Annotated in this window: 72 protein-coding genes and 2 tRNA genes (2 of these 74 cut by a window edge); 41 read left to right on the top strand and 33 right to left on the bottom strand. The window is 38.4% G+C overall.

Annotation, left to right across the window (positions count from 1 at the left end):
* The 3 genes from ilvB to R3D71_05605 form a co-directional block, all read left to right on the top strand.
* On the top strand, nt 1-1660 hold the 3' portion of the coding sequence (ilvB, locus tag R3D71_05595) for a biosynthetic-type acetolactate synthase large subunit (GenBank protein ID MEZ5691119.1). It extends 143 nt beyond the left edge of the window; only the last 1660 of its 1803 coding nucleotides appear in the window; its start codon lies off the left edge, out of view; it ends in the stop codon at nt 1658-1660.
* Nucleotides 1661-1705: 45 nt separating this feature from the next.
* Nucleotides 1706-2242: an acetolactate synthase small subunit gene (ilvN, locus tag R3D71_05600; GenBank protein ID MEZ5691120.1), complete on the top strand. Its 537-nt coding sequence runs from the start codon at nt 1706-1708 to the stop codon at nt 2240-2242.
* Nucleotides 2243-2323: 81 nt separating this feature from the next.
* Nucleotides 2324-2692, top strand: coding sequence for a hypothetical protein (locus tag R3D71_05605; protein ID MEZ5691121.1), 369 nt, complete (start codon nt 2324-2326; stop codon nt 2690-2692).
* Here the strand turns inward: R3D71_05605 and R3D71_05610 are convergent.
* From R3D71_05610 to rpsF, 12 genes are all read right to left on the bottom strand, one after another.
* Nucleotides 2689-3174 (bottom strand): methylated-DNA--[protein]-cysteine S-methyltransferase, encoded by a 486-nt coding sequence (locus R3D71_05610; protein ID MEZ5691122.1) that lies wholly within the window; start codon nt 3172-3174, stop codon nt 2689-2691. The genes R3D71_05605 and R3D71_05610 overlap by 4 nt on opposite strands.
* A gap of 12 nt (nt 3175-3186) precedes the next feature.
* Nucleotides 3187-3447 carry a hypothetical protein gene (locus tag R3D71_05615; GenBank protein MEZ5691123.1) on the bottom strand — a complete coding sequence of 87 codons (261 nt, stop codon included), beginning with the start codon at nt 3445-3447 and terminating at the stop codon, nt 3187-3189.
* 4 nt (nt 3448-3451) lie between these two features.
* Nucleotides 3452-5188, bottom strand: coding sequence for a diguanylate cyclase (locus R3D71_05620; protein MEZ5691124.1), 1737 nt, complete (start codon nt 5186-5188; stop codon nt 3452-3454).
* 185 nt (nt 5189-5373) lie between these two features.
* Nucleotides 5374-6441, bottom strand: coding sequence for an alanine racemase (gene alr / locus R3D71_05625; protein MEZ5691125.1), 1068 nt, complete (start codon nt 6439-6441; stop codon nt 5374-5376).
* A 5-nt stretch (nt 6442-6446) separates the two neighbouring features.
* Nucleotides 6447-7937, bottom strand: coding sequence for a replicative DNA helicase (locus tag R3D71_05630; GenBank protein MEZ5691126.1), 1491 nt, complete (start codon nt 7935-7937; stop codon nt 6447-6449).
* Nucleotides 7938-8016: 79 nt separating this feature from the next.
* Nucleotides 8017-9186 carry a glycosyltransferase family 87 protein gene (locus tag R3D71_05635; protein ID MEZ5691127.1) on the bottom strand — a complete coding sequence of 390 codons (1170 nt, stop codon included), beginning with the start codon at nt 9184-9186 and terminating at the stop codon, nt 8017-8019.
* 109 nt (nt 9187-9295) lie between these two features.
* Nucleotides 9296-10543 carry a glycosyltransferase family 87 protein gene (locus R3D71_05640; protein ID MEZ5691128.1) on the bottom strand — a complete coding sequence of 416 codons (1248 nt, stop codon included), beginning with the start codon at nt 10541-10543 and terminating at the stop codon, nt 9296-9298.
* A gap of 13 nt (nt 10544-10556) precedes the next feature.
* Nucleotides 10557-11723, bottom strand: coding sequence for a glycosyltransferase family 87 protein (locus tag R3D71_05645; GenBank protein MEZ5691129.1), 1167 nt, complete (start codon nt 11721-11723; stop codon nt 10557-10559).
* 130 nt (nt 11724-11853) lie between these two features.
* Entirely contained in the window at nt 11854-12312 is a 459-nt protein-coding gene (gene rplI / locus R3D71_05650; GenBank protein ID MEZ5691130.1) for a 50S ribosomal protein L9, read from the bottom strand.
* A gap of 86 nt (nt 12313-12398) precedes the next feature.
* Entirely contained in the window at nt 12399-13334 is a 936-nt protein-coding gene (locus tag R3D71_05655) for a hypothetical protein (protein MEZ5691131.1), read from the bottom strand.
* A 117-nt stretch (nt 13335-13451) separates the two neighbouring features.
* Nucleotides 13452-13706, bottom strand: a complete 255-nt coding sequence (gene rpsR, locus R3D71_05660) for a 30S ribosomal protein S18 (protein MEZ5691132.1) — start codon at nt 13704-13706, stop codon at nt 13452-13454.
* A 32-nt stretch (nt 13707-13738) separates the two neighbouring features.
* On the bottom strand, nt 13739-14107 hold the full coding sequence (rpsF, locus tag R3D71_05665) for a 30S ribosomal protein S6 (protein MEZ5691133.1): 369 nt from the start codon (nt 14105-14107) through the stop codon (nt 13739-13741).
* Nucleotides 14108-14438: 331 nt separating this feature from the next.
* Here rpsF and fabD point away from each other — a divergent pair, with 331 nt between their 5' ends.
* The 10 genes from fabD to R3D71_05715 all read left to right on the top strand — a co-directional run bounded on the left by fabD (nt 14439) and on the right by R3D71_05715 (nt 24022).
* Entirely contained in the window at nt 14439-15380 is a 942-nt protein-coding gene (fabD, locus tag R3D71_05670) for an ACP S-malonyltransferase (protein MEZ5691134.1), read from the top strand.
* A 90-nt stretch (nt 15381-15470) separates the two neighbouring features.
* Entirely contained in the window at nt 15471-16208 is a 738-nt protein-coding gene (gene fabG, locus R3D71_05675) for a 3-oxoacyl-[acyl-carrier-protein] reductase (protein ID MEZ5691135.1), read from the top strand.
* A 403-nt stretch (nt 16209-16611) separates the two neighbouring features.
* Nucleotides 16612-16854, top strand: a complete 243-nt coding sequence (locus R3D71_05680) for an acyl carrier protein (GenBank protein MEZ5691136.1) — start codon at nt 16612-16614, stop codon at nt 16852-16854.
* A gap of 8 nt (nt 16855-16862) precedes the next feature.
* The gene (fabF, locus tag R3D71_05685) at nt 16863-18119 is read left to right on the top strand and encodes a beta-ketoacyl-ACP synthase II (GenBank protein ID MEZ5691137.1); all 1257 of its coding nucleotides are present in this window, start codon (nt 16863-16865) and stop codon (nt 18117-18119) included.
* A gap of 78 nt (nt 18120-18197) precedes the next feature.
* A complete protein-coding gene (locus tag R3D71_05690; protein MEZ5691138.1) occupies nt 18198-19115 on the top strand; it encodes an ABC transporter ATP-binding protein in 918 nt (305 codons plus the stop codon).
* A complete protein-coding gene (locus R3D71_05695) occupies nt 19115-20419 on the top strand; it encodes a hypothetical protein (protein MEZ5691139.1) in 1305 nt (434 codons plus the stop codon). The genes R3D71_05690 and R3D71_05695 overlap by 1 nt, the downstream gene beginning before the upstream one ends.
* Nucleotides 20420-20435: 16 nt before the next feature.
* Complete coding sequence (mltG, locus tag R3D71_05700) at nt 20436-21410, top strand: endolytic transglycosylase MltG (protein MEZ5691140.1); 975 nt, start codon at nt 20436-20438, stop codon at nt 21408-21410.
* A gap of 26 nt (nt 21411-21436) precedes the next feature.
* The gene (locus R3D71_05705) at nt 21437-22690 is read left to right on the top strand and encodes an MFS transporter (GenBank protein MEZ5691141.1); all 1254 of its coding nucleotides are present in this window, start codon (nt 21437-21439) and stop codon (nt 22688-22690) included.
* Between the two features lie 175 nt (nt 22691-22865).
* Nucleotides 22866-22951 (top strand) — tRNA-Tyr (locus R3D71_05710).
* Nucleotides 22952-23131: 180 nt separating this feature from the next.
* A complete protein-coding gene (locus R3D71_05715) occupies nt 23132-24022 on the top strand; it encodes a hypothetical protein (GenBank protein ID MEZ5691142.1) in 891 nt (296 codons plus the stop codon).
* Between the two features lie 144 nt (nt 24023-24166).
* Here R3D71_05715 and R3D71_05720 read toward each other — a convergent pair whose 3' ends face one another.
* From R3D71_05720 to R3D71_05730, 3 genes are read right to left on the bottom strand one after another with little or no spacing between them, the layout of a single operon-like run.
* Nucleotides 24167-25144: a calcium/sodium antiporter gene (locus R3D71_05720; protein ID MEZ5691143.1), complete on the bottom strand. Its 978-nt coding sequence runs from the start codon at nt 25142-25144 to the stop codon at nt 24167-24169.
* Nucleotides 25145-25166: 22 nt separating this feature from the next.
* The gene (locus tag R3D71_05725; protein MEZ5691144.1) at nt 25167-26147 is read right to left on the bottom strand and encodes a zinc transporter ZntB; all 981 of its coding nucleotides are present in this window, start codon (nt 26145-26147) and stop codon (nt 25167-25169) included.
* The gene (locus R3D71_05730) at nt 26144-27124 is read right to left on the bottom strand and encodes a mechanosensitive ion channel (protein MEZ5691145.1); all 981 of its coding nucleotides are present in this window, start codon (nt 27122-27124) and stop codon (nt 26144-26146) included. The genes R3D71_05725 and R3D71_05730 overlap by 4 nt, the downstream gene beginning before the upstream one ends.
* A gap of 242 nt (nt 27125-27366) precedes the next feature.
* Here R3D71_05730 and R3D71_05735 point away from each other — a divergent pair, with 242 nt between their 5' ends.
* On the top strand, nt 27367-28011 hold the full coding sequence (locus R3D71_05735; protein MEZ5691146.1) for a hypothetical protein: 645 nt from the start codon (nt 27367-27369) through the stop codon (nt 28009-28011).
* 78 nt (nt 28012-28089) lie between these two features.
* Here the strand turns inward: R3D71_05735 and R3D71_05740 are convergent, their stop codons facing one another.
* Nucleotides 28090-29979, bottom strand: a complete 1890-nt coding sequence (locus tag R3D71_05740; protein MEZ5691147.1) for a glycoside hydrolase family 55 protein — start codon at nt 29977-29979, stop codon at nt 28090-28092.
* Between the two features lie 153 nt (nt 29980-30132).
* Here R3D71_05740 and R3D71_05745 point away from each other — a divergent pair.
* Nucleotides 30133-30208 (top strand) — tRNA-Phe (locus R3D71_05745).
* Nucleotides 30209-30358: 150 nt separating this feature from the next.
* Nucleotides 30359-31345 carry a site-specific integrase gene (locus R3D71_05750; GenBank protein ID MEZ5691148.1) on the top strand — a complete coding sequence of 329 codons (987 nt, stop codon included), beginning with the start codon at nt 30359-30361 and terminating at the stop codon, nt 31343-31345.
* Here the strand turns inward: R3D71_05750 and R3D71_05755 are convergent.
* The 8 genes from R3D71_05755 to R3D71_05790 form a co-directional block, all read right to left on the bottom strand.
* Nucleotides 31342-31608 carry a hypothetical protein gene (locus tag R3D71_05755; protein MEZ5691149.1) on the bottom strand — a complete coding sequence of 89 codons (267 nt, stop codon included), beginning with the start codon at nt 31606-31608 and terminating at the stop codon, nt 31342-31344. The genes R3D71_05750 and R3D71_05755 overlap by 4 nt on opposite strands.
* Nucleotides 31609-31789: 181 nt before the next feature.
* The gene (locus R3D71_05760; protein MEZ5691150.1) at nt 31790-32038 is read right to left on the bottom strand and encodes a hypothetical protein; all 249 of its coding nucleotides are present in this window, start codon (nt 32036-32038) and stop codon (nt 31790-31792) included.
* 29 nt (nt 32039-32067) lie between these two features.
* A complete protein-coding gene (locus R3D71_05765; protein MEZ5691151.1) occupies nt 32068-32574 on the bottom strand; it encodes a DUF3850 domain-containing protein in 507 nt (168 codons plus the stop codon).
* A gap of 174 nt (nt 32575-32748) precedes the next feature.
* Nucleotides 32749-32991, bottom strand: a complete 243-nt coding sequence (locus R3D71_05770) for a hypothetical protein (protein MEZ5691152.1) — start codon at nt 32989-32991, stop codon at nt 32749-32751.
* Nucleotides 32988-33260 (bottom strand): hypothetical protein, encoded by a 273-nt coding sequence (locus tag R3D71_05775; GenBank protein MEZ5691153.1) that lies wholly within the window; start codon nt 33258-33260, stop codon nt 32988-32990. Before R3D71_05775 ends, R3D71_05770 begins: the two co-directional genes overlap by 4 nt.
* Nucleotides 33257-33409 carry a hypothetical protein gene (locus R3D71_05780; GenBank protein ID MEZ5691154.1) on the bottom strand — a complete coding sequence of 51 codons (153 nt, stop codon included), beginning with the start codon at nt 33407-33409 and terminating at the stop codon, nt 33257-33259. The genes R3D71_05775 and R3D71_05780 overlap by 4 nt, the downstream gene beginning before the upstream one ends.
* On the bottom strand, nt 33406-33672 hold the full coding sequence (locus R3D71_05785) for a DUF3310 domain-containing protein (protein ID MEZ5691155.1): 267 nt from the start codon (nt 33670-33672) through the stop codon (nt 33406-33408). Before R3D71_05785 ends, R3D71_05780 begins: the two co-directional genes overlap by 4 nt.
* A gap of 106 nt (nt 33673-33778) precedes the next feature.
* Complete coding sequence (locus R3D71_05790; protein MEZ5691156.1) at nt 33779-33925, bottom strand: hypothetical protein; 147 nt, start codon at nt 33923-33925, stop codon at nt 33779-33781.
* A gap of 274 nt (nt 33926-34199) precedes the next feature.
* Here R3D71_05790 and R3D71_05795 point away from each other — a divergent pair, with 274 nt between their 5' ends.
* Nucleotides 34200-34796, top strand: coding sequence for a hypothetical protein (locus tag R3D71_05795; protein ID MEZ5691157.1), 597 nt, complete (start codon nt 34200-34202; stop codon nt 34794-34796).
* A 79-nt stretch (nt 34797-34875) separates the two neighbouring features.
* Here R3D71_05795 and R3D71_05800 read toward each other — a convergent pair whose 3' ends face one another.
* Nucleotides 34876-35568, bottom strand: coding sequence for a hypothetical protein (locus R3D71_05800; GenBank protein MEZ5691158.1), 693 nt, complete (start codon nt 35566-35568; stop codon nt 34876-34878).
* A gap of 24 nt (nt 35569-35592) precedes the next feature.
* Between R3D71_05800 and R3D71_05805 the strand changes: the two genes are divergently transcribed.
* Nucleotides 35593-35862 carry a hypothetical protein gene (locus tag R3D71_05805; GenBank protein MEZ5691159.1) on the top strand — a complete coding sequence of 90 codons (270 nt, stop codon included), beginning with the start codon at nt 35593-35595 and terminating at the stop codon, nt 35860-35862.
* A 13-nt stretch (nt 35863-35875) separates the two neighbouring features.
* Here R3D71_05805 and R3D71_05810 read toward each other — a convergent pair whose 3' ends face one another.
* The 3 genes from R3D71_05810 to R3D71_05820 are packed head-to-tail and all read right to left on the bottom strand — an operon-like array spanning nt 35876 to nt 37270.
* A complete protein-coding gene (locus tag R3D71_05810; protein MEZ5691160.1) occupies nt 35876-36100 on the bottom strand; it encodes a hypothetical protein in 225 nt (74 codons plus the stop codon).
* Nucleotides 36101-36110: 10 nt separating this feature from the next.
* Nucleotides 36111-36650, bottom strand: a complete 540-nt coding sequence (locus R3D71_05815) for a hypothetical protein (GenBank protein MEZ5691161.1) — start codon at nt 36648-36650, stop codon at nt 36111-36113.
* Entirely contained in the window at nt 36647-37270 is a 624-nt protein-coding gene (locus tag R3D71_05820; protein ID MEZ5691162.1) for a helix-turn-helix domain-containing protein, read from the bottom strand. The genes R3D71_05815 and R3D71_05820 overlap by 4 nt, the downstream gene beginning before the upstream one ends.
* Before the next feature lie 128 nt (nt 37271-37398).
* Here R3D71_05820 and tnpA point away from each other — a divergent pair, with 128 nt between their 5' ends.
* Together tnpA and R3D71_05830 are read left to right on the top strand one after the other, a co-directional pair.
* A complete protein-coding gene (gene tnpA / locus R3D71_05825; protein ID MEZ5691163.1) occupies nt 37399-37830 on the top strand; it encodes an IS200/IS605 family transposase in 432 nt (143 codons plus the stop codon).
* Nucleotides 37831-37898: 68 nt separating this feature from the next.
* Nucleotides 37899-38114 carry a helix-turn-helix transcriptional regulator gene (locus R3D71_05830; protein MEZ5691164.1) on the top strand — a complete coding sequence of 72 codons (216 nt, stop codon included), beginning with the start codon at nt 37899-37901 and terminating at the stop codon, nt 38112-38114.
* 109 nt (nt 38115-38223) lie between these two features.
* Here the strand turns inward: R3D71_05830 and R3D71_05835 are convergent, their stop codons facing one another.
* Nucleotides 38224-38517: a hypothetical protein gene (locus R3D71_05835; protein ID MEZ5691165.1), complete on the bottom strand. Its 294-nt coding sequence runs from the start codon at nt 38515-38517 to the stop codon at nt 38224-38226.
* A gap of 127 nt (nt 38518-38644) precedes the next feature.
* Between R3D71_05835 and R3D71_05840 the strand changes: the two genes are divergently transcribed.
* The 6 genes from R3D71_05840 (at nt 38645) to R3D71_05865 (ending at nt 41204) form a co-directional block, all read left to right on the top strand.
* Entirely contained in the window at nt 38645-38977 is a 333-nt protein-coding gene (locus R3D71_05840; GenBank protein ID MEZ5691166.1) for a hypothetical protein, read from the top strand.
* Between the two features lie 34 nt (nt 38978-39011).
* The gene (locus R3D71_05845) at nt 39012-39839 is read left to right on the top strand and encodes a DUF2303 family protein (GenBank protein ID MEZ5691167.1); all 828 of its coding nucleotides are present in this window, start codon (nt 39012-39014) and stop codon (nt 39837-39839) included.
* A 173-nt stretch (nt 39840-40012) separates the two neighbouring features.
* On the top strand, nt 40013-40198 hold the full coding sequence (locus R3D71_05850; GenBank protein MEZ5691168.1) for a hypothetical protein: 186 nt from the start codon (nt 40013-40015) through the stop codon (nt 40196-40198).
* Entirely contained in the window at nt 40195-40527 is a 333-nt protein-coding gene (locus tag R3D71_05855) for a hypothetical protein (protein MEZ5691169.1), read from the top strand. Before R3D71_05850 ends, R3D71_05855 begins: the two co-directional genes overlap by 4 nt.
* 13 nt (nt 40528-40540) lie before the next feature.
* Nucleotides 40541-40813, top strand: a complete 273-nt coding sequence (locus R3D71_05860; GenBank protein MEZ5691170.1) for a hypothetical protein — start codon at nt 40541-40543, stop codon at nt 40811-40813.
* A complete protein-coding gene (locus R3D71_05865; GenBank protein ID MEZ5691171.1) occupies nt 40806-41204 on the top strand; it encodes a hypothetical protein in 399 nt (132 codons plus the stop codon). The genes R3D71_05860 and R3D71_05865 overlap by 8 nt, the downstream gene beginning before the upstream one ends.
* Before the next feature lie 12 nt (nt 41205-41216).
* On the opposite strand, the gene R3D71_05870 is transcribed toward R3D71_05865, so the two are convergent.
* The 4 genes from R3D71_05870 to R3D71_05885 form a co-directional block, all read right to left on the bottom strand.
* A complete protein-coding gene (locus R3D71_05870) occupies nt 41217-41516 on the bottom strand; it encodes a putative addiction module antidote protein (GenBank protein MEZ5691172.1) in 300 nt (99 codons plus the stop codon).
* A 9-nt stretch (nt 41517-41525) separates the two neighbouring features.
* Nucleotides 41526-41816 carry a type II toxin-antitoxin system RelE/ParE family toxin gene (locus tag R3D71_05875; GenBank protein MEZ5691173.1) on the bottom strand — a complete coding sequence of 97 codons (291 nt, stop codon included), beginning with the start codon at nt 41814-41816 and terminating at the stop codon, nt 41526-41528.
* Nucleotides 41817-41894: 78 nt separating this feature from the next.
* Complete coding sequence (locus R3D71_05880) at nt 41895-42185, bottom strand: helix-turn-helix domain-containing protein (protein ID MEZ5691174.1); 291 nt, start codon at nt 42183-42185, stop codon at nt 41895-41897.
* Nucleotides 42186-42188: 3 nt separating this feature from the next.
* Nucleotides 42189-42515 carry a type II toxin-antitoxin system RelE/ParE family toxin gene (locus R3D71_05885; protein MEZ5691175.1) on the bottom strand — a complete coding sequence of 109 codons (327 nt, stop codon included), beginning with the start codon at nt 42513-42515 and terminating at the stop codon, nt 42189-42191.
* Nucleotides 42516-42755: 240 nt separating this feature from the next.
* On the opposite strand from R3D71_05885, the gene R3D71_05890 reads away from it, so the two are divergent.
* The 15 genes from R3D71_05890 to R3D71_05960 all read left to right on the top strand — a co-directional run.
* A complete protein-coding gene (locus R3D71_05890; protein MEZ5691176.1) occupies nt 42756-43460 on the top strand; it encodes a BRO family protein in 705 nt (234 codons plus the stop codon).
* A gap of 73 nt (nt 43461-43533) precedes the next feature.
* Complete coding sequence (locus tag R3D71_05895) at nt 43534-43716, top strand: hypothetical protein (GenBank protein MEZ5691177.1); 183 nt, start codon at nt 43534-43536, stop codon at nt 43714-43716.
* Entirely contained in the window at nt 43709-44419 is a 711-nt protein-coding gene (locus R3D71_05900) for a hypothetical protein (protein ID MEZ5691178.1), read from the top strand. The genes R3D71_05895 and R3D71_05900 overlap by 8 nt, the downstream gene beginning before the upstream one ends.
* Before the next feature lie 9 nt (nt 44420-44428).
* A complete protein-coding gene (locus R3D71_05905) occupies nt 44429-45730 on the top strand; it encodes a DnaB-like helicase N-terminal domain-containing protein (protein ID MEZ5691179.1) in 1302 nt (433 codons plus the stop codon).
* Nucleotides 45727-46299, top strand: a complete 573-nt coding sequence (locus R3D71_05910) for a hypothetical protein (protein MEZ5691180.1) — start codon at nt 45727-45729, stop codon at nt 46297-46299. Before R3D71_05905 ends, R3D71_05910 begins: the two co-directional genes overlap by 4 nt.
* Before the next feature lie 86 nt (nt 46300-46385).
* Nucleotides 46386-46955, top strand: coding sequence for a terminase small subunit (locus R3D71_05915; GenBank protein ID MEZ5691181.1), 570 nt, complete (start codon nt 46386-46388; stop codon nt 46953-46955).
* Between the two features lie 2 nt (nt 46956-46957).
* The gene (locus R3D71_05920) at nt 46958-48571 is read left to right on the top strand and encodes a hypothetical protein (GenBank protein ID MEZ5691182.1); all 1614 of its coding nucleotides are present in this window, start codon (nt 46958-46960) and stop codon (nt 48569-48571) included.
* Nucleotides 48568-49830, top strand: a complete 1263-nt coding sequence (locus tag R3D71_05925) for a DUF1073 domain-containing protein (GenBank protein MEZ5691183.1) — start codon at nt 48568-48570, stop codon at nt 49828-49830. The genes R3D71_05920 and R3D71_05925 overlap by 4 nt, the downstream gene beginning before the upstream one ends.
* 7 nt (nt 49831-49837) lie before the next feature.
* On the top strand, nt 49838-50782 hold the full coding sequence (locus R3D71_05930; protein MEZ5691184.1) for a phage minor head protein: 945 nt from the start codon (nt 49838-49840) through the stop codon (nt 50780-50782).
* A 16-nt stretch (nt 50783-50798) separates the two neighbouring features.
* Complete coding sequence (locus tag R3D71_05935) at nt 50799-51827, top strand: DUF2213 domain-containing protein (protein ID MEZ5691185.1); 1029 nt, start codon at nt 50799-50801, stop codon at nt 51825-51827.
* Nucleotides 51828-51848: 21 nt separating this feature from the next.
* Nucleotides 51849-52718 (top strand): DUF2190 family protein, encoded by an 870-nt coding sequence (locus R3D71_05940; protein ID MEZ5691186.1) that lies wholly within the window; start codon nt 51849-51851, stop codon nt 52716-52718.
* Between the two features lie 20 nt (nt 52719-52738).
* Nucleotides 52739-53782 carry a DUF2184 domain-containing protein gene (locus tag R3D71_05945; protein MEZ5691187.1) on the top strand — a complete coding sequence of 348 codons (1044 nt, stop codon included), beginning with the start codon at nt 52739-52741 and terminating at the stop codon, nt 53780-53782.
* 14 nt (nt 53783-53796) lie between these two features.
* Nucleotides 53797-54114, top strand: coding sequence for a hypothetical protein (locus R3D71_05950; protein ID MEZ5691188.1), 318 nt, complete (start codon nt 53797-53799; stop codon nt 54112-54114).
* A gap of 5 nt (nt 54115-54119) precedes the next feature.
* Nucleotides 54120-54551 carry a DUF4054 domain-containing protein gene (locus R3D71_05955; GenBank protein MEZ5691189.1) on the top strand — a complete coding sequence of 144 codons (432 nt, stop codon included), beginning with the start codon at nt 54120-54122 and terminating at the stop codon, nt 54549-54551.
* A 1-nt stretch (nt 54552) separates the two neighbouring features.
* Nucleotides 54553-54830, top strand: the 5' portion of a protein-coding gene (locus R3D71_05960; protein MEZ5691190.1) for a hypothetical protein. The gene runs 187 nt beyond the window's last position; the window shows 278 of its 465 coding nt (coding positions 1-278); the start codon lies at nt 54553-54555; the stop codon falls past the right edge of the window.

Genomic DNA, 54830 nt, shown 5'->3' on the forward strand with positions numbered 1-54830 from the left:
GCCGATTTATGACGCTCTGTTCAAACAAAATCAATTACGCCATATACTCGTTCGCCATGAGCAAGCAGCGACCCATGCGGCAGAAGGCTACGCCCGCTCAACTGGTAAAGTTGGTGTAGTGTTCGTTACCTCAGGTCCGGGTGCGACTAATGCCATCACCGGACTTACTGACGCTCTGCTTGATTCAATCCCTCTGGTCTGTATTACCGGACAAGTTCCAACTCATCTCATTGGCTCTGACGCTTTTCAAGAGGCGGATACTACGGGAATAACCCGCTCTTGTACAAAATATAACTATCTCGTTCGTTCCATAGAGGAACTACCAAAAATACTCCATGAGGCGTTCCATATAGCAAAAACTGGAAGACCGGGACCTGTGGTTATTGATATTCCTAAAAATATCATGAACCAAATGGGTATATATAATGAAAAACTAGAGATTAAACGCCCTTCATATAATCCAAAAACTATACCCGACAATGAGGCGATAGAAAAAGCGGTTGACCTTATGTTACAAGCTCACCGTCCAATTTTTTACGTCGGAGGAGGGGTGATAAACTCTGGCAGCGAAGCTTGTGAACTACTTACCGAACTAGTCCATATCACTGGTTTTCCATGTACCAACACACTTATGGGGCTTGGCGCTTTTGATGGTGATGACAAACAATTCGTCGGAATGTTAGGAATGCACGGTTCATTGGAAGCCAATATGTGTATGGCGAAATGTGACGTAATGATAAATATAGGCGCGCGCTTTGACGACCGTGTCACCGGTAGGTTAGACGCTTTCTCAAAAGACTCAATAAAAATCCATGCTGATATTGACCCTTCATCAATAAATAAAAATGTCCCTGTACACATTCCGATAGTTGGCGACGCTAAGTTAGTAATTGAAAAAATGCTGGAATTATGGAAACAAAAAAATACCAAGAAGACTGATGAGCAGAAAAGTATGTTGGCTGATTGGTGGCGGCAGATAGAAGAGTGGAGGGCAAAAAAAAGTTTTTCATATAAACAGGATGGAAAAACTATAAAACCACAGTATGTATTAGATCGCTTGAATGAAATTACAAAAACATATGATGCTTATATAACCACTGATGTCGGTCAGCATCAGATGTGGGCGGCGCAATTTCTAACTCAAAATAAACCGTTCCGTTGGATGACTTCCGGTGGTCTTGGCACAATGGGTTATGGTGTACCATCGGCGGTTGGCGCGCAAGTGGCTCATCCTGACGCACTTACTATATGCGTTACTGGTGAAGCGTCAGTAATGATGAATATCCAAGAATTATCTACCATCATGCAGTACCGCCTACCGCTTAAAATATTGATACTCAACAATCAATACATGGGAATGGTACGTCAATGGCAGGAGATGTTTCATGGCAACCGCTATAGTGAGTCATATATGGACTCTCTACCAGATTTTGTTAAACTAGCGGAAGCCTATGGAATGAAAGGCATGCGCTGCGACAAAGTTGAAGAAGTAGATGATTCCTTGCGAGAAATGATTGATTTTGATGGTGCGGTCATTATGGATATGTTGGTTGATAAAACTGAAAATGTATATCCAATGATTCCAGCGGGCGCGGCTCACTACGAGCTGTTGCTAAGCCCAGATGATAATGAGGTGAAGCTAAATAAGAATTTGGTATAATGCGCTATTTATATAAAAACTTGTTAATATAGAAAAAATGTAAAAATGAAAGATATAGTTTACGATATACCCACCGTTACCAATGTTACCAGAAGACATACTTTAGCGGTGCTTGTTGATAATGAATTCGGTGTTCTAGCACGGGTAATTGGGCTTTTTTCTGGTCGTGGCTACAATATTGAAAGCCTTACCGTAGCTGAGGTTGAGCATGACACAAAAATATCAAGAATAACCATTGTAACTTCTGGTACCGAAATGGTGGTAGAACAAATTAAAAAATTGTTAGACAAAATGGTTCCTGTCCACAAAGTTCATGACCTCACTGTTGAAGGCGAACATGTAGAACGAGAATTAGCTTTAATCAAGGTGGCTGGATGTGGAGAACAAAGGGTAGACGCGCTAAAAACCGCTGATATTTTTGGCGCTAGCGTAGTTGACTCCACTGATGAGAGTTTTGTGTTTGAGATAACCGGAACTTTAGAAAAAATTGACGAGTTTATCTTACTTATGCAGCCTACAGGACTTATTGAGATATGCCGCACCGGAGTCGCCGCCATGAGCAGAGGGAAAGAACCTGTCTAATATATTAATATTGTAATTAATTATTATTCATGTTATCATACCCAAGAAACATTAATTACATTTAATTAGTTAGCTAAAATTATGGTGCATTACTTACGTCCTGAAGCTTCAGCAAAGTCCGTCATAGAAGGCTTGAACTGTACGGACCATTATAGATCTGGAATAGTAGAAGTAAGGTTTGAAAGTCGTCAGATACCTCATGTAATAGAGGCTCTAAAGAAGTTTACAAAGATACCAGAAGATAACGAACAAAAACTTAAGAATATATACAACTCGGGATACAGAGGGGAAGTTTTACTCAAAACAACAACAGAAGAAATACAAAAATTACGGGATAAAGGATTCAATATAGACATCAAAACCAATGCACCAAGTACCAACGTAAAAGAAGCAAAAAAAGTGAAATCTGCCAGTAAATCTAAAACAAACGAACATCCAGTAACCGTCTAAATGTGGGCTTGCTCCAACTCCAACAATTTCTTCTTCATATCAAGCCCGCCGCCAAATCCGGTAAGGGAACCATCCTTACCAATGACTCTATGACAGGGAACGACTATAAGCAGTGGATTACGACCATTTGCCATGCCAACGGCTCTGGCTTTTTTAGCGTCACCCATTCCCTTCGCCTGCTGTCCATACGAAACAGTTCCACCATATGGTATTTTCTGCAACTGCCGCCATGATTTTATCTGAAACACTGTACCACGCATATCCAGCGGTAAATCAAACTCCTTACGCTGACCTAAGAAGTACTCATCCAACTGTTTTTCGGTTTTAAGCAAAATAGGGTGCTCGCTATTCTCACGAAAATTATCCTCATCATTACGAAAAAATCTTCTTGGATATATAGCGACAAGCTCTCTATCAGAAGAAATTATCTGTAGCTTACCAACAGGGGAATCATAAAATTTGTAGTATAAAATATCCGACATAACGGAACGACATTACATGTTATCTAAATATTCAGCAAGAAATTCTTTTGCTTTATCGTCTGGCTCCTGACCAGATTTTATATAAATAACCTCACCATAATCAGAAACATCACGACATGGCGTTCTAGTCATAAAATCACGCTTCATCTTGTGGTACTGTCTTTCATCACAACGAATATAAGCGTAAAAATCATTACCGTCACGCGAAGTAGCCTTATACAGAACTACACTGCTTTTAGACTTTTCTTTAACGACCGCCGCGAATCTACTCATATTCTTAACTCACAATAGCTGATGTTTTTAACTTTTGATGTGAAGGTTGTCCTGTCTGAGAAGAACCATTTACTTTTTCTGCAATTCCTAAATCACGCCCTTCAATTACCTTCGGATGTTGACGTGCCACATAAACACTTATATCCTTTTCGTCGGCCTTTTTAGCTATCGCCACTATTACTGAATCCATATTTTTCTCAATAGCAATGTCAAGAGCGTTTTCGTCATCATTATTTCTTACAAATAATTTATCTGGTTTAGTACGCTCAATGATTTTCAGAGCAGCTTTTTCATTGCCAACTTCAATAGCTTTATGTAAAGGGGTATTAAGCCTATTATCGGTTACTTTATCCGTTACCGCGAATATCTTCTCTTCCAACTCATCTTTCTTAAAACTCAGAACATCTGGTACTTTACTATCATTTTTTATATGATCAAAAAGCACTTTCCCCGTAGTCTTAACATCAGCTTCTCCGCTAACTACCTTTGCATAATCGGTGACATTAACCGGTTGAATAGTATTTACTATCACTGTTTGTTCCTTTTTATTATTACCTACAGAGCTATCTTGCTGGTCAGATTCTCTTGGAACAACCCTGCTTGTTTTTTCTTCAATTAATTCTTTTAGCTTTTCAAACTTTTCTTTTTCAGTGTAATCACTGCCATTTCTTCGCTCTTGCTTTTTTCGTATTTTTTCTTCCAACAATTCTATTACATGATTTCTTTTTTCATTAGTCGCATCATGCAGAGTATAAGAACGCCCATTTTCAGTAGTTCTCGTATTTACCTTACGAATACGCTTTTCTAAAAATTCTCCGATAATTTCTTCAGCGTTTTGCCTATCATCACAAGCAGGAAACCCTCCTTCCACCTGAGACGCTTCTTTTTTAGAGCGCATTTTATCTTTTTTTATTCCCGCACTTGCTGCCTTTAAGGTTGAATTTATTACATCATTAACGTCTGTATCAATATTACCTGTGCTTTTCATGTTTTCCGGATAGCTATCAGGCAATTTTGTTACTCCAAAAGACGCAGAAACCTGAATTGGAACTTTTCTACCTTTGCTATCAACACCAAACTCATCAGCCACACTATCTATAGCCATCTGTTTTAGTATTGGCTGCAACCTCTCTCTAGCCTTCTCTGGAGTAATCCCTTTCATTATTATGGCAAATTCATCTCCACCCGATAGCCTAGTAAATAAGTCCTTTTGTGTCGTTGGCCGCTGTCTTTTTTTATCTTCATTGGTATTATCATCACTATCACGTAAATTTTTAGACAGATAGCTCGCCAGATAATTAATCGCTTTATCACCACAACCATGATAGCTGACATTATTAATCGGCTTCAGATAGTTAAGATCCAGCATAACCACAGTTATCGGTTCATGTTCCTGCCCTTTATTTTCCAGTCTTGATTTGACAATATTTTTAAGAGCCACATGAAAAGCATTTTTGTTTAAGTATCCAGTAGATGGGTCTGTGAAAGCCTCTCTGCGTAAAGCCTCAATTTTTTTACCATCCCTTAAGATTCTAATATCTTTTGCGTCTAATTCATCCCTCAAACTATCAGAAATACTCTTAACTTCATCCGAAGCAGGAATTTCTCCTCTGATAATATTAGTTAGTTTCTCTTCTAGGTCTTTATTCTCAGGAAGTTTTTGATCACGCTTATACTCCGGTGGCAGCCATCCATCCAGTTTTGCTAAACTTTGTCCCGCTATATCAATATTCTGTTCCATTATAAACCATGACTTAAATAACTAATTATTAAATATAAAATTAAGCCATTCTAGCAGACTATAAAAACCGTAGTATTAAGGTTTTTTGACAATTATGTTACATGAGTTCATAGCTAAAAGCATTAATATTACACTATTTATCTTGTATAAATATATAGATATTTCAATACATTAATATAAGAAAGCTAATAATAGACCCGCTTCACACGATTACCAATATGGGTAAATACCTCATAGCCTATAGTTCCTGAGTCAGCGGCAAGGTCATTTACGCTATAGTTCTCATTTATAAATTCCACTACGGAATCATAATTAATCATAGAAATCGGTACTTCTGACAGATCAATTGCCACCATATCCATAGATACACGACCAATGACGGGGGCTTTATGTCCAGCTATATGTACTGTTCCTTTATTTCCTAAATTCCTAAAATAACCATCAGCATAGCCAAGAGCCGCTATCGCTATTTTCTTGCCTTTAGCAAGCGATACAGTAGCGCCATAGCCAATACTTTCATCCCTATCTAATTCTCTTATCTGTAAAATAGGAGCTGTCAAGGTAGCGACATGTCGCATCGGATTGCCACCAACAGACGGACTTATTCCATAAAGCGCACAACCAACCCTTGCCATATCAAAATGAAATTCTTTATCCAGAAAAATACCAGCGGAATTAGCAAGGCTAGTTTTGGTGTTATTAAAAAAACCTACAGCCTGTTTGAATCTTTGTAATTGCTCATTATTTTTAGGATGCTCAGGATTATCAGCACAAGCGAGATGCGACATTATGGTAACTGATGACTCCTCCCTAAACGTCTGAAGAGCGGGGTATGATAAATCACTCTGACTAAGCCCCAAACGAGTCATACCAGTATCAATATGAATAATTGGCTTAATATTCTGATTATTCTCTATTATCCATATAAAGTCATTTAACTGACTCAAAATATTCAACACTGGAATAAGATTATGTTTTATATATTCTTCTTTTTCTCCAGCAAGAATTCCTTGAAACACTCCTATATTAGCTAAAGGCAATATATTCCTAAGCTCTATCGCCTCATCAAGCGTCGCCACAAAAAAATCTTCACACCCTTCTTTCTGTAGCCTTAAACTTATCTCCCGCACACCTAAACCATAAGCATCAGCCTTTACCACCGCCGCTACATTATTTTTACTATGGCGCTCCTTAAGCAAATTATAATTAGCGGCAAGCGCTGAAAGATTAATATTAAGAGTAGCGCTCGGCATAATTGTTAATAGCCTTCTGACGCTAGATTTGAAAACTGTGTTAAATTAGCGTCAAACCGCAATTTCACATCTCCTATCGCTCCATTACGATGTTTCGCGACAATTACTTCCGCTACATTTAGAGCTTTATCCATGTCTTCCATCCATTTAGCATGCTCTGGAGTACCTTCCTTCGGCTGTTCACGTGATAAATAATATTCCTCACGATAGATAAACATCACCACATCCGCATCCTGCTCAATAGAACCTGATTCCCGCAAATCAGAAAGTAACGGGCGCTTATTCTCGCGTTGCTCAACAGCCCGCGAAAGCTGAGAAAGAGCGATTACTGGAATATCTAGCTCCTTAGCTATAGCCTTAAGCCCTTGTGTAATCTCTGATATTTCTTGAACACGATTATTTTGCGAGCTGGCTGAGCTACCACGTATTAACTGCAAATAATCAACCACCAAAACTTTCAGATTATGCATACGCTGCAAACGGCGCGCCCGAGTACGCAATGACGAAATAGAAAGAGCAGGGGTATCATCAATAAAAAATGGCATTTGTGCCATTTCATTACTCACATGAACCAAATGCGAAAATTCTTCAGCAGTAATTTTACCATTGAGTATATTATATGAATTAAGCTTACTAGCGCTAGATAACATTCTAGTTGAGAGTTGCTCGGCTGACATCTCCAGAGAGAAAAAACCAACACTCCCCGCCTTTTTAGAAGAAACTCCCTCCTTATCCGCTTCTTCTTTCAAAAACAGTCCCGCGTTATAGGCCATATTCACCGCTAACGCTGTCTTTCCCATAGAAGGCCTACCAGCAAGTATCAATAAATCAGAACGCTTAAGACCACCAAGCATTTTATCCAAATCCGTTAACTTAGTGGGAATCCCAACCAGCCTGTCCTCATGACGTATCGCATGATCTGCGCTTTCGATCGCTTTAATCACAGAATTACGGATAGGCATAAAACCTTTATCGCCAGTTCCTTGAATGGATATATTAAATAATTTCTGTTCAGCGTCCTCTAGCTGTGTCATCGCGGGAATATCAATGGAATGAAGATAAGCCTCATTTGCCATTTCTTCACCAATAAAAATCAACTGTCGCTTTAACGCCAAATCATAAATAGTCCTGCTATAATCCGATATATTTATTACCGTAATAGCCGCCGCCGCCAACTTCGCTAGATAAGCACCACCACCTATATCCGCCAGAGCCTCATCTTGATCAAAATAATGACGAAGAGTAACAGGGTTAGCAATCAACCCTTTATCATTAAATTTAATTATAGCCTCAAATATCCTCTGATGTAGAGGCTCGTAAAAATGCTCTGGCCTCAATTTGTCACTTACATGCTGTAAAGAATCATTATTTACTAACAAAACACCAAGTAAAGCCTGTTCAGCTTCAATATTTGACGGAGCCTGCCGATAATTTATCTTTTTGTCAGCATCATCAACTATTAAAACATCAGAACCATCAGCCAATAAATTTACCATAAAACAACACTATACACCGTTAAGTTTCTATCAAACTAATATAGAGAGGATAAACCAACTTATAACAGCGTGCAAACAGCTAGGCAATTTGTTTATTGGTCACATCATCGTTAGAATTAGTAAGTTCTTTCCGAAGTTGATAAACTAACACGTATATAAATATAAACTGTGCCGGTAACCAAAATAGAAAATTAACATTAGGATTTATGCCTTTTACTAAAAGAGCTACTAAATTAAAATTTAAAAAAGCAGCTATATATGACAATACAGATTTTATTCTCACGTACTTTATAAAATAAACTATTGGTATCACCATTAACATGAAACTGTGTAGATGTAACCATGGACTAAATACACAAGTAATAACTATTATTATAGAAAAACCTAACTCTTTAGTCTTATCATTCTTATGCTTTAATAAATTACCTAAAAAAATGACTATAACAATACTAAATAACCACAACACAGTACTAATATAATTAATGATACCTATGTTGTTTCCGCCTAAAAGGAATAAAAGAAACGCTCTAACATTACCCATTATAGGTAAATAACCATCCGTACCTACATTTTTAGAAGCCGTAAATATAACATCTACATACGACCACCATATCTCATAGCCAAATATAAAAGAACATAAAGCAATTGTTGCAACTGATGCAACTATAGTAGCTAACCATAACTTCTTTCCATTAATAATAAGAATGTATAAAACAGGAGCTATGAATAGCTGTGGCTTAAAAGCACAAGCCACAACCAATATTCCAGCTAAAAAATATTTTTTATTTTTGGAAAGAAGATAGTATCCCCAAATTCCTAGCATTATAAAAATACTTACTTGTCCATAATATACATTGAGAAACCAAGGCAAAAAACATATTGTCAGCAGCACAGTTATTAAAAAAATACCATTCCTATTTCTAATTACATCAGACCAAAATAACATTTTGGGAATAAATAACACCGCTACCACATTCGTTAACTGCCAAAGATAACAAGCAGTACTCAAAGAAAAAAAAGTAAAAGGATAAAAAAATAAAACACTTTGTGGAGGATAAAGATACGGAACCAGCCTTCTAACTGGAACATTAAGTAAATTAGAAAAATTCCGTTGCTGAAAATCTATATCATATACTTTACCAGCATTACCATCATCTATTAATAAACTTGAGCCATAATAATAAACGAAATCTATAAATGTATAAGAATTATCTCCATCCGCCGGTTCAAAAACCAAACCATGCGGCATAAAAAACCACACTACACTTACAAGAAGTATAGCTGATAATAAAAAATCCACCCATTTATATGACAGAATATCCCTTACAAATTTCATTCTTGTATATATTATTACCTCACTATGATTCCACACTAGATTGCATATAAAGTTTTCTGATCTGATAAATTATTATGTACAAAAGAACGAATTGAGTTGGTAACCACAACAACGAATTAAGATTAGATTTTAGAGAATTTATCAACAGCGCTAAAAAATTAAAGCAAAAAATAAAGGCTATATAGGTAAACACTGGTCTAAACTGCACATACTTTACTAGATAAGCAATAGGTATTAATAATAAAATAAAGCTATATATATGAATCCACGGATTAAAAAAGCAACTTATTGATACACATAAAGCAAATCCAAAATCTATCATTTTCGCTGATTTATTCTTAAATAAAAAACCTATTATAACAGATGCAATCATCCCAACTATCCATATTGCGATAGAAGCCAGATTTATATATGGGAAATATTCTCTTCCAAATATCAACAAAAATAACGCTCGGAAATTTCCCATACTCTCCACAGATGTTCCAGAGTGAATTCTTGATGATGCAAAAGATAAAGTTTTAATATACTCTATCCATACATCAAATCCGAATATTAGAGAACATGATATAATAGTTACAATAAAAGCTATCGTAATATTCAGCCACATCCTTACTCCATATACAGTTAGAAAGTACAAAATCGGTATTACGAATAGTTGAGGCTTAAACGCTGTAATCATTATTAATAAACTAGCCAGTAAAAACCTATCTTTTTGTATTAGTAAATACCCACCCCATAACCCTAATAAAATGACAATATTCACCTGACCATGATAAGTATTCAATAACCAAGGGAATGATAATATTATTAGGGAAACAGCAATATATAACATAGTTTTGTTATCGCTACTAACACCACAATAGCGTAACATCATAGGAAACATAAATGTAAGAATTATATTAAATATCCGCCAGATACAAAGCCCGCCACCTAAGGAAAAATAAGAAAGTGGGATAAAGAATAATAATGTCTGTGGAGGATATAGATAAGGAACAAGTTTTTCTACCGGATAATCCATTAATTGCGTAAAAATTTGCTGTTGTGCGTCCATATCATAAATTTTTATATAATCGTTAGATAAATATATCTTTCCAGCCACGTAATAATATAAAAAATCTACGAAAATCACCACATTATTACCAACATAAAATGGTGCACGCACGTCAATTATAAACCAAATACAAAATGAAACTATAAACAAACCTAACAGCAAATTTACTACTGTAAAAAATCTCTGATAATTCAATTTTTTTTCTAATTTATAAGACATATAATTATTGCTATTATTTGGATATTATAACCTTACAGCTATAATCAAGTACTATATTACGGATAATTAAGCCTATTAGGAATAGTTGAGTAAGAATCCAAAAGAATAAAGATAGTTGCAAACTAATATTAACTACTATAATAGCTGACATATTAAAGATAGTAGGCAATAAGAGAGAATGATCTAAAATTTTAAATTTTCCACTACTAGCTAAATAGACCATAGGAATAATCAATAAGATACATGCGTGTATATATAGCCAAGGGCTGAACAAGCAGCCAATAACTATAGAAAGCATAAAACCCATTTCTTTAACTTCCTTAGATTTACCTTTCAGTAATACACCCAGCAATAAAATCACCAACACGCTTAATCCCCACAAAGCTAGACTTGTTAAGTTAATTAACTCAATATCGCTACTACCAAAAAATAAAAATAAAAGTGACCTAATATTGACCATTCCATTTAGAGTCCGTCTCATCTCCTTTTCGCCATAAACCAGTATTTCTAAGTATGACCACCATATTTCCCAACCAAACACTAAAGAGCATAAAACAAAAGTAGTGATACCCGCCAATATGGTGCTCAACCAAAGACGACTCCCATTTATAATCATCAAATACAACACCGGAACTATAAATAGCTGTGGCTTAAAAGCACAAGCCACAACCAGTATTCCAGCCAAAAAATATCTTTTATTATTGACTAAAAGATAATATCCCCAAAGACCAAGAGTAACAAATATCATTACTTGCCCTTGATACATATTGTTAATCCATGGGTAATAAGTGGAAGTTAAAATAGAAAGAAAAACTATACTATTTTTATTGTGGGGTTTTACTCTATTAAGACAAATAGCCATAAACAGTATGGTCGCCATTATATTAACAATGCTCCATACCAAAAATGATTGATCTATATCTAGTAACGATAACGCAGAGAAAAATAATAATGTTTGTGGGGGATACAAAAACGGTAAATCGTTACTTATAGGAGTATTTACTATACCACACATACTGCTTTTCATAAAGCTAGGGTCATATAATCCCTGAGAATTACCAGACAAAACAACTTTAGAGGCGTTATAATACGAAAGAAAGTCTGTAGCAGTAACTGAACTAACCACACCCCCTTCTTCTACAATAGAAAAAGGGTAGGTAGGTGATACGATAAAGGTCATAATAAAGACTATTATGACTCCCATCAAATAATATACACAGTTATCTCTGTTTATCCTAAAAATCCTCAGCAATCCTACAGATAACCACTAAATTAAACTTATTAAAATCAAGTCAAAGAGGAACTACCCCTTAGTTCATCTCACTCTCTGTCCTAAGGATGTTCAATTTTATATTCGTACGAACTTCGGCGTGCAAAGAAATATTTATCAAATATTCCCCAATATGCTTAATAGCGGAAGTAATTATAATATGACTCTTTGGAATATCATAACCTTCCTCTTTAAGTAAATCAGCTATATCACGCACCGTAACAGAACCATACAGCTTTCCTTCCTGACTAGCTTGACGTACTAGATTAACAGACAAACCACCCAACTTAGAAGCCACATCCTGCGCTTCGGATTTTGATTTGGCATTCTGTTCCTCAATCAAATGACGACGTTCCTCGAAAATCTTCTTATTTTCAGCAGTAGCGCGCAAAGCCTTATTTTTCGGTATAAGAAAATTACGTCCATAACCATTAGCAACATTTACAGTATCACCTATACCACCTAAACGAGATACACTTTCCAATAAAATCACTTCCATCTTATAATTCCTTGATTATTATAGTATTTTCTGCTGTAATCCAGCCCTAGTTTAACGTAAATTAAAATATAATGCTAGTTTCTAAACTAACTTCTGCCAGATGACAAGTATTTGTTGAAGTTTTTTACATGGTGAACTAACCCAATAGCCGCTACAAACAAAGCTGGCCATAAAAACATCACTATCGGAAAATACACAATAAACATAAAAAATCTTCTGTTAGGTGAATTTCTTATATTATCATGAAACATCGCTATACCTTGACAAAAATAAGGCAGCAACAAAATAAGTAGAGAGGATTTCCCTAAAAAACTCATTGAGCGACTACCAATAATAGAGGCAAGGGCGCATATTCCCATTAAAGAAAGCAACCAGTAAGGAATAGAGAAGGTGGTTATCGCTAAATTTTTCCGTTTCGCCATATCATTTCTTAACAAGAACCAGTTAACCACCCAAGCTCCCGACAATAAAAGAAACGCCCACATCCATACGGAAAACCCACTTAACATAAGCGCCATATTGCCTACAGATATACGTAAATTTATATCACCTCCCTTAGCCAAAAGCTTAAGCTCATTCTGAACAGTCTTTTCTATAAAATCAGGAAGTGATACATCACCGTAAGCGAATATAGCAGTCATAATAGATAAGACAATACAGCCGTAAAGCGCGAGATTAAGCATTCCGATGCCAGTAGGTACCCATAATCGTAGCACAGTATCATTATTTAATATTTTTAAGTCGTAATGGCGTAGCAAAGTATGACATAAATAAAAACACGGTAAAACAAACATAGAAATATATAAAATACCGTAGCTTATATCGCTACCAATAATAATAGGGATAACGGATATAATACCGATCTTTAATATAGAATATGAAAAACCGCTAAGACCGAAGATAAATAGAGGAATTGTAGATAAAAAAAGAAAAATATAATCAAGATTATAGGTAATAACAGACAGATACACCGCTGAGGAGACTATAGATAACAACAAAACTATACGAGTCTGACTAAACATAAATGCCGATTTTTTGTATAACTATAACACCAGTCCGGCATCAAAAGCAGCAAAAAGCCAGAAATAAAACAACCAGAATAACTACCAAAACAGAGTTAAAGCAAAGCCCGCCTTGCCCTATTGCGCCACAAACGCAAGCAAAGCAAGATTGCGAGCCCTTTTTATAGCTTTTGCCAACTTACGTTGTTTCTTATACGACACCGATGTAATACGGCTAGGAAGTATCTTACCGCGCTCTGATATAAAACGTTGTAATAATTTCACGTCCTTATAGTCAATCTCTGGAGCACTCTCTCCGCTAAGAGGACATGTCTTCTTACGACGAAAAAATACTTTACGACCAATAGAGTTATTTTCCTGAATATTTTCCATTTTATTAATTATCCAAATAAATTAATTAGTTACTAAGCAACAGCGGTATCTTCACCACTACCGTAATCATCACGCGAACTAGAATTTCTCATCATGACCGAAGGTCCATCCTGTAAAGCGCTAACACGGATTGTAATAAAGCGCATTACATCCTCGTCATTACTAAAAACACGTTCTAATTCCTTAATAGCTGAGGCTGAGGCATCTATGGAAAGCATAACATAATGACCTTTACGGCTTTTATTTATCTTATAGGCGAGATTACGCAACCCCCAATACTCATCCTTTACTACCTTCCCACCTAAATCACTAATAACCTTCCCAGCGCTTTCAGTAAGTCTAGTTATATCATTACGTGACATATCCTGACGCGCTATAAAAGTACTTTCATATAATGGCATAAAATCTTAAGCTCCCGCACATTCCACTAAATAATTTCATTGAAAATCAGCCAATTATCACAATTAAGCCAACAATCAATCATACGTTTGATACAAAAAAGGAGAGTAAGCTATAGCTATTTTTCATATGATTGCAAGCAAAAAATTACAAAAAACACAATAAATTTTAATGATATACATACACAAATATCACTATAATTTATAATTAATTTTTATCATGAAAAAATACGATTTTTATATAACTATACAGTTGCTATAAGAGATAAACTACGTTAATAATTGCCCTTAATTTATAAAAAACCTATAATTAACTATGACAAAGGGCAGATATATGAAAAAGGCGTTACTATTTCCTGGACAAGGCTCACAGACGGTAGGAATGGGTAAAGAACTCGCTGACAATTTTCAGGTGGCTCGTGATGTTTTTAACGAAGTTGATGACGCTCTTTCTGAGGCTTTATCTGAAGTCATATTTTATGGACCACAAGATGTTCTAACTCTAACAGAAAACGCACAGCCAGCTATTATGGCTACTTCTATCGCCGCTTTCCGTGTAATGGAAAAAGAATTTGGGTTTGACATAAAATCACAGGCTGCTTTTGTTGCTGGACATTCTCTTGGTGAGTATTCCGCTCTTTGCGCTAATGGTGTATTAGAACTTGCTGAGACAGCCCGCCTTCTTAGAGTTCGTGGACTTTCCATGCAACGTTGTGTTTCACCGAATAACGGAGCTATGGCTGCTTTAATTGGCATAGAGCGTGATATGGCGGAAATAATCGCCGCAGAAGCCGCTGGTGATGAGATATGTAGCGTCGCTAATGACAACGCTCCCGGTCAAGTAGTAATTAGTGGAGCAAGAACCGCCGTAGAAAGAGCCCTTACCATAGCGAAGGATAAAGGAGCAAAACGCGCTTTAATGCTAGAGGTAAGCGCGCCGTTCCATTGCCCGTTAATGGCTCCTGCCGCCGGAGTTATGACAGACGCTTTATCAGCCGCGAAATTCGATAATCCGATAGTACCTGTTGTGACCAATGTCACCGCAAACGCGGTATCCGACCCTGAAATACTACGCAATCTTCTGGTAGATCAGGTGACAGGAGTTGTTCGTTGGCGTGAATCAATGGAATATCTTGTAAAAGAGGGAGTAACTCGTGTTATAGAAGTTGGCGCTGGTAAAGTTCTATCTGGTCTTATGAAAAGAATAAGTACCAAGATAGAAACTATAAATGTTGGAACGCCTTCTGACCTTGAGACTTTTTCAAAAGTTGAATAAAAAGCTTTACACATAATTCAATCTATATTTTTGTAATCACCAGTTTTTTAATAAACTCAATCTTATAAACTTAAATTGGGGCTGTTCATCATGTTCAATTTTACTGACAAAAAAATTCTTGTAACCGGTGCTAGTGGAGGAATTGGTAAATCTATAGCGCAGAATTTTTATAATCTTGGAGCGAATCTCGCTATATCAGGTAGTAATCAAGAAAAATTAGACTCTCTAACGAAATCTCTTGGTAATAGAGCCTCCGCTATATCTTGTGACCTATCACAATTATCAGAAGTTGATAACCTAATAAAAAACTCTGAGGAAAAACTTGGCGGTCTTGATGTATTAGTCTGTAACGCTGGCGTTACCAAAGATAATCTTGCTTTACGAATGAAAGATGACGAATGGCAAAAAGTAATAGATATTAATCTTACCGCTAGTTTTCGCCTAGCGCGCACCGCTATAAAAGGCATGTTAAAACGTCGTAGCGGTAGAATAATATTCATAACCTCCATAGTAGGTTGGACAGGAAATCCTGGACAAACCAATTATTGCGCCTCCAAAGCCGGACTAACCGGTATGAGCAAAGCGCTAGCGCAAGAAGTAGCCGCTCGTGGGATTACCGTAAATTGCGTTGCTCCGGGATTTATCGACACGCCAATGACCGATATATTAAATGATGATCAAAAGTCCCGTATTAGTCAGAACATACCTCTTGGTCGTATGGGAACACCAGAAGAAATATCCGCCGGTGTCATATATCTAGCAAGTGATGCCGCGTCCTATATCACCGGTCAAACACTACATATAAACGGTGGATTATATATGGGTTAGATTGCGATTATGTCTGATAGCTACGTATTACTTAATAAAAACTATGAATTTCTAAAAAATAGCAGAAAAAAATTGCTGATTAAAATATATCCAATTTCTGGCTCATATTTTCGGAATTAGAAAAAGCCACTACTAAAAACAATAATACAAGTCACACTCGTTAAAAAAATAGCAAATATAATTAGTTAAATATTTATTATAAAACAAAAATTTTAACAATTACCCACTTGTATACACTTTAATGTTGACGTTTTAGTTTTGGTGACTATTGTTTCCGACTCTAACGAAGATTAGAAATTAAATATAGTTGTTTTAGTTCATTATTTAAGATAGAAAGAAACAGAAATCGCTATATATTAATTACAGAATATATTGATTGTTAACTACACAAAGGAAAAGCATCATGAGTGATATTGCTGAACGAGTAAAAAAAATAGTTGTTGAACATCTTGGAGTTGATGAGTCAAAAGTTGTGCCAGAGGCAAGCTTCATTGATGACCTTGGTGCCGATAGTTTAGATACCGTTGAGCTAGTTATGGCGTTTGAGGAAGAATTCAACATTCAAATTCCTGATGACGCGGCGGAAAAAATCTTAAGTCTTCAAGATGCTATAAACTACATTAAACAAAACTCTCAAGCCGCGTAGTTTGTTATATGAGAAGAGTCGTAGTCACCGGACTTGGTCTTGTTACGCCTCTTGGTTGTGGCGTTAAACCGTCGTGGGAAGGGATTACTTCCTCCCGCTCTGGACTAGTTGGAATTACCCATTGTGATGTATCTGACCTTCCGGCGAAAGTCGCTGGTCAGGTAGTGCGTGGCACTGGTGATAATGAGTTTAACGCTGATAAGTATATTGAGCCAAAAGAACAAAAGAAAATGGATCATTTTATCCATTTTGCTTTTGGCGCGGCTCATGAGGCGGCTGAAGACGCTGGCATAACCTCTTTAGGTGACGAAGATAAACTTCGTACCGGCGTTATGATCGGCTCTGGAATTGGTGGTCTTCGGGTTATTGAGGAAACTGTGTTGATGATGAAGGATAGGGGAGCACGCCGTGTAAGCCCGTTCTTCATTCCAGCGGCTCTTATTAACCTAGCTTCCGGTCAAATTTCTATCAAATATGGCTTTAAGGGACCTAACCATTCGGTAGTTACCGCCTGTTCAACCGGTGCGCACGCCATTGGTGACGCTTCAAGGCTTATACAATTCGGTGACGCGGATATAATGCTCGCGGGTGGCGCGGAAGCGACTATTTGCCGAATCGGGCTCGCTGGTTTCGCCGCCGCGCGCGCGCTCTCTACCGGATATAATGAAACACCAACAAAAGCATCCCGTCCTTGGGATAAAGGACGTGATGGCTTTGTCATGGGTGAGGGAGCCGGAGTTGTAGTTCTTGAGGAATACGAACACGCTAAAAAGCGTGGCGCGAAAATATACGCTGAAATTGTTGGCTATGGTCTTTCTGGTGACGCTCATCATATAACAGCGCCAGCACCTGAGCATGAGGGAGCGGGAAGGGCGATGAAATCAGCTCTTGAACGCGCTAAAATGAATCCTGAGGATATTGATTATATAAACGCTCATGGCACATCAACTCCTCTTGGTGATGAGTTAGAATTACAAGCGGTAAAAAACTTGTTTGGTGAAGCTGCTTACAAGCTTTCTATGTCATCAACAAAATCAGCAATCGGTCATCTTCTCGGAGCGGCGGGAGCGGTTGAGTCAATATTTTCTATTCTCGCCATGCGTGATCAAATAGCGCCCCCAACCCTTAATCTTGACGAGCCATCTGAAGGTTGTGACCTTGATCTAGTAGCGCATAAAGCAAAGGAGCGTGAGATAAGAGCGGTACTTTCAAATTCATTTGGCTTTGGTGGGACTAATTCATCGCTTATTTTTAAGAAAATATAGCTATCAAATTGTGTTTTTGACTAATTTTTGGCCGTAGGTCAGTATAAAATGTAATAGGGTAAAATATAGAGTTATTCTATGATAAATGTTGAACATCTATTTTACGAATACCCTGAAAAACGAGCATTAGATAATATAACATTTAGCGTGCCTGAAGGTAGCATTACCGCTCTGGTGGGACCTAATGGTTCTGGAAAAACAACATTACTTCGTTGTATAGCAGCTCTAGAAGAGCCATTTTCCGGTAATATCACCATAGATAATATTGATGTTTCCGAACATCCTCGCAAAATCCACAAAAAACTAGGTTACCTATCAGATTTTTTTGGCTTATATGATGAGCTAACGGTTAGACAATGTTTGATTTTCATAGCCTCTCTACATCAATTGCCATCTAATGAAATAAAGAAACAGGTTGAATGGGTAAAAGAAATATTAGAGCTAACGCCATATATGGACAAAAAGGCGGGAACTCTTTCACGTGGTTGGCGGCAAAGGCTAGGCATCGCCCAAGCTATTATTCATACACCAAAATTACTTCTTCTTGATGAGCCTTCTTCTGGTCTTGATCCGGAGGCTAGGGTTACTATTTCAAAATTATTCCGTAAATTGCAAGATGCAGGAATAACCATTATAGTCTCATCGCATATTCTTGCGGAGCTAGAAGATTATTGTACTGATATGCTAATATTACGTGATGGCAAATTAGTGGAGCATAGCCTATCTTCATCTCACAAAGAATCTAATAATATCATTGAGATATTATTCTTAGATTCCGCCGATATATTTCTTCCAAGACTACAATCTATGGACACAGTGCTAAATCCAACCCTAGAAAAACAAACAATACAATTTAAGTTTTCTGGAGATAAAAGCGAACAATATTTGCTATTAAAAAATTTAATAGAGCAAGAAGCAAAAATAATCTCATTTCATTCAAAACATGGTAAATTGCAAGATATTTACATGTCATTCAGCACTGAAGGTACAACTTAATGAGACTAAATCCAGAAATACGGCGATATATTTGGCTAGAGTTTTCTCTACAAAGATTAGTAGTAATGCCTTTAGTAATCGCTGTTATTTTTTATATAGCCAGCAATGGACACAACACCGATCAAAAAATGATTACAGCGTCAATATTTATATTTACAGTTTTGATCGCTGCTTGGGGTGGGAATAAAGCAGCAGCGTCAATTACAGATGAAGTAAATGAAAATACTTGGGATTTTCAAAGATTATCATCCATATCTCCATTTAGCCTATCTTGTGGAAAGATTTTTGGTAGCGCTTTATATTGTTGGTATGGCGCTGTTATGGCACTAGTAGTATATATCTACGTAAATTTATCTCATATGCCACCTGATACAGTTTTTGCTAATAGCGTTATATTAATTTTCAGTGGTTTAATTTGTCACGCTACCGCCATAATCTCTTCTCTTCAAGTTGCGCAGGTGAAGTCTATAGGACGCAAAAAAATACAAGCTATATTCTCACACATAATTGGTCTTTTAATAGCCAGCATGTTTATATCTGGTATTGTTGATTATGAGCGTGATAATTATGAGCTCATTAAATGGTACGGTGAATCATATAACTACAATAAATTCATAGCATTTTTTTCAGTAATAGCATTTCTTTGGATATTTAGCGGCATATATTGGCAAATACGTAATCAGCTACGAATGAGTACCGGACCATGGCTTTGGATTGCTTTTGTGCTATTTATTATATTCTTCATCGCTGGTTTAGATACAAACTATTGGCGCTATAGCGAAGAAAGCCATATATTATTAAATTCCTATATTATCGGGATATTTTTTCTTTATTGCATGGTATTTATAGAGCCATGGAGTGGTTTACTTTATAGAAGGTTATCAGATAGCTGGAAAACTCGTAATGTTAAAAAATTTATGAGTCTATTTCCACGCTGGCTCGCCAATTTTCTGCTAGTATTAGTTTTAGCTTTCTTAGTGATATTTACTTATTTTAATAAATACATTATGTGCCTAAGTATACTGGCTTCTCTTGGTTTTATAATAAGGGATATAGCTATTCTTCACTATTTCAAACTATATCCAAACGCAAAAAGAGCTCATACGGCAGCCATATTTTATTTATTCATATTATATTCGCTTATACCTTTGCTACTTGCTAGTGTTGGTGCCAAACAAGCTGTGAATTTATTTATTATAGTTCCCAAAGAAGGTTTTATAACTATCTCCTTGCTTTCAGGATATTTACAAGCGGCATTTTTTGTATTCCTAGCGCTCAAAAGATGGAAAAAATACTGGCATTAATAAAAGGTAGGAAATCTTGAAAAAAATTATAATATTTTTAACCACGTTATTATTTGTCGCTCTATCAATAGCTATCTATTCTTGGAATTCTTATAATGCAGATGGAAATCTTGAGCAAGCAACTACGATAATTCTACCAAAGGGAATTAGTTTTATTGATGCTGTTGACCTTCTTCATGAAAAAGAGATTATCTCAATACCGCCAATTATTTTTAAGGCGGTAGCTTATCTAAAAGGTGATGCCGCGCGTATCAAGGCTGGTGAGTATATTTTTCATTCCTACATAGCACCATCCGAAGTTCTGAATATGCTGGTTAAAGGCGATGTGGTAATTCATAAAATAACTATAGCCGAAGGGCTTAACGTTAGAGAAATATCCGAGTTACTTAATTCCAATGATATACTCACCGGAGATATTCCAGAAAATCTGGAGGAGGGGAGTCTGCTACCGGAAACATATTATTTTTCTCGTGGTGATAGCCGTTCGTCAATAATAGAAAGAATGCAAAGAAAAATGATCGCGACCATAGATTCATTATGGGAGGAAAGAGCAAAAAAACTACCAATTAAAAACAAAAAGGAAGCCCTAACCCTTGCTTCAATAGTTGAGAAGGAAACTGGCGTTCCTGATGAAAGAGCCAGAGTCGCCGCCGTTTTTATCAATCGCCTAAGAAAAGGAATGAAACTACAATCCGATCCAACAACCATTTATGGGTTAGAAAAAAAGAATGGCAAACCGCTGGAGCGCGCTCTTATTATATCGGATCTTAAAGAACCAACTCCGTACAACACTTATACTATATATGGTCTTCCACCAGCTCCAATAACCAATCCCGGATATGAGGCGATAAAAGCGACCCTGAACCCACTTAAAACTAGCGAGCTATATTTTGTGGCGACTGGTGATGGCGGTCATAATTTTTCCAAAACACTTACAGAACATAACAGTAATGTCACCAAATATCGTATTAAAAAGAAAAACAAGAAATAATTACTATAATAACAGGTATTATATAAATGAGAAAAGTTGTCGCCTCAGGAATGATTGGAAATGGTCTGGAATGGTATGATTATGCTCTTTACGGACAAATGGCATGGTTACTTGCCAGATTATTCTTCCCAGAAGGAGATGAAGCCGTACAGCTTCTCGCGACATTCGGAGTATTCGCCGCTGGTTTTATCGTAAGACCACTTGGCGCTATATTATTCGGCTGGATGGGTGACAGATACGGACGCAAAACAGCAATGGTGGTCGCGGTTCTAATGATGGCGATTCCAACTGGCTGTATCGGACTGCTTCCTACATACAAAGATATAGGCTTATGGGCTCCGATACTTCTTACCATAATAAGGTTGTTGCAAGGATTGTCGCTAGGCGGGGAATTCGCTGGCTCTATTACCTATATAGTTGAACACGCTCCTGAAAATAAGCGTGGATGGGCTGGCTCCGCTTCTTTAGTAAGCTTAATTCTTGGTTTTTTACTAGGTTCATTGGTGGTTAACACCAGTATCAACCTAATGGGCAATGAGGTTTTTGAAAATTGGGGATGGCGTATTCCTTTCCTTGCCGGAATAGTAATTGGATTAGTAGGTTTTTATATCCGCCGTCATTGTGAGGAAAGTCCTGTATATGAAGAGGCAAAACAGGAAAATAATATATCGCAAACTCCAGTGCGTGAGGCTATAACAAAACACCCTTGGCAAATGCTGCAAGGCTTCACGATTTACATGACAGTTACCATGCCTTTTTATCTGGTTGCGGTATATTTCATAACATTCAGCCAGAAAATAGGGGTAAGCGAAGTAAAATCACTAAATTTCAATATATATAACATGCTTGCTATGCTGTTCTCTATGCCGCTTTCAGCATGGATCTCAGATTATATAGGACGCAAAAAAATAATGATAGTTTCTTGCGTAGCTATGTTTTTAGTAACACCGCTACTATTTACTCAATTTACCAATGGCAATTCTATTTTTATGATAGGTATGTCACAGTTTATTTTAGCCTTCATTCTTGGGATTTATATAGGACCAGTACCAGCCATGCTGGTTGAGATGTTCCCAACTAATATACGTTTTACCGGTATGGCAATCGCCTATAATCTAGCTGCGGCTCTTTTTGGTGGAACAGCGCCGATGATCTGCGAGTGGCTAATAAGAACGACCGACAGCTATTTTTCAATCGGTTGGTATGTAATGCTGTGTAATATATGTTCTTTGATAGCGCTTTATTATTATAAAGACCGCTTTAATCAGAAATTACATTAATATAGCGGATTGCGACTTGACTTTATGCCTATAGTCAATTAATCCAAATCTTCCCTTAAATCTTTTGTTATTTAAGGGTACTAAGAGTATCATGGTTGTTATTTTTATAGAGAAAAATATAGTCAAATAGCTATAGGTAAAAAATAGATTATGACGACCATATATATTATAATGTGGAGGAGTGGCCGAGCGGTCAATGGCAGCAGACTGTAAATCTGCCCTCGTACGAGTTCGCAGGTTCGAATCCTGCCTCCTCCACCAACCCCCATTTTCCAGCGCTTTATTATTACTTATTATTACTTATTACTCCTTGTTATTCCTTGGCATAATTAAAAAAGTGTGATGCTAGAATCTGCATAATTGCTTTATAAAACAATGCGATATACTGTATTTTTAAAAAAGGATTATAAAAGTGTCTAAAAACGCTGTGTAAAATGCGGTTTGAGCAGCATAAAAAGCAATGGCAAATTGCGTGGTCGTAAACGGTATCGTTGCAACTTGTGCTTACATCAATGGGTTGATAAGCGCGGCAAAAAAACCGACTATAAGCGTTACTATTTAGACTGGCTGCACAAACGCCGAACACTAGCAGAAATTGCTAGCATTCTTGATATTTCCATCCCCAAGCTCACCAAGGAATTTGATGCTCTTGAGTGGGCAGAAGGATTAATTTTTCCTGCCTCAAAAGAAGCGATTAACCTGCTCATGGATGCGTCTTTCTTCGGCAGAGAATATGGCTATTTCTGTGCGCATGATGGCAGCAGAATCATTTATTACCAAGAGATCAAAACCGAATCAGTGAAGCATTTGCGTGAAGCTTTGCATGAGCTTGTGCAGGCAGGATATTGCTTCAAATCAGTGACCATTGATGGGCGCAAAGGGTTTTATGAAAACATCAGAAAAACACTTGGTGGAGTACCAATTCAAATGTGTATTTTCCATCAAAAAGCGATTGTAAGGCGATATACTGGAAATAATCCAAAGCTCCGTCCTGCAAAGGATTTGAAGGAGTTGATGGAAAAATTATGCAATACCGAACCAGAAGATTTTGTGGCTCAATTTTACGCTCTGGCAGAGCAGCACAAAGGATTCCTGAATGCCAAAAAGGGTGGAAGATTTACGCACGGAAGGACGCGTTCTGCATATAATTCCGTGCAAGAAAATCTGCACAGGCTATTTACATACAAGGAATTTCCAGAACAGAATATTCCGCCAACAACCAACCATCTAGAAGGCTTCTTCTCTCACCTCAAGGAAAGAATAAATATCCACCGTGGGTTGAAACTCCATAGAAAGAAAAAAGCTATAAAAGCTTTCCTCAATTCTTTCTAAAAAGCATCACACTTTTTTAATTATGCCTATTCCTTGTTATACCGCTATTTATCTAGTTTTCTGGCAATAGTCTAAATCCAGTTATTTGCTATTCTTTATTATATTTGTTTTTTATTTGCGAATAAATTACGAATAAACACAGCACTACCCACTAACCATTCCTGAAGAGTATAAAAATCCCATATACATAACATATCCGACCAAAAATATAGCGCCTGTTATTTTGGATATTTTCTGCATTTTGTAAATAATAACAAATGTTATCAGGGCGATTATTAGGTTCAGAGGTATATCAAAAGACGCTATCTGCCCTGACATAGGGACTGGCTTAATAATTGAGGTAATGCCAAGTATACTAAGTACATTAAACAAATTACTTCCCAGAACATTTCCGATAATAACATCGGAATTTTTCTTGATTGATGCGGAAATTGCCGTTGCCAACTCTGGAAGTGACGTACCTACCGCTACCAAAGAAAGTCCGATTACCGCCTCCGATATCCCAAACTGACGAGCGATATTACTCGCTCCATCCACCAGCAAATCTGCTCCAAACATTAACATAGCGATACCAACCACACTCATTATAATGGATAAACCAATACCAGTTTTACTATCAAATTCCTGCGCTTCATGCTCATGAACAGTGTGCTGCTTCCCTGCGGCAAGCTCACGTTTCTCTTTAATCTCAGAACGATATGAATAAACCAGATAAGCGATAAGCGAGATAAGCATGAGTATGCCATAAATCCGTGATATTTCACCGCTATAGGTGAGAAGATATAGCAATAATCCAGAAAATAGCACAGCCAAAGCGTCACGCCTGACTGCCTTCGCCGGACATAATACCGGACATATTATAGCGGCAATACCAAGAATAAATAATATATTTGCGATATTACTACCAACCACGTTACCAAGCGCTATATCACTCTTCCCGTCAAGAGAAGCTTTTACCGACACTAAAAGCTCAGGCGCGGATGTTCCAAAACCAACTACCACCACACCGATAAGTATTGCTGAAATCCCAAGCTTCTCAGAAATAGCGACACTACCTCTTACCAAAGCCTCACCACCGATGAATAGTAGCAATAAACCACTAAATACAAATATATAATCCATAAAAATCCATTATAATGATGAGCTACAGCCATTTAAGAAATTTGAAAACAGCTAACTGAACAAAAGTCACACATAAAAGAAGCATACTAAATATCCAGAATGAATTCTCATTCTCACTACCTGGTATTCCTCCTATATTTACTCCAAGCAAACCAGTTAAAAAACCAAGAGGCAGAAAAATAGCGGCTATTACCGACAACATATACATGTTCTTATTAATCTTATCAGCCATTATATTCGCTAGCTCATCTTTTACTATCTGCGCTCTCTCCCGTATTGAATCAAGATCCTCCACGTAACGAATTACATGATTGAATGACTCTTGAAGGTGACGTTTATCAGAAGATTTAAGCCAACTAACATCACATGTAAGAAGCTGTCCGATAGCGTCACGCTGCGGAGCCATATACCGACGAAAAACTATCGCCTGCTTACGCACATTTACTATGGATTCACGGAATTTTCTTAAATCAGTATCTTCTGTATCCTCTATTTCCTCTTCAATATCATCAGTTATCTCATCTAATTCTGATAAAACCGGCTCCAATCGCTCAAATAATCGTGCCACCAACATAGACACAAACTGTCCAGCGTCTTTAGGACCTTCCCCTAATTTTATCTTTTCCTCAATATCCATTACCGCTTTAAGCTTCCGCCTGCGCGCGCTGATAATACGGTGTTTATCAATCCATAACCTTATGGATACCATATCCTCAGGATCAGCATTCTCATTAAGATTCACTCCTCGTAAAATTAGCAAAACACCATCACCAATTTGGAACATACGTGGCCTAGTTCCATCAGCCAGCAACGCTTTTACGATAAATGGGTCAAGATAGGACAATTCCTTTTCCATCCAATCAGCGGTATCACTGTGATTAACATCAAAATGAATCCAAGCTAAAGAATCATCCTTTATTTTATGGCTTATCTCATCTTCTGTAAGTGGAGTCCCACCACCATTTCCATCAAAGTTATACGCTAAAAGTATGTGTTCATTCATTTAATTATCTCTGCGTTACTTAATGATCCAGAATTTTTAATATACAGATCTTGCTGTGGGTAAGGAATGGTTATATTATTTTCCTTAAATTTTTTCCACATACTTATCATAACATCACTCTGCGGCTCATAACGACCAAGAGTTACGTCATCTACCCAGAAATGCAGCAAAAAACTAACATAGCTATCGGCAAACTCACGTAAAAAACACTCAGGCACAGGATCTTTTATACAACGTGGATGTTCTCTTGCCGCCTCTAATATCAACTCTTTGGCCTTTTCAATATCCGACTCATAGGAAACTCTGATATAGATTTCAACCCGACCTTTACTGTTACTATATGTCCAGTTAGTAACACGGTTGGTAATAAAATCCTCATTCGGAATCATTATCTCTTTGCCTTCAAAAGTCTCAACCAATGTATAACGCGCGCCGGTATGACGGATAAAACCATATGTTCCGTCATTCAGCTCTACCAAATCATCATTTTCTACAGACTTCTCAAACAAAAGGATAAGTCCACTTATAAAATTTGAGGTAATTTTTTGCAGACCAAAACCAATACCAATACCAACCGCGCCGCTGAATATGGTAAGAGTGGTAAGATCAATCCCCAAAATATCTAGCGCGAATATAAAGGTAACAAAATAAAGGGCTATCTGAAAAATTTTTATTATGAGTGATTTGTTACTAGCTCTTATTTTGCGGATTTTTTTAATCCGTTTTTCACCAAATTCGGAGAAAATACCGGCAACCCAAAATAATATAATGATAGTGACCGCTGATTTCAGTAAAGTATATAAGGAAATGCTATTCTTACCTATATTAAATGATAAAGACTCCGAATCCAAAAATTCCTTGATAAGCCTCAAATAATCATAATAAACCAGCGAGATAAAGCTTATGGTAATTATAGCCAACATCAATTTGGCGGCAGCGGCGCTTGGCTTAAAAAGTATAGTCCATATTCTATTCATAAATAGCCTCTACCTTTGCGATATTTGTTGTGGTTTTTATTAATCACCCAGCCAACATAAAAAAAGGTAAAAAACAAGGTAAAATTTCAACCTATAAACCATATTTTAATAAACCTTATAAAAATACATTATGAATCAATATATTATAAAGAAAACTACTTGTCACAGAATCTTAATACTACACAAAAAACTATATGCTAGTATAAATGAAATGTTAGCTAAATATATATTTGGGAGGATATATGGCAGACAATAAACCTGTAATAAGAACAGTTAATGAAAATATTATTAATGTTACAAATCCAGAAAGTAGGATTAATCAAGACGTGCCAGTAACTATTACACCAAATGGTGACAAACATATCATAATTTCTGGTAGTGGCCTGCAAAATTTTGATGTTGATAAACAAGCTATCGATGACCACGACAGAGCCGCTGCCATTGTAGTATTGAATAAAGATAATCAACAGAAAGCTATAGCTATTGGTGAATATAATAATTCAAGAGATAAAATAACCATATCGCACATACAGTATAATGATGGTTCTTTGGAAGAGCTTAAAAAACCTTCTGTCACAGAAGCTCTGGTTGGCTTATTAACACAAGAGCCACCAAAGAACGAGAGAGGAACGGTAGGAGTAAACAGAACTACCGGCACGTTACTAAGAGAGGGTGATAATGGAGCTAATTCTCTTGGAACAGTAGAAGGTCTAAACCAATTTATTAATCATAAAATAGAACAGCACGAGCAAAACAAAAATAATGCTAGAGCAGCCGCTGATTCTGTAGAAGTTCTTAGCAAATTAGCGTCAACGGACGCGGCTATCGTAACCAGTCAACCATACCAAGTTGCCGCTAAAACAAGTCAGGAAAATCAGCTAGGTTAGAAGTAATATTATACTTTAACATTCTGTCATTTCCACGAAGGCGGGAATCTCATATAGCGCCTTATAAAAATGTTATGGTTACTCACTAATAAGCTGAGGTATTATCCGACCTTTACCACGTTGTGGCAATTCTTCTGCCATTACATTCTCGCTACTGCCAGCAATCTCACTTTTCAGATGGGTTTTATAAACTGAGTTGGCGAAGAACGCCTCTTCTACGTAGGAAAGTGACATTTTTGAGTTATCATTAACAAACGCTGGGCGAGGGGAGTCATAGGGACGTACCATATAAATAAGCCCGCCCATCAATTCAGTTACCGCTCCGTTCTTATTTTCAATTACAGTACAGTTATGCTCGGTTTTTATTCCTGAAATCCATAATGGTGAGCCATTATTTTTTATCCTCACACCACCACCTTCAGTATTTAATTGCCTTGCCCACACCCCATTAGAACCAGAAATATCTATGAACCCACAGCAACTATTCTCTAAAAACACCTCTCCACCATTTTTATTACGTTTTAAGGTGGTAACACCAGCTCCTATAACGTCCTTAAGCACTAAAGCTCTTTTGCCTTTAAGCTCAACAGCGACTTGATTGCCCAGCCAACTATTGTCAAAAGCTATTTTTTCAATAACAAGCGGCTCTTTACCAGATTTCACATAGAAAAAACCACGCTCTCTAGATAAGGAAGCGGAACGTTGCTTTACCGCCCTGATAGTAGATCCCATACCGATAATGCGCTTAACAGTTCGCGGAATAGTTATATTAGAGCCTATACTATAAATACCGTGTGGAAAATATATCGTGGAAGCACCGCTATTAAAGGCTTTATTAATCGCCGCAGCCGCGTCACTATCCGGTGAGTCATGCTTTACCGCCACCCAATCTTTACTATCTGATTTAGCTACAACAGGTGAGTGCTTAACCGGCAATGACCAATCTTTACTAGACTTAGCTATCTTATCACTTCCTTGATATACAGCGTCAACAGAACTTCCCTTCACTAAAACATCACGCAAATTCAAACTACCTTTATTAATATAGGCTTCCTCATCAGCGTTAAAAGGTATAAGAGAACCTCCTGAAATTACTACCAGCCCTTTTTCTGTCTCATTAACAAGGGGAAGAGGGGAGTCAGAAATTTTTAAGCCATCCGCCGATATAACATTATCCCGATTCCTCAGCCCTATACTTCTTTGTTTAATAATATTTATATTCTCAAGGGTAATGCCATATTCCGTACTGGCGACATCTATACCAACATCAAAACCCACAATATCAACATTTTTAATAAGAGCCGGACCAGCCCACTTTCTGGTCATTAAAATAGCGGTATTTCCACTATCCTCTGGCGCTTTTATCGTAACATTTCTTATCGCCCCAAAATTATTCGCTAGGTAATCAATAGCAACCGCGCCCTTATTACCATTGCCCACATCTATAGTAAGATTTTCTATAAAATTATTATAAGCGTCATTACCTTCACCTTTATTAGTATAATCCTTGCCTCCGCTAGTCGGGCTACCATCAAGCAGTTTCGCGGTCGTAAAAATCACTGATTTTGGAAGGTCAGGGTTATTATAACCAACAGCGTTATCTTTTAATTTTATAATAGTTCCGTCACGTGATTGCCCAATAAGTATCATCCCACTGGCAAAACGTCCTTCTTTATAAAGCTTTATGAGCGGTGATGACACTAAATATATACCATCAGGAAGATAGACTATCTTATCCTGCCAAAATAAAGTTTTGGTATCGTCCCCACTTGCGGCGAGAGCCTTCTTAATAGCGTCCGTGTCATCACTAACACCGTCACCTTTAGCTCCAAAATCACGAACATTTATAACCCCAGAATCCTTAGGAAACTCAATACAGCTAGGATACAGACACTCAGCGACAGCGGGAGTCGCAACGTTAACTAGTATTTGAACTGATAAAAAAAATAATAAAAACAAACGAAACATCAAATTTTCCCTCAATATAATAATCTATACTCATTATGGATAAAAATTATCCAAAACGATTATTAGAGTATAGACAAACAACTTTTCTTCTTCTATAACCCATACCTCCTTCAGACAGTACAGTCTATAGCGAATATAGCGCATATATTATATGCCTCGATAGCTCAGTTGGTAGAGCAAGGGACTGAAAATCCCTGTGTCGCTGGTTCGATTCCGGCTCGAGGCACCACCCCATGTTTCTGATAGCTTCCCGTAAGTTCCCACATACTCCCTTTTTCTATTAAAACAATAACTTATCGTTGTTGCCTTTTTTGATTTCTTCCCGTAGATTCCCGTAATATTCTTTTTTTTACGAAAAAATTACGACTGGATTACGAAAATGGCTACGATAAATCGGCGCGGTAAAAAGTGGGTGGCGGAAGTTAGGTCTAAGGGATTTTACAAGTCACAAACTTTTGAGAGCAAAATAGAGGCGCAGGGCTGGGCACTGGAAGTTGAGGCGGGTCTAGGTAAGTTTGGCAAGGTGGTTAAAGGGAAAACTTTCGGCGACGCTTTGCGGCGATATGCTGATAAGATTTCACCAGCGAAGAAAGGGGCGAGGTGGGAAGCGGTGAGACTTAAAAAGCTAGAAAAAGATTTTCTGAGTGAGATTTCACTGGTAAATATTTCCGCTAGTGATTTTAGAAAATGGATAGAAAAGCGAAGTGGTGAGGTTTCGCCGTCAACCGTCAACCGTGAACTTAACCTTATATCATCAGTATTAAAGGAATGTCGGGCAAGATGGCGGTGGATGGAGCATAATCCACTGGCTGATGTTAAACGCCCGAAAGACCCACCACCACGTGATAGGCGATGGTCGCAAAAAGATATAGAGCGTATTCTTCTTGCTTTAGAATATGAGGAGGATTTAGAGATAAAAACCACTCGTCAACAAATAGCGGTAGCAGTTTTGCTCGCGCTTGAAACAGCTATGCGGCGTGGTGAGATATGGGGGCTTAGGTGGGATAACGTCCATTTGAAAGAACGCTATATTCATTTACCTGAAACAAAGAATGGAACAAAGCGTAATGTGCCATTATCTAGTAGGGCGGTTGTGTTGATAGAGAAGATGCAATCGGTTAAGAATAATACAGGTAAAGTATTTACCTGTTCAGAAACCTCAACTGAGACTATATTTAGGAGGATGCTGAATCTTGCCGGATTAAAGGATTTAAGATTTCATGATTTACGTCATGAGGCGATAACTAGGCTCGCTAAAAAACTGGATGTGCTGGACTTGGCGAGAATGGTCGGGCATCGTGACCCACGCAGCTTGATGATTTATTATAACGCTACCGCTTCGGAAATAGCTGGATTGCTTGATTAACCTTTGAATCTCTCCACCCATGCTATGACCTCACTTCTTTTCCACAACCTCCTGCCGCCATTGTCTCCAGTTGGCAAGCGAATAGGAGCGGGAAAACTTATTTGATTTATTATATGATTAGCCACTGTCTTTTTACTGCGGCGTAGGCAATTAGCTATATCCTCTAAATCCCAATACATACTGTCTCGGTTTCGCCGCAGCTCGGTAAGAATATCGCCAAGTAGTGCGGATACATCTGGTTTATTTAGTTCTGTCGTTTCCATTTCTATTGCCCTTTCCATATTCCAACTACAGCTATTATTGTTAAACATAAGAATAAAAAACCAACTAGTAACGCGCCTTCCATCTTCCTTTACCTCCTCGTTAAAAATTCTCCCCACTTTCACAGACCGGCAGGGGAGTCTCCGGCACAACGGCGTATGTTCAAAACGCCTTCTGTTTCGGCTATGCGGTTAATTCTTTAACTGTCCACATTACAGCTTCTTCTAAAGATGTAAGACCAAGTGAGCGATAACGCCCCTCTTTTACTTGAGAGAACAAATCCTCAAGCTCTGTTGCTTTTTGCTTAATTGCATCGTGAAGTTTTATTTCTTCCTCGTTCAATTTTCTGTAACGAGGACGAAAGCGGCTAGGCTTAATATTGCCTTCTTGACGCCCATCTGGTGTGCCTTCAAAAACATTATCTTGTATCATAAATTAACCTTTCTTAAATTTGCAATCAACTAACCCTGACTGCTTGGGTATTTTGTTATTAAATTGTTAATTTCATTGTCCATTTCACGCAGTAAATTACGCACTCTAGCTCTCTCAAAAATTTTTTTGAAAAGTTCCTGTTTATCAAGCCCAGCATCCTCTTCTTCCAATACTTTAAGCTTCTTTGCTATTTTCATTTGCTTAGGAAAGGAAAGCTTAAGATAGTTATATGTTAGTTTTTTGACATCAAGATTGTTCCAGCGTATTCTTGAACCAAGAATTGAAAAAACCACATAGTCTTCTTGCTGTTGAAAATCTGAGATATATCCTATTACGCCACGAATTGTGACTTCAAGTTCCTCGTTGAACATATCTACAGTGTCGTATGGTTTATAGTCTCTGTCGTTAACGCGAATCTCAAAAGTTTTAATTCCATTGATATAAGCTTCTGCAGGCTTTCTATCTATCTTCAATTCATGGTTCATAGCTCCCCCCGCCACCATAGGATTAGGAACACTAGGGCGAATATAATCCACACCAAAGGAACTACAGCTATGACTTTGATATAGTACCAGCAGTTAATGTAATGACGCTGGCTGGATTTTCTTAGGTCGTAACAAAAATAGCCTGCTACTGCCAATCCGATGAGGTAATAAATGAGGAGGAAGGTCATATTAGTTCTTTCTCAAACTCTATGCCTTTACCTGTTATCATAGTAGTACCCCTTGCCTGTAATCCTTAATAAAGCGGTCAACCTCACTCTCTAATTGCCTGGCGCGGTTAAGCGCATCTCCGTTTCTTGTTTTAAAATATTCCTTTTGACTGCCACGCATTTTTTCAACCAGCCACACAAATTCCTGCAAGGAAGTATCATGGGGACTTGCAGGATTATTGTCATGCTCAGATTTTGTGTATCCTGTGCTTTTATTTAAGACCATGTAGTGTTTTTTCATTGGCTGGATTCCTTATAATGTCTATGTGAGTGGCAATATTGACTATTAAAAGCACAACGTCTTTCGCACTGGCGCAATTTGCCATAGCCTAGATAGACTTTGGCTTCACACAGTGGACGCTCGGATTTAGGGAGGTTTTTATAGGTAAGTTCCTCAAGCCTATATGCTGCTTCAGATATGCAAGCGTTAGCTATTCCATCATCACTCTGTATATCTCTCGCCAGTATTCTTAGTGCGGATATTAGCGTCTTATCATCTGTCCTTTTCACCTCACACCTCCATTTAGCTGTAATAAATCATCTTGTGTCACTATGCTCTGTGGCAGCGGCTGGATGTCAGGAGCTACCAGTAGCGAAATCATCGCGGCAAACAGGGCGAGGGTTACGATAAGTGCGAGGGCGGCGAGGATGGGTTTCATTCCATCCCCCTTGCTATATCTTTAAGCATGCCGATGAAGTGGGCTTTAGCGGCGGCGGACTCGCGGCGTTTTATCTCGTCATTGAGATACCAGCGGGCTTTTTTTAGATCTTCCAGATCATTGCTGCCGGTTTTAAGCCCAGCTCGCCAAATATATTTTACCACGTTGCCGAGATTAAAGTTAAGATGGCGGGTTACGTCTATGCACTCTATGCCCTGCGGGTTGCTAGGGTAATGGGCTGGTTTATTGATTTTATCGGTCATACCCCCTCCACCAATGGTTGAAGGATACAAAGAAGAGCGATTAGTGATAACATCAGAGTGGTAAACGCTAGACATTCTAAGCAGTTAATTATGATTTCTTTTTTGCTCATAGCTTTACACCCATCTGTTTTAAGGTTGCTGGATTGGTTGGTGGGGTGGTTGTGGAAAAAATCCGATCAAAATCATCCTTAAAACGATTAGCGCTACTCATCGTGGTTGGAAGCTTATTTAATTGTGACTGCTCTTTTTGCATATAACCCTCTTTTTGCTGTTGATGGGAATATATAACCATATTGGTGATATTTATTTTACAAAAGGGGGAAGGTGGGGTAGGTTGGGGATGCAGGGTATAGGAGATTTTGTTTTGGGAATTTGACAAAATAAAGGCTTCCCAATATATTGGCAAGTGTTCAATCAAGCCAAAAATAGGAAGCCTATATGAGTAAAAATAACCGAAATGAAAATAATAATCAAGCAAACAATAATTCTTCAGGTTCAAGAGAAATCAGTAATAGTCGGGATAAACCATGTGGAACGCAGAAGATAACGGATACTCTGGAAACACCGAGAACTCCACCGAAAAAGAAATAAAGGAAGAGTTATACGCTCTTGATTTCGCCGTAAGTAAATCAGTGCGTTATCATTCAAAAAGACAACGTTTTTTTGATATTTTACATAATTCGTCAACTATAATCTCAGCGATTAGCGGCAGCTCAGCTTTTGTGGCGGTCTTATCAGACAATAGGGATTTAGCGTTATGGGTATCTTTGATTGTAGCGATAAGCTCGGCGCTTGACTCGGTTTTTTCTTTTTCCAAAAAAAGTAGGGTTCATAATGATCTACGTCGGAGGTTTTCAGATCTACTAAAAGAAATGATTTTATCTGAAGGTGATGAGCAGCTTAGACGTAGATGGCAAGCTGAACGCCTGAATATAGAAGCTGATGAGCCGCCATCTTTAACATTACTGGTTGATATATGCCATAATGAGGAAGTGATAGCCAGAGGGCATGAGGAAAAATATTTATTAGAAGGTATAGATAGGTGGCATTGGTGGCTAAGCGATATATTTTCCTTTGACCGCTATCACCAATATCTGGTTGATTTAAGGCGAGCAAAATTATAATTTTTTCTGTAATAGCTCTATCAAACAGATTATATTACTATTAAATTAAAACATAAATTCTAGCTGTGACAGTTATTTTCTACTCTCTTACGGATGACCATAAATTATATATTTGCTCACAAGCCGCCTCTATGTCTTTTTCTCTTTTCGCTATAGCTTGAACGCCACTATAGACCTTGTTGCTTCCTATGTCTATGGTCATACAATATTTAGGATAAGGTAGCCCTTCGTGAGCTAAGTTATTCCTGCAATAAATTTGTAAAGCCGCTGATATATATCCACCAGCCTCAACATTAAGAGGGTGGGTTTCATTAAAGTGCAGCTTGACACCTCCAACCAATTTTTTGCCTTTAGTGCCGTTTCCAGTAAGGATAATATCTGGCTTCACGCTAACCTTAACGCCCTTGATTTTTATGTGACCTGAAACATCCCCCAATCTTAGATCCGCTCCCATAAAATCTATATCATCAATCATATTTAAGAAATTATCTATCGCGTTAATGTTTTTAGATATTCTAGTAACGTTTTGTATGCTGCTAGTAGGCTTTTGCTCTAATATAAGCTTGCGTTTTTCCAATATTGAGAAGTCCTGCATATTATCGGCTATAAACAAAGAGATTGCTTCTGCCGCCTCCTTGTAATAGGATGTTATGTAATCTTTAGGAAATTTTTGGTCACGCAAAATCAATCTTTGACGATTTGCCTTGCTAACTAAATATTCACCAAGTTTATTTATAGAAATTCTAGGTTCTTTATTTATTTTTTTAACCATAACAACATCCTTTGAGGTAGAAAAATGGAAAGCATTGATGAGTTTTATTGGGATAAACAGCTTGGTAATGAAAAAACTTTAGTTATAAGCCCTCTTGTTTATAAAGACGATATAGAATATGACTGTGAGCCGTTTTCTGACGGCTTTGGCTTACATCTTATGCTTTTTGACAGGCTGCCTGTTGAGTCAGACACGGTAGACACATTTCCAAAGCCGAAGGTTTTAGCAAAATTTGTTTCAGAGGACGCTGTTCGTTCTTTCGTAAGAATCATGTCTTTTAATACCCCTTGTTAAATAAAGTTATTAATCATTTATTGTTACTCAAAAGCTCTATTATCTGTTTTTGGTTTTTCTCTAATTCTAGGCAGTGTCCTATCTTAAAAATTATATAAGGGATTGCGGCGCAGGCAATTCCCATAGCGGCGGCAGCGGCTTCCTGCGGCGCGCCGTTTGCCGAGAGAGTACCAAGTGTAGCTATTATACCACCTAAAACAGCGAATATAAGAGCTAAAAAAGCTTTGAATGAGCGCATATGTTTTCCTCTATCTTATTTCCTTAATACTTAATACCACCCAATTGCCAGAGGACAGGGTGGTTTTGCAATCAAAAAAAGACTTACGCATAGCACCAAACCCGTTTTTTGCTCTTAATGAAACGATCACACGGTATACGCCTTTTTTGAGGGTTTCTACCGGATAACTCCGACTAGGCTCAAGATCTGCCGAATCCGGATCATGCAATGATCTTCTAACAAATTCCCCGCAAACGTATTTAGCGCTATTTAGTTCGTCTGTAGCACTCATAACAGATGGCTCTTTATCTTGAATTAATGCTCCTATTATAATGAATATAGTTATTACTATCACTGGTATGAATATAATGTATAAAATAAAATTAACGAAGCCATGATTTCTTAATCTCACACCACAATGAACGCAAATTTTGGCGCGTCCACTTACTGGTTTGTTACAATCTTTGCATTTTATAAGTGTTCTTTCATCGCTAGAAAATATAGTGCATATCATCAACCATATAACGTATAAGATGGCGCTAAATATTGCTAGGAATAATAATTCAATCATATTCTCCCCTTACTTAAGCTAACTAATTTTGCTTCTTCGCCTATATACCCGACCGAGCCGATAACTTTTCCGAAGATACACCAATTTTTATTTTCTGGGTATATAGTGTCATATCCTTCTTCTATAGCAAACGGCACAAATCTTTCGGGGTTACGTTTGTATATTTTGAAGCTACATTCATACGTGCCATGATTTTCTATACAGATAATTACGGGATGATTGACTAGCTGGTCAGGGTTTTTACTGTCAACATCAACGATAACATAGGCTCCGTCTGGAGCTATTCTGCTCATAGAATTACCTTTAACCCGCAGGGCGTAAATATTTGGTAATTTGCTATTGAAGCTAATAAAATGATCGGAGGGCTGTTCAATAGCCTCCATAAGATTGCCGCCCGGCACATCACCAAGAACAACCACCCTTTTTTCTAAATCACCATCAATTAATTCGCTAGGAGAGCATTTTAACGCATTAGCTATAATACTCAAGTTGTCTTGATTGAGTCGTCTTTCGTTCTTTTCAAGTCGGTTTAATTGTTGTGCTGATATTCCTGTAATAGCCTCTAATGCGGCTAAAGACAGATTGTTCTGCAATCGTAATTCTTTGATTTTATTTGCCATAAGTTTAGTTATCACCTTTTTGGCGATATTGTAAATAACCATATAGGTGATTTTTATCCGCGTTCTAAGACCGCCTGCGTGAGCTGGCGGATGTAGCGCAGCTACAATCTTCCTGCTACAAATAATATATGAGTTACAGGAAACAAAATAACTGCATCTATCTATGTCACTATCACCTTGTTTTTGCGACTAAATACCGTCGTAAGATTATCAACGAAGGTGTTAGCGAATTTTTGAGGAATAGACTCTATGAAATAACGGAACATTATCCAGAAATAGATATTATGGAATATAATGATGATAAAGATCATATACATATTCTTGTGTCTATTCCTCCAAAGATGAGCGTAGGAGATGTTGTACGAATAATTAAGACGAATACAGCACGCAAAATCAAGGTAAAGTTTCCGTTTCTCAAAAAGGTGTATTGGGGTACAGATAGTATATGGTCGGGCAGTTATTTTGTTTCTACGGTGGGGATAAATGAAAAGATTATACAGCGTTATATAGAAAAACAAGGGCAGGAAGATTGTGGCCAAGCGAAGCTTGAACTAGAGTGAAACCGCCTGCGTAAGCTGGCGGAGATTCACCTTGACTACTTATAACCAATGTGGTGATAATGTCTCTCATGACGTTATTAGAGTATATCAATCATAAAAAAATTACCCAAGCTGCTTTTGCTCGTTATATAGGGGAATCTCCCCAAAACATTGAGCGATATGTTAATGGCAAGCGGCTGCCACGCAAAAAAACGATTGATAAAATCATAAGTGCGACAGATGGACTAGTTAGTTACCATGACTTCTATCTTACCCACAAAAAACCGCTTGTTATAAAAAATTAACCATCAAATAAGACTTCGCCTAAGAAAAGTCAATTAATAATTAAATTATATTAACTACACGCTAAGGCGAACTAAATAATGGATAAAGATAATAAAAATTCAGATGCGGTTATTTTGGTTTTGAAAGACCTCCTTCAATCACCTCCAGAATGGCTGCTGGATTTATTTTACCAGCTGGTGGATAGCCGTCTTCCGGTTGCTCTAGAATTTTTAGAAAAAAAGCGATTGGATCAATTTCGGGAAAAATGTGTGGAGATAGACCAGATTGCGCGCGAAGCAATCTGTCAGATATATCCTTCTTGTCCAATACCCCCTTCTGAATCAGGAGATTAACTATGATTGCGATAATTATAGTATTCGCCTTGTTGCTCATCAGCGTAGAAATTTTTAGCTCATCATCCATATGGAATTCTCCTGTAGTTGGGGTTGATGTTCCTAGTCAGAACAATAGCACTATAGGTGAAGAGAGGAGGCAGTGTAAATGACTGCCTCCTTAATCTACATTAACAATAATTCGTGAAAGGCAAGTTATGAGACAATTTTTTAATTTTCTAAAAGATTTTAAGGCTGGGCATTTAGACGCGCAACTTACCAATAAAATGGGTGAGTTGGTAGAATCAGTGAGTAGATTTTCTAAGCCCGGAAAACTGACTGTGGAAATCACTTTGAAGCCAAAAAGTGATGGTGAGGTGATGACCAGTGTTAAGTTTAAGATGAAAGCTCCTGAGCGTGACACTATGGAGTCAATTATGTTTGTAACTCCAGAAAATAACTTGGTGGACAGCAATCCGAAACAGCCGGACTTGTTACAGCCGATTAAGGAAATGAAAGAGCCGAGCGCGTCTCTTGTTAAATCACTCTAATCAATCAGTAAACTTAAAAATAAAGGATAATGTTATGACCAGTAATGTAATTGAGACATTTTTACAAAATGGCGGCGCGCAACCATATAAAATAGAAAATGGTGGTATTCCGGCGGTAATAATCGGCAGCGGACAGAAAATAGAAAATATAGAAAGATTTTTAGATAGTCCAGTTAGAATTGAGGAGACTAGGCAATTTGATGATTTACGTGGTTTTATTGAATATATAAAATTATTCAAAACGGCTAATACTGTAGCTTTTGCCAGCCGTGAGCGGATACAGGTTATTTTTGATTATCACCAAAAAGACTCACCAAAATGGTGCGCTCATACCATAGAATTTAGGTATAAAAGGTCTATTCGCTGGCAGTTATGGGAGAGGCATAACAATCAGTGGATGAAGCAAGATGTATTTGCTGACTTCCTAGATACGGGATTAAACGAAATCATAACCCCATCACAAAGTGAAGTGCTGGAAATCGTAAAAGATTTTAGAGCAACTATAAATGCTGAGGTTGATAGTGAGATAGGCAACTCTGGCACAGATTTTTGTTATCGGCAAACCATAAAAGGCGGCACAAAAAAAACCGATATTAGTATACCTGAGTACTTACAAGTACAGGTCGCGCCGTTTGATGGGTTGCACGTACTCAACCCGCTTATTGAAGATGAGACGAAGCAGATTCCTACCTATAGTTTTAGAGCAAAATTAAGCTGGCGAATGCAGGATTCTGGCGCGGCGGTTAAGCCGGATTTCAAGCTGAACTTACTTAATTTTGACTCAGCCATAGATGAGACGTTAGAGGCAGTGCGCGCGGCTACTTACGAGCTGACCGGCGTTGTCACTTATATCGGCGGGTAAGCGGTTACTCCACGCATGGCTCTTACGAGTAGAAGTAAGCCTGAATTAAGGCGTGGATATATTCGGGACTGGAAAGCCCCTAGAGTGGAAGGCTTGACGGGTGGAGAGAGTGCCACAAAAAATATAATTAACCCCTCCCGCAAAATCCAAAACCATGAAAGCAAGGTGATGTTATGAACGTAAGAGAATGTTTTATTATGTATCAACGGCAGGTGGCTAAGTACAGCGATTATATTTGTGAGCCTGATAAGTTACAGCCTCAAGAACAAGCTCTACTGATGCTTATAGAGCGCCAGCAAAATCAAATAGAGGAACTGGGGGCAAGGCTCCACAAGATAGAAACAAAGGGGGAGCTGTGAGGAGTATCGGGGAGCTGGTGCTTGCCAGCAATCTAAAATCATACAACATCCCGTTTGAGGAGGAATATAAATTTCATCCGGGGAGGCGGTGGCGGTTTGACTTCGCTTTTCCTGACAGGAAATTAGCGGTGGAAGTGGAAGGCGGGATTCATGGTTATGGCAGGCACAACCGACCGCAAGGTTATATCAATGACATGGAGAAATACAACGCCGCCACGTCTCTTGGTTGGAAGCTTCTACGCTTCACTACAAAGCAAGTAAAAGTAGGGCTTGCGGTACTGGAAATACGTAAAGAGCTTGGCTTATTGGAAGTGGGGGAGAGGATATGACTATTACCAGACTATGCCGCACACCGGTTTGCATATCACCAATTTGTGCGGCAGCCCCCGAAGAGGTCTTGAGCCTCAACGCACAGACAAGCCGTACGGAGGAAACAACAGGATACATAAATTACGCCAAAATAACAAGCGGGGAGCTGGATTTATGATTCTCCTATTCTTTTATCCCATTGTTATATTTCTTGGCTGGCTGGAAGTTGGCAAGATAACTGGTGATAAAACGTCACCGGTCGCTGAAATATTGGAATTTCCAAAGAAAGAGGGTGGCAATGGTTGAGGTGGTGTTAAAGAAAAAAAAGAAGAAGACAGTATTAACCGCCGAGCAAAAGCGAGCGATAAAGGCACTTTACAACGAGGAAGGATGGTCACGTTATAAAATAGCTAAGTTTCTTGGTGTACCGGAAACGTCGGTATCAGTGGCGGCGACTAGGGAAGAGACTCCGCCGCCTTATAGCGATAAAGGAACGATAATAAATAAATTATCAGATCTGCCGCCACCACAGGAAGTAGCCAGAATTCACTTAGGAAGCCGTCTTAAAGAAAAGAACGGCGGGTACGTGCTGGATGGTGTGCCAACTAGCTTTACCGGCGTAATGCAGGCTACCAATAGGCTGTTACAGCGCTCTGACATGGAGCAGATAATCAATAATCCATCGTGGAGGGTGTGAGTAATGAATATTTTAAGCAGAACTTACTTGCAGCTTGATACCCAGAGCGTTAATCACCTTAAGCACTGTGGCGAATTCAGGGTTGCCGCCTTTAGCGAGCGCTTTGTAAAGAGTGGCTCTACTAAGTCCAGTTTCTTTGGCTATTTTTGTCATGCCTTTAGCGCGGGCGATAACGCCAAGAACGTGGGCGATATATTCAGGGTCATCGCCACCTTCTTCAATGGCAGCTTCCAGAAAGCCCTCTATATCTTCCTGCGTTTTAAGATAATCCGCTATATCCCACTTTTTAAGTTTTATTTTTCCTTTTGCCATAATTTTCTCCTAAACCAATTTAGAAATATCAATCGCTTTTTTAATATCGCGTTGCTGTCCTCTCTTTGTGCCACCAGCCAAAATAACAATGAGTTCGCTACCACGCTCAACAAAGTATATCCTGTATCCCGCACCGTAAAAGATTCGCAATTCAAGCACACCTTCACCAACGGATTTATAGTCACCGTAATTACCAGATGCCGCACGGTAAATACGCTTATCTATCAAGGCTTTTGCTCTGTGGTCACGCAAGCCAGAAACCCACTTGGCAAACTCATCGGTTATTTTTACATCTTTCATTTGGATACTATACTCTACAAAGAATATACTGTCAACTATAATAGACAATTTAATTTGAGGAGGGTGTGAGCAATGAATCTACCTATTTGCCATAATCACTGTTTCGGGGCTGTAAGCGATAGTATTCAGCAGTACTTTAGCCGCTGCTTCCGGTTCACGCCGATTGGACTCCCAATATTTTACCGACTGCAAAGAAAAACCAAAGGTTTCGGCAAAGGTTTTTTGTGTCATTTTAAGCTTTTTACGGGTAGCCTTAACATTCACCTTTTTAGGAACATGGACACGGATACCCTCAACCGGTTTCCCTTGCGTGTAGTCAGCGGTTTCCCTTGCCCCACGCATCAAGCTTTCAAAAAGTTCTTTTTCCATAAATCATCCTCCTTTTTTTATTTCCTGCGCTATCGCATACAAAGCGTTACGCTGTTTATCCGTAATGTTATCACTTTTACTTTTCGCATAGACCGAGATGAGAGATACCGGCATCCCTTCGTTAAAGAAAAAATAGATTACCCTTACACCTCCGCTCTTACCTGTTCCAGAACGTTTGAAACGAAGCTTTCTAAAGCCACCGGTTCCTTGAATCACGTCACCCGCATCAGGAGACTCGGCGAGATAACTGATAAGTTCTTCTATCTCATCCCGAGTAAGAAGTCCCTTTGCCTGTTTGATAAACTCGTATGTTTCAATAACCGTCTGCATGGTTACCAATGTAAACTAAATGAATGGGTAAGTCAACAAAAAAGTTACCAATGTAAACTAAAGGGGAGGGCGATATGAAGCCCTTGACACGGAAAAATAATTTAGGCATAGTCGCTGTTGAGCGTAACAACTCACGAGAGCGCAAACCAGATGCGTTAATAGCTGGTTTTTTTGTGCCTGCTTTACGGCGGGAGTCCAGTAATACAATACCCGAAAGGGGAATAGCTGGGCAACTCTCTTGTGTTGTTGTTACCTCCCGCCACCACATTGGTCATAACAAGCCTTTTTGGTGGTGTTTATCAACGCCAAACAAGAGAGGCTATTATGACAAAATCTATAACATTTCACAACAATCAAATCTCTGTAACCAAGCTAAATGGCTCGGATTGGGTAAGGGGTATAGAAATCTTTTACTCCTTAGGTTGCAAGTTCCCGAAACAGTCATTAGCAAGTTTCTGCTATACACATGGCGAAGAGCTACAAGAGCTTGGAGCAATCAAAAGACTGAAAGTAAAAACTGGTGGCGGTCAGCAAGAATGTATTATGCTCAACCGTCATGGAGCTTGGGTGGCTGGTATGGTATCCAGAACACCCCTAGCCAAAGAGTTTCGCAAGTGGGTGTTGGATGTGTTGGAGGAACAAACGAACAAAGAGCCGCAAGACAAGCTCATAGAGCAGCGGAATCAACCAGCCATACCTTCGGATACCCAAAGAGACTTAGGCATGCTCTACGCCATGCTAATGAACTGTGGAGAGAATTTACGAGAAGCCACCCACTACTCGCAACAACTACCATTCTCAGAAGACGCTTTCCATCTGCAACAGCATCTAAGCAGAATGAATGGGCTATATCCAGAAATGGTTTCTTTTTCACGGATGATTACAAACAGGCTGTTACCGGAAGGAACACCAAAGCTACGCAAGACAGTTACCTACTGCCTGTAGCAAACGATAATTTCCAATTTAACCAATTAACGAATAGCGGGGGCTTTAGTGCCTCCGCTGATGGGGGTTGACTATGTGGAAGGATATATCAGAGGTGTTGCCGAGCGTTTTTCAACAGGCAGCAGATAATTTATCAGAAAATATTACGAATGGTGAAGGCAGCGGATTGCAACCGTATGTTCTTTCTTCCTCGCTGGATAGAACGCTTTCACCGCCACAAAAACAAGCGAGAAAAAGCGAGAAATCAGATGAGTAACAATAATTCATGGTTCAGACTTTACGCGGAATTTGCCTTTGACCCCAAGGTGCAGGCGCTCTCCGAAGCGTTACAACGCCGTTACATAATGTTACTTTGCATGAAGTGTAACGGTGATTTGAAAAAAGTAACGGAGAGTAACGCAAAATTAGCGTTATGCGTAACGGCAACTGCGTTACGCATAACGGAAGATGAAGCAAAAGTAACGCACGAAACGTTAGTTGAGTTTGGGTTAATTGAGGAAAATTGGGACATAAAAAAATGGAATAAACGACAATATATCAGCGACTTAAAAGACCCTACCCTAGCGGATAGACAAAGGCGTTTTAGAGAGAAAAAGCGTAACGGTAACGTAACAGAGCGTAACGGTAACGTAACGGAAAAAAAACGACCAGATACAGATACAGAAAAGAAAAAAGATATATCTAAAGATATATCCAAAAAGAAAAATTTCTTTTTTCAAATTCCCGAATGGATTGATTCAAAGACATGGAACGACTTCATGGAAGTCAGGGAAAAGAAAAAAGCAGTTCAATCAGAACGAGCGTTGAACTGCCTGATTAGCCAGCTTGATAAAATCAGAAAAAAAGGGCACGACCCTAATCAAATCATTGAAAAATCAATAGTAAACTCTTGGAAGGATGTTTTTGAACCTGACAAAAAGCCTGACAAAAAACCAACTTCAAACCGAGTAATTTTGTAGGAAAAACTCATGAAAGCATTTGAAAAAACAGAAGATTTTATTTATAGCCCCATTGAGTGCGTGGAGTCAGAGCAGGCATTGCTTGGGGCTGTAATTTCCAACAGCCGCTTGCTTGATGCCATCCCAGCAGACCTTAGCGAAAATCACTTTTACGAACCTCTTCATTCTGAGATTTTCAGGGAAATTAAGGATTTTCAAAACACAGAAAAAGCATGGGATTTATTAACAATAAGCCAGCATCTCAGCAAAGACGAAAGGCTTGAAAAGCTTGGCGGGGCAAGAGGATACCTGTTGAAACTTTATCAGTTTTCAGTAATGCCGGTAAGTGTTCCAGCCCTTGCCCGCCAGATTATTGACTACGCTAATCGCCGGAAAATAGTTGATATTTGCCGTCTTGCGATGATTAAAGCTGGACAGACTGAGTATGAGTCAACCGCCAGCGAAATAGCCGCCGACGCTTATGGAGAGCTAGAAAACCTATCGGTTTCCAACCGATTCAAGGTTAGCACCAGCAAGGAAGTATCAAGAAAAATAATTGATGAAATCAAGCAGAACAGAGGGGTTGATAGAGATATTACCGGTATTAGCAAGCTGGATGTTTCGCTGGATGGAGGGCTATTTACAGGCAAGCTTTACGGGATAGTTGGCAGGAAAAAGACAGGGAAAACAATGCTTGCGGGGACTATTTCCCACAACCTTCAAGAAATGGGAACTAGACACATGTACCTAGCTTTGGAAATGGGGAGCAAGGAAATACACCAGCGTAGCCTAGCACGTTCCGCAGGGTGTAAAGAGGCGGTTTTTAGGTTAGGAGTAAATGATTCTTTGTTGTTAAAAATGGAACAGTTCGCTGAGAACGAAAACACAGCAAAGCTTTATCTTGATGCCCCAAGTTTAACATTTACCGACCTTCGTCAACTTTTACCGCTTTACATAAAAAAGCATAAAATTAAGGGGTTTATTCTTGATTGCTGGCAGTTAGTCGGTGGAAAAAGAAAGGGACTGTCAACCGCTGAGCATCTGGATGAACTGGCGCAATGGCTAGCTGAGGTCGTAAAGAAATACGGGGTATGGGGATTGGTAACAGCACAAGAAAATCAAGACGGCAATACAAGGGGAGGAGAGGGCTTGCGCTTAGCTTGCGATCAACTCTATCGCCTCACCAAAGCAGAAACTGACAGTCCATACGCATGGCTTGAAATGATGGAAACGAGATACACACGCTGGCAGGATGTGGGAAGCGAGAATAATCCAGCCTTAAGAATAGCTGATGGTGGAACGCACTACGAACAAACAGGGATTATCGTATGACCGACGACCACATAGACCGCAGTTGTTTTTTGCCACGAGGAGTTGATTTTATCACTCCACAGCGCTTGGCAAAGGGCGATTTAAGGGTTAGTTACAACGATTCAGGTCAGATGCAGGAAGCGCAGGCAACCGTTAAAAATATTCTTAATTGGTTTTGGGAAAATGACTACATCACCCATGAGCAACATGATGACGCTTGTACGTTTCAAATTTGGCGAGACATGCATCAGGTAAGCATGGGAGTTAGAAAGCCGGTTAGTTCAGGAGAAGTTGAATCTTTAGGAGTTAAGCTTAGAGCCTACGGTTTTGTTCTCCTGCTGAAAAAACTAAGCAGGCATAATGTAAAGGCGATTGAATATGTCTTAGAAAATTTTGCGTCAGAACATAATATTTTTTTCGCAAAACGTGATAGGCGAGTTTATCAATCCGTTTTACAAGATTTATCAGAAAAAATAATCCCCGTCAGAGAGCAAATTAAATACCTAGAATCACTAGATGAAAGTGAGAGAGAGAAACTTTATGAGGAAAACTTACAAAAACTTGTTGCGCAAATTAAAAAACATGCGTAACATAGCCAACAGCATCGCAACCACAGTTGCGTCTAAAATTTGGAGCTGTCAATTTGTTTTGACGGCTTTTTTTATGTGTAAATATCATGGATAAGGAAATAAAATTAAACACAAAACGTAAACGTTTTGTTGAGGAATATGTAATTGATCTAAACGGAACACAAGCGGCAATAAGAGCTGGTTATAGTAAAAAAACCGCTAGAATAACAGCCTCCAAATTGCTAGCAAAAGCTAACATTCAAGAAGCTATAGCAAAATTACAAAACAAGATTTCTAACAAGCTAGAAATATCCGCTGAGAGAGTACTTAAAGAATACAGCCGTCTGGCTTTTTTGGATATTCGTAAAATATTTAATGATGATGGTAGCCTAAAATCAGTTCATGAGATTGATGATGATACTATTGCCGCCATATCGGGGCTTGAGGTTGAATCATTGTTTGACAATGAAGGCGGTAATAAAAGCAAAATAGGGAGCCTGCATAAGATTAAACTATCAGACAAGCGAGCTGCTTTAGATAGCATAGCACGGCATCTTGGTATGTTTAACGACAAGCTGGATGTAACCGCTAAGGTTGATTCTATAAATCATGATGTTGATTGGAGTGATTCAGAAAAAGCGGCAAGGGCTTATAAGGAATTAATGAAGAGTTTGTAGACATGATATTTCCACCAGATTATGGGCAGGAATACAAACGGCGCTATACATTACTAAGAAAGCTGAAATCGGATAAAAAACTACAAGCCGCGCTAAAGTCTCACTATAAAAACAACCCAGTGGATTGGATTAATGATTGGTGTGTTACATATGATCCGCGTAACAAGCCACCACTTCCTAAATTAATGCCTTTTATTCTATTCCCTAGACAGGTTGAGTTTGTAGAATTTTTGCAAGAGTGCGTTAAAGACGGTGAGTCGGGTCTTATAGAAAAATCTAGGGATATGGGGGCTACTTGGCTATGTTGTGCCTACAGTGTTTGGCTATGGATATATATTGATGGTGTTACGGTAGGGTGGGGGTCACGAAAAGGGATACTTGTAGACAGAAGAGGAGACCCTAGCAGCATTTTTGAAAAAATTAGAATGATAATAGAGCATTTGCCTAGCTTTATATTACCAGAAGATTTTTCCATAAAAAAGCATGCGGCGCAAATGAATATAAGGAATCCTATCAATGGTAGCGTAATAGCCGGTGAGTCGGGTGATGAAATTGGTAGGGGCGGACGTAGCACTATATATTTCAAAGATGAAAGTGCTCATTACGAAAGACCAGAAAAGATAGAAGCGGCACTAGGTGATAATACTGATGTGCAGATAGATATTTCATCAGTTTTAGATAATACGTTGTTTCAGCGCAGAAGAGAAGCCGGTGAGGAATGGAGTTTTGGTAAAAAAATAGAAAAAGGTGTTACCAGAGTATTTATTCTAGACTGGAGACATCATCCGGCAAAAGACCAAAAATGGTATGATCGTAGAAGAAAAAAAGCGGAAGATGAAGGTATGCTTCATATATTCGCGCAAGAAGTAGATAGAGATTATACAGCGACAAGGCAAGGTATTATTATACCTAGCTTGTGGGTTAAAGCCTCTATAGACGCTCATGTAAAGCTAGGGTTTAATGAAGATGGTATAAGGATAGCCGCTCAAGATATAGCGGATGAGGGAGGCGACCAAAACGCACTTGCCATAGCGCATGGTTCTGTTGTCATTCATACCGATGTTTGGGGCGAAGGTGACGCAGGGCAAACAACAAGGAGATCTATAGCTCAAGCCAAGCTTTATGGGGTTAAGGAACTTTATTACGATTCTATTGGTGTTGGTGCGGGCTTTAAGTCAGAAAGCAACCGCATGGTGGAAGAAAAGAGGCTTAATCCAAAAAAATTAAGGGTTATGGCTTGGAACGCAACGCACCGCCCTCTTGATCCAAAAAGTAATTTGATAACTGGCGACAGAGAGTCTCCAACCAATGAAGAATTTTTTCTGAATCTCAAAGCGCAGAGCTGGTGGCGACTTAGAGTAAGATTTGAAAAAACTTATAAAGCTATAACTCAAGGAGCTGTATATTCGCAGGAAGAGATGATTTCTTTACCGAGCGATTTGCCCAACCTTGAAAAATTATTATCTGAGCTAAGCCAAGCAATCCATAAAACCAGTCTATCAGGAAAGATGATGGTTGATAAAAAACCTGCTGGCGGACGTTCTCCAAATATAGCTGATGCTGTTGTCATGGCATTCAATCCAGAGCGAGAAATATCAATTTTAGATGTGTTATGAATGATAAGAATTTAATTGAATCTGCAAGAGGGGTGTTGCTTAATTCTCTATCGGCTTTTACCGGATTTTTTTCACCAAATGACACCATTGGAAGTCAACAAGTAGCACAAGCCGACACTATGCTTGATGGGCTACGCTGGTATCTCATAACAAACAATCGTCAGCTTTTATCACAAAGCTATGCTGAAATAGGGATAGTTCAAACTCTAATAGATCAACCGGTGGACGATGCTTTTAGAAACGAGATAAATATACATACCGATCAACTAAGCGATGATGAAATAGATAAGCTAAAAAACTATACAAAGCGTAACCACGTCTTAGAAGAATTATCGCAAGGACTTAAATGGGCTAGACTATTCGGTGGCGGTGCAGTTATTGTTATAAATGGCGATTCTCATGATAAAAAGCTTGACATAAAATCCATTAAGGAAGGCTCTAAATTAAGTTTTAGAGCTGTTGATATGTGGGAACTTTACCGAACTGACATAATAGAGCAGGGCGGCACAAAATTAGAAGAAGACCCTGAATATTACACATATTATGGCATGAGAATTCATAATAGCAGGGTTTTTCCACTAAAAGGTAAGCGTGCGCCATCACTTTTAAGACCTAACCTTCGTGGATGGGGAATGTCAGAGTTAGAAAGAGTGGTTGGTTCGCTTAACTCTTATATAAAAAATAAATCAGTTATATTTGAGCTTTTGGATGAAGCTAAAATAGATGTCTACAAAATAGATGGTTTTAATAACTCATTAATGACGACTGATGGAACTACTAAAGTAGCTGAGCGTATTCAAAACGCTAATATGATAAAAAATTATCAAAACGCCATCACTATGGATAAAGGCGACGAATACGATCAAAAACAAGTAACATTTTCTGGACTTGCCGAAATACTCACTCAAATAAGGCAAGGTGTAGCCGCAGACCTTAGAATGCCGCTTACAAAACTATTTGGGATAAGTTCAGCCGGATTTAACAGTGGTGAAGACGACATAGAAAATTATAATTCTATGATAGAAAGCGAGATTAGAGCTAAAGCGAAATATGTAAAAAATTCTAAGTTTAACCGAACTATGCAGGCTTATCAATCAGGATTAGCTCAGGTTGAGGAGGCTAAAAAATCTCTTAACAAAGATCATCTATTGCCCGTAGAGATAGATGACAAGGCTCCAGCCGTTCCGCCTTTAGGAGACGGAAGTAACGATTACACGGTAAAATCGTCTGCCGGTGACGGTGATAGTCTAAAGCCATAAACTTTTTATGAGATACTTATCACCAGTGGTATTGGACAGTTCTTTATATAAAGAACGTGAGGAAATTATAGCGTTATTTTTAGCTGGGTTATTCTACACACCATTGATTTTGGCATTAAAAAGTATGGGGTATGAGGCTATAGTAAATAGCAAGGAAGATGCAGTAATAAAAGCAATATTGAGCGGCAGCCTATTTTTAGATGGTAATATTATAACGGGTAAATTTAACTCTAAAATTAGTAAAACATTAGGGTCGCTTGGTGGTGCTTATGATAGAAAAAGTAAAGGGTGGCTCTTTAATAATTTGCCTTCACAAATTTCTTTTGCGGCAGCGGTGGCAGAGGATAAAAAAAGAAAAGCAAATAAGATCATCACCAGCATACTAGATGATTATAATATTGACTATTTGGTTGATAATTTACCGCTTGATGACTCTTATCAAAGAACCCTTAACAAGATAGACGGAAAGGTAGATAAAAGCCTAAATGGTATTGATGTAGCAGTAAAGCTATCCCCCGAAACGAAGCGAGTAATAGCTGATGATTATAAACATAACACACAGCTATATATAAATAATTTTGCTAAAGAAAACATAGCGAGTTTACGAGAAGTTATAGAAAAAAACGCTTTTTCTGGGAAAAGAGCCAAGAATTTGGAGCGAATAATAGTAGATAATTACTATGTTACTCAAGCTAAGGCGAGGTTTCTTGCGAGGCAGGAAACCAGCCTATTATTAAGTAAATATTCTGAGATTAGATACAAATCAGCAGGAATCACATCTTATCGCTGGTCAACCAGTCACGACAGCAGAACAAGACCGGATCATGCTGATTTAGATGGAAAGATAATAAACTTTAACTCACCTCCTATAGTAGACAAAAAAACTGGCAGAAGGGCGCACGCAGGCGAAGATTATGGCTGTAGATGTGTGAAGGTACCAATAATACATTGATTTGGAATAAATAAAAATGAGTGAACAAGAAAAGCAAAATGCTGGACGCTTCCCAAAACGCTATTTTTGCCGACACATGAAAAGCGGTGTTGTTGGCTATGATACTGAGAAAATATATGTGGATGATGACTGTATAAAACGCTCTTGCCCGTCTTTTGAGGGTAAACCAGTATACGTTAAACATCAAAAAGTGGATTTAGCCAAGCTTCAGGAAAAAGCCGACGGATACGTTATAAAATCTTTTTACAATGAAAAAGACGGGTGGTTCTGGGCTGAGTTCATCATTGTAAGCGATCAAGGTCATCAGGCTATTGACGATGGATGGAGCGTGTCTAACGCCTATATTCCTTTAGAAAAAAGCGGTGATGGGCAGCACTTGTCAGTTGACTATAAGGAAAAAATCCTAAGCGCAGAATTCACCCACTTAGCGATTGTCCCAAATCCTCGTTATGAAGAAGCCATAATTATGACACCAGAGCAATTTTCCGCCTATCAAGCGCAAAAAGAAAGTGAGTTGAGTGAATTAAGAAATAGTAAAACAGAAAAAGGAGATAACATTATGAGTTTACTTGGTAAAGTTTTTAAGAAAGAGCGGGTTGAGGTAAAAAACTCAATACCTGAAGATGCTAATCTTGATGATTACATCATTCAAATAGAAGGCAAAGAAAAACCTCTGAGCGAAATAATTAATGCCGTGAAAAAAAATATGGATGATGAGGAGTCAGCCAAAAAGGAAGAAGAAAAAAAAGATAAAGAAGAAACCTTTAACGAAGACACAGAAGTAAGTGTTGGTGATAGCAAAATGTCGGTTAAAGAGCTGGTTAATAAATATAACGCTATCAGAAGCAAAAAAAACGAGACAGACGATAGTGAAAAAGAAAAATCCGACAAGCAAGAAGACAAGAAAGACGAAGAAGAAAAATCTAACGCTAAATATGATGAACTTCGTAACGCTCATAAAAATGGAGAAACTTCAACTTTACCGATTCTCCACACACAATCACGTGGCTTAGCTCTGGGCAAGCAACGTTATAATTTGAATTAAACAAAATAAGGAGAATATAAGATGGTTCAGTCAATCAACCAGTTTAAGCAAGGAATGGAGCAAGGTGTCGTTACTTTGCTTGGAGGAGCTTCTAACGTAATAGCTGGCAGGGTATCAGTAAATCAAGCAACGCCTTTAGTGGCAGGTCAACCTGTTATGCTGGAAGATAGTGCCGGAGGAGTTCCTAGCTTTGTCGCTCTTTCTGGAAACTCTGACGTGCCTTTCGGGTTTGTCGTAAAGAATACCAAAGATGGCAATTATAAAACCGGAGCGGCTGTAGAAATAGCGATAAGCGGCACTTTTATGTATATGACATCTGGCGCGGCGATAGCGCGTGGAGCAAAAATAGAGGTCGTATCCTCTGCTAATAAAGTCATAACCAACGCTGGTAGCAACCCAGTTTCTGGATATTGCTTTGATAAAGCGACTGGTTCTGACCAGATAGTTCGTGTTCTGATTATAGCGCAATCCTATCAAACATCAGAAAATATATCAGATATTTCTGGTCTACAAACCGCTCTTGATGAAAGCCTTAAGACGGCTAGGGTTACCGCTACTTTGGCTGAAATCAATGCTGGAAAGGAAATTGTACCAGCTAAAGCCGGTAAAAAAATACGAGTAGTTGATTACACCGCTAGAGTCGTTGGAACATTCGCAGATAATACCAGCGTTGATTTAAGGTCAGGAACTTCAAGCACTAAAGTAACTGTCTTAGGAGTGGCTGGATTGGGTGATGGAAATATTCTGCAACCATCATCGGCGAATACAAATCTTGGGCTAGGGTTTGCCGCTGATTTAGAAAGCGGGGAAAACTTGAAAGCGTTAAATATTGGTTCTGCAGCAACTGGAGGTACCAGCATAACATTCACCGTAACATATGCTTACGTTTAATTTTTTGAAAGGAACAAAAAATGCAAAGATTTGAAATTTATAATGATAAAGGTGAGCAGATAAAGCTTACAGGTCAAGAACAAGCGAGAGCTAATTATTTAGAACGAGAAATTAGAAATAACAACGGTGGGTTAGAAGTTGATGTAACAACAATGACCGCTATTTCTAAAAGTATAGTTGAGCAGAAGTTTTTTACGTTAAACATAGCCGATTATATTCCTATAGAGGTCGGTAATGGGGCGTTTTCATCAAAAATAACCACTTATCGCAGTTTTGATTTAGGGGCTGGATTTTCTCAAGGACTTATTAATAGTGCTACAAAAAATACACGCTTGCAAAATGCTGACGTTGAATTTGACTCTGTTGATGTAGCTGTTAAAAATTGGGCAGCATCCATAGATTGGAATATATTTGAGTTAAGCCAAGCTTCACGCGCTAATAACCTAGTGAATTTAATTACCGCAAAAGAAAAAGCGCGCAAGAGAATGTGGGATTTGGGTATACAAGAGCTGGCTTTTGTTGGTTTACCTGAATATTCCGACGTAAAAGGACTACTTACTCAAGCTGAAGTTACCGCAAACACTTCACTTATAACCAAATATATTAGTGCAATGTCTGACTCGGAATACCAAACCTTTGTGGCAAGTATCATAGGTGCTTATAGGACTGTTTCTGAGCATACCTCTATGCCAAATCGCCTATATATTCCTGAGGAGGATTATAATGGGCTGGTAACACCGGTAAATACTAACTTCGCTATTGTAAGCAAGCTTGAGTATCTTGAAAAAGCGTTAAAGGCTGTAACTATGAAGCCGGATTTCAAGATACTACCACTAGCTTATGCTATGAAAGCTAATAACTCTAGTATTTCAGGTCTTAATAAAAATAGGTATGTTTTAATGAATTATGATCCTGAGACTATAAAAATGAATATTCCCGTTGATTACACCAATACCGCGCAAAATACAGTTAATGGCTTCCATTTTGAGAATGTTGGCTATGGTCAGTTTACTGGTGTTCAGGCTTATCGTCCTAAAGAGATTCTTTATTTTGATTTTGCATAAGAAAGGAATATAAAATGACCGTTAAAGTACAAAACAAAGGTGGACGTAATATCGTTCACAAAGAAGGTGTGCTAAAAACCGGAGCTTTTGCTATATTATCAGATGAGCTAGCGGAAAAGCTTATTTCTTTATACCCTGATGAAGTTGTTTCACTTGAGACTATTTTTAAGGAATTTGAAGAAAAATCCGAAGCCGATGAAAATCAGGAAAAAACCTTAGATAGCCTTTCTATAAATGAGCTTCGCGAAAAAGCCAAAGAATTGGGCATAAAAGTGCCTCACGGCTCAAAAGCCCATGATATAGTGAAGCTTATAGAAACAAAGCATAAATAATAGCCATGTACCCACATGATATAGGGGTGTCTGATTTTAAGGCGAGGTTTGATCGTGATTTTGAGTATGGCGACACTATTTCTTTAGTGAAAGATAGCGATATAGAAAGAGCGCTTGACGAAGCTCTGTTGTTTTTTAATAAAAGCCTATATCAGAGTGAAAATGCCATTAAGTCCGCTTTTTTATATTTAGCGGCGCATATTCTTGTTATTAATTTGCGAAACGCTAGCAATAGTCTTGAAGAAAGTGCATCTTTTCCAGTATCATCCCATAGCGCTGGAAGTGTTAGTGAGTCATTTTCTATACCGCAGAAGTACATAAATGATCCGATACTTTCTGGTTACACGCAGACTAACTATGGTATGAAATTCTTGGCTATTACTCTGCCAGCATTAACAGGGAATGTGGCAGCCATTTCAGGAGGAACCCAACCTTAATATGTCAGCTAGCTACAAAGCAGATTTTTCAGGTATCAACTTAATAAAGAAACGCCTAAAAGAAAATTATAGTGTAAGGGTTGGCGTTCTTGGTGATAAAAATCAGAGGGATGGCGAGTTAAGTAACTCTGATATAGGATTAAAACATGAATTAGGTGTGCCGGATGAAAACATACCTCGCCGTTCATTTTTAAGAGATCCGCTTACTAAGAATAAAAAACAACTTATAAAAACATTTGAAAGCGATCTGGCTAAGGAAGCCATTGAAAACTTTGACTT

Source organism: Rickettsiales bacterium (assembly GCA_041396965.1).
Taxonomy (GTDB): domain Bacteria; phylum Pseudomonadota; class Alphaproteobacteria; order Rickettsiales; family SXRF01; genus SXRF01.

Excerpts from the sequence above, each read along its gene's own strand:
- ilvN (MEZ5691120.1), top strand. The coding sequence starts at position 1,706 with ATGAAAGATATAGTTTACGATATACCCACCGTTACCAATGTTACCAGA.
- R3D71_05605 (MEZ5691121.1), top strand. The coding sequence starts at position 2,324 with ATGGTGCATTACTTACGTCCTGAAGCTTCAGCAAAGTCCGTCATAGAA.
- R3D71_05610 (MEZ5691122.1), bottom strand. The coding sequence starts at position 3,174 with ATGTCGGATATTTTATACTACAAATTTTATGATTCCCCTGTTGGTAAG.
- R3D71_05615 (MEZ5691123.1), bottom strand. The coding sequence starts at position 3,447 with ATGAGTAGATTCGCGGCGGTCGTTAAAGAAAAGTCTAAAAGCAGTGTA.
- R3D71_05620 (MEZ5691124.1), bottom strand. The coding sequence starts at position 5,188 with ATGGAACAGAATATTGATATAGCGGGACAAAGTTTAGCAAAACTGGAT.
- alr (MEZ5691125.1), bottom strand. The coding sequence starts at position 6,441 with ATGCCGAGCGCTACTCTTAATATTAATCTTTCAGCGCTTGCCGCTAAT.
- R3D71_05630 (MEZ5691126.1), bottom strand. The coding sequence starts at position 7,937 with ATGGTAAATTTATTGGCTGATGGTTCTGATGTTTTAATAGTTGATGAT.
- R3D71_05635 (MEZ5691127.1), bottom strand. The coding sequence starts at position 9,186 with ATGCCGCATGGTTTGGTTTTTGAACCGGCGGATGGAGATAATTCTTAT.
- R3D71_05640 (MEZ5691128.1), bottom strand. The coding sequence starts at position 10,543 with ATGTCTTATAAATTAGAAAAAAAATTGAATTATCAGAGATTTTTTACA.
- R3D71_05645 (MEZ5691129.1), bottom strand. The coding sequence starts at position 11,723 with ATGACCTTTATCGTATCACCTACCTACCCTTTTTCTATTGTAGAAGAA.
- rplI (MEZ5691130.1), bottom strand. The coding sequence starts at position 12,312 with ATGGAAGTGATTTTATTGGAAAGTGTATCTCGTTTAGGTGGTATAGGT.
- R3D71_05655 (MEZ5691131.1), bottom strand. The coding sequence starts at position 13,334 with ATGTTTAGTCAGACTCGTATAGTTTTGTTGTTATCTATAGTCTCCTCA.
- rpsR (MEZ5691132.1), bottom strand. The coding sequence starts at position 13,706 with ATGGAAAATATTCAGGAAAATAACTCTATTGGTCGTAAAGTATTTTTT.
- rpsF (MEZ5691133.1), bottom strand. The coding sequence starts at position 14,107 with ATGCCATTATATGAAAGTACTTTTATAGCGCGTCAGGATATGTCACGT.
- fabD (MEZ5691134.1), top strand. The coding sequence starts at position 14,439 with ATGAAAAAGGCGTTACTATTTCCTGGACAAGGCTCACAGACGGTAGGA.
- fabG (MEZ5691135.1), top strand. The coding sequence starts at position 15,471 with ATGTTCAATTTTACTGACAAAAAAATTCTTGTAACCGGTGCTAGTGGA.
- R3D71_05680 (MEZ5691136.1), top strand. The coding sequence starts at position 16,612 with ATGAGTGATATTGCTGAACGAGTAAAAAAAATAGTTGTTGAACATCTT.
- fabF (MEZ5691137.1), top strand. The coding sequence starts at position 16,863 with ATGAGAAGAGTCGTAGTCACCGGACTTGGTCTTGTTACGCCTCTTGGT.
- R3D71_05690 (MEZ5691138.1), top strand. The coding sequence starts at position 18,198 with ATGATAAATGTTGAACATCTATTTTACGAATACCCTGAAAAACGAGCA.
- R3D71_05695 (MEZ5691139.1), top strand. The coding sequence starts at position 19,115 with ATGAGACTAAATCCAGAAATACGGCGATATATTTGGCTAGAGTTTTCT.
- R3D71_05705 (MEZ5691141.1), top strand. The coding sequence starts at position 21,437 with ATGAGAAAAGTTGTCGCCTCAGGAATGATTGGAAATGGTCTGGAATGG.
- R3D71_05720 (MEZ5691143.1), bottom strand. The coding sequence starts at position 25,144 with ATGGATTATATATTTGTATTTAGTGGTTTATTGCTACTATTCATCGGT.
- R3D71_05725 (MEZ5691144.1), bottom strand. The coding sequence starts at position 26,147 with ATGAATGAACACATACTTTTAGCGTATAACTTTGATGGAAATGGTGGT.
- R3D71_05730 (MEZ5691145.1), bottom strand. The coding sequence starts at position 27,124 with ATGAATAGAATATGGACTATACTTTTTAAGCCAAGCGCCGCTGCCGCC.
- R3D71_05735 (MEZ5691146.1), top strand. The coding sequence starts at position 27,367 with ATGGCAGACAATAAACCTGTAATAAGAACAGTTAATGAAAATATTATT.
- R3D71_05740 (MEZ5691147.1), bottom strand. The coding sequence starts at position 29,979 with ATGTTTCGTTTGTTTTTATTATTTTTTTTATCAGTTCAAATACTAGTT.
- R3D71_05750 (MEZ5691148.1), top strand. The coding sequence starts at position 30,359 with ATGGCTACGATAAATCGGCGCGGTAAAAAGTGGGTGGCGGAAGTTAGG.
- R3D71_05755 (MEZ5691149.1), bottom strand. The coding sequence starts at position 31,608 with ATGGAAACGACAGAACTAAATAAACCAGATGTATCCGCACTACTTGGC.
- R3D71_05760 (MEZ5691150.1), bottom strand. The coding sequence starts at position 32,038 with ATGATACAAGATAATGTTTTTGAAGGCACACCAGATGGGCGTCAAGAA.
- R3D71_05770 (MEZ5691152.1), bottom strand. The coding sequence starts at position 32,991 with ATGAAAAAACACTACATGGTCTTAAATAAAAGCACAGGATACACAAAA.
- R3D71_05780 (MEZ5691154.1), bottom strand. The coding sequence starts at position 33,409 with ATGAAACCCATCCTCGCCGCCCTCGCACTTATCGTAACCCTCGCCCTG.
- R3D71_05785 (MEZ5691155.1), bottom strand. The coding sequence starts at position 33,672 with ATGACCGATAAAATCAATAAACCAGCCCATTACCCTAGCAACCCGCAG.
- R3D71_05790 (MEZ5691156.1), bottom strand. The coding sequence starts at position 33,925 with ATGCAAAAAGAGCAGTCACAATTAAATAAGCTTCCAACCACGATGAGT.
- R3D71_05795 (MEZ5691157.1), top strand. The coding sequence starts at position 34,200 with ATGTGGAACGCAGAAGATAACGGATACTCTGGAAACACCGAGAACTCC.
- R3D71_05800 (MEZ5691158.1), bottom strand. The coding sequence starts at position 35,568 with ATGGTTAAAAAAATAAATAAAGAACCTAGAATTTCTATAAATAAACTT.
- R3D71_05805 (MEZ5691159.1), top strand. The coding sequence starts at position 35,593 with ATGGAAAGCATTGATGAGTTTTATTGGGATAAACAGCTTGGTAATGAA.
- R3D71_05810 (MEZ5691160.1), bottom strand. The coding sequence starts at position 36,100 with ATGCGCTCATTCAAAGCTTTTTTAGCTCTTATATTCGCTGTTTTAGGT.
- R3D71_05815 (MEZ5691161.1), bottom strand. The coding sequence starts at position 36,650 with ATGATTGAATTATTATTCCTAGCAATATTTAGCGCCATCTTATACGTT.
- R3D71_05820 (MEZ5691162.1), bottom strand. The coding sequence starts at position 37,270 with ATGGCAAATAAAATCAAAGAATTACGATTGCAGAACAATCTGTCTTTA.
- tnpA (MEZ5691163.1), top strand. The coding sequence starts at position 37,399 with ATGAGTTACAGGAAACAAAATAACTGCATCTATCTATGTCACTATCAC.
- R3D71_05830 (MEZ5691164.1), top strand. The coding sequence starts at position 37,899 with ATGACGTTATTAGAGTATATCAATCATAAAAAAATTACCCAAGCTGCT.
- R3D71_05835 (MEZ5691165.1), bottom strand. The coding sequence starts at position 38,517 with ATGGATGATGAGCTAAAAATTTCTACGCTGATGAGCAACAAGGCGAAT.
- R3D71_05840 (MEZ5691166.1), top strand. The coding sequence starts at position 38,645 with ATGAGACAATTTTTTAATTTTCTAAAAGATTTTAAGGCTGGGCATTTA.
- R3D71_05845 (MEZ5691167.1), top strand. The coding sequence starts at position 39,012 with ATGACCAGTAATGTAATTGAGACATTTTTACAAAATGGCGGCGCGCAA.
- R3D71_05850 (MEZ5691168.1), top strand. The coding sequence starts at position 40,013 with ATGAACGTAAGAGAATGTTTTATTATGTATCAACGGCAGGTGGCTAAG.
- R3D71_05860 (MEZ5691170.1), top strand. The coding sequence starts at position 40,541 with ATGCCGCACACCGGTTTGCATATCACCAATTTGTGCGGCAGCCCCCGA.
- R3D71_05865 (MEZ5691171.1), top strand. The coding sequence starts at position 40,806 with ATGGTTGAGGTGGTGTTAAAGAAAAAAAAGAAGAAGACAGTATTAACC.
- R3D71_05870 (MEZ5691172.1), bottom strand. The coding sequence starts at position 41,516 with ATGGCAAAAGGAAAAATAAAACTTAAAAAGTGGGATATAGCGGATTAT.
- R3D71_05875 (MEZ5691173.1), bottom strand. The coding sequence starts at position 41,816 with ATGAAAGATGTAAAAATAACCGATGAGTTTGCCAAGTGGGTTTCTGGC.
- R3D71_05880 (MEZ5691174.1), bottom strand. The coding sequence starts at position 42,185 with ATGGAAAAAGAACTTTTTGAAAGCTTGATGCGTGGGGCAAGGGAAACC.
- R3D71_05885 (MEZ5691175.1), bottom strand. The coding sequence starts at position 42,515 with ATGCAGACGGTTATTGAAACATACGAGTTTATCAAACAGGCAAAGGGA.
- R3D71_05895 (MEZ5691177.1), top strand. The coding sequence starts at position 43,534 with ATGTGGAAGGATATATCAGAGGTGTTGCCGAGCGTTTTTCAACAGGCA.
- R3D71_05900 (MEZ5691178.1), top strand. The coding sequence starts at position 43,709 with ATGAGTAACAATAATTCATGGTTCAGACTTTACGCGGAATTTGCCTTT.
- R3D71_05905 (MEZ5691179.1), top strand. The coding sequence starts at position 44,429 with ATGAAAGCATTTGAAAAAACAGAAGATTTTATTTATAGCCCCATTGAG.
- R3D71_05910 (MEZ5691180.1), top strand. The coding sequence starts at position 45,727 with ATGACCGACGACCACATAGACCGCAGTTGTTTTTTGCCACGAGGAGTT.
- R3D71_05915 (MEZ5691181.1), top strand. The coding sequence starts at position 46,386 with ATGGATAAGGAAATAAAATTAAACACAAAACGTAAACGTTTTGTTGAG.
- R3D71_05920 (MEZ5691182.1), top strand. The coding sequence starts at position 46,958 with ATGATATTTCCACCAGATTATGGGCAGGAATACAAACGGCGCTATACA.
- R3D71_05925 (MEZ5691183.1), top strand. The coding sequence starts at position 48,568 with ATGAATGATAAGAATTTAATTGAATCTGCAAGAGGGGTGTTGCTTAAT.
- R3D71_05930 (MEZ5691184.1), top strand. The coding sequence starts at position 49,838 with ATGAGATACTTATCACCAGTGGTATTGGACAGTTCTTTATATAAAGAA.
- R3D71_05935 (MEZ5691185.1), top strand. The coding sequence starts at position 50,799 with ATGAGTGAACAAGAAAAGCAAAATGCTGGACGCTTCCCAAAACGCTAT.
- R3D71_05940 (MEZ5691186.1), top strand. The coding sequence starts at position 51,849 with ATGGTTCAGTCAATCAACCAGTTTAAGCAAGGAATGGAGCAAGGTGTC.
- R3D71_05945 (MEZ5691187.1), top strand. The coding sequence starts at position 52,739 with ATGCAAAGATTTGAAATTTATAATGATAAAGGTGAGCAGATAAAGCTT.
- R3D71_05950 (MEZ5691188.1), top strand. The coding sequence starts at position 53,797 with ATGACCGTTAAAGTACAAAACAAAGGTGGACGTAATATCGTTCACAAA.
- R3D71_05955 (MEZ5691189.1), top strand. The coding sequence starts at position 54,120 with ATGTACCCACATGATATAGGGGTGTCTGATTTTAAGGCGAGGTTTGAT.